This window comes from Aeromonas sp. 601039, assembly GCF_049174415.1.
In the GTDB taxonomy this organism is placed as follows: domain Bacteria; phylum Pseudomonadota; class Gammaproteobacteria; order Enterobacterales; family Aeromonadaceae; genus Aeromonas; species Aeromonas veronii_A.
Window position 1 is genome coordinate 1 of sequence record NZ_JAAKTL010000016.1, and the last position, 55944, is coordinate 55944.

The window sequence follows — 55944 nt, forward strand, 5'->3', positions numbered from 1 at the left end:
GTGTGCGGCTTGATGGTGCCCGGCTTGGCCAGTACCTGACCACGCTCTACGTCTTCACGCTTCACGCCACGCAGCAGGGCGCCGATGTTCTCACCTGCACGACCTTCGTCCAGCAGTTTGCGGAACATTTCAACGCCGGTACAGGTGGTCTTGGTGGTATCTTTGATACCAACGATTTCCACTTCTTCACCAACTTTAACGATACCGCGCTCTACACGACCGGTTACTACAGTACCACGGCCTGCGATAGAGAATACGTCTTCGATTGGCATCAGGAACGGCTGGTCAATCGCACGCTCCGGCTCCGGAATGTAGCTGTCCAGGTGGCCAGCCAGTTCCAGGATCTTCTCTTCCCACTGAGCTTCGCCTTCCAGCGCTTTCAGTGCGGAACCACGGACTACCGGCAGGTCATCACCCGGGAAGTCGTACTCGGACAGCAGTTCACGAACTTCCATCTCGACCAGTTCCAGCAGCTCTTCGTCATCTACCATGTCGCACTTGTTCATGAACACGATGATGTACGGAACGCCTACCTGACGACCCAGCAGGATGTGCTCACGAGTCTGCGGCATCGGGCCGTCAGTCGCTGCTACTACCAGGATCGCGCCGTCCATCTGGGCAGCACCGGTGATCATGTTTTTAACGTAGTCGGCGTGACCCGGGCAGTCTACGTGCGCGTAGTGGCGGGTAGCGGTGTCGTATTCTACGTGGGAGGTGTTGATGGTGATACCACGCTCACGCTCTTCCGGTGCCTTGTCGATCTGGTCGAAGGCGAAAGCTTTACCACCGAAGTGCTTGGCCAGCACGTTGGTGATAGCTGCAGTCAGGGTGGTTTTACCGTGGTCAACGTGGCCGATGGTACCCACGTTAACGTGCGGTTTATTACGCTCAAATTTTTCTTTAGACATGATCGTCCCTCTAAACTAACGCTGAGTACGCGGTGGCAAGCTAACCACAGAACAGTTTATATGATGGATTTGAATCTGGTGGGAAAGAGAGAGGTACTGATGGCTGGTTCGCTTGCCGAACTCACCCTAGGGTGCGGCTCTGCTAACGCCTGAGCCATATCAGCATCTTGGAGCGGGCAGCGGGAATCGAACCCGCATCATCAGCTTGGAAGGCTGAGGTAATAGCCATTATACGATGCCCGCATTTCTCTAACCCAAAGAACTCAAACCGCAGAGAAATATGGTGGAGGGAGAAGGATTCGAACCTTCGAAGGCAGAGCCGTCAGATTTACAGTCTGATCCCTTTGGCCGCTCGGGAACCCCTCCAGATGCCAGATTGTCACAGCGGTAATTCTGCTTGCACCCACTGTTTTTATCGCTTTTGCACGGCAAATAGACGACAGACATCCAAGCGTCGCGCATTTTATTGTAAGGATTTGGGGGATGCAACCATTGAACCCGGCAAAATACGCTTTATTGCTGGGAAGTTTGCAAAAAAGCGGCTGGAAATCAGCCAATCCTGCTGCGTCCCTTGTCGCTCCCCCACCCTTGGTGTATGGTCGCCGTGCCCAAGAAACAGTGATGACACCATGACGACAGAGCATAACCCCTATCTGCAATTCACCCGCGAACAATGGGCGTTATTGCGCGATTCGGTCCCCCTGACCCTGACCGAACACGATCTGCAGACCCTGCGCGGGATCAACGAGAAGGTGTCATTGCGGGAAGTGGAAGAGATCTATCTGCCTCTCTCCCGCCTGCTCAATCTCTATGTCAAAGCCAAACAGCGTCGCAGCCGGGTGCTGGAGCAGTTCCTCGGCCAGTCCCGCGGCAAGGGCACCTATATCATTAGCATTGCCGGCAGCGTGGCGGGGGGCAAAAGCACCACGGCCCGTATTCTGCAGGCCCTGTTGGAGCGCTGGCCGGAACATCCACGGGTGGAGCTGGTCACCACCGACGGCTTCCTCTATCCCAACAAGGTACTGGAAGAGCGCGGCCTGATGCGCCGCAAGGGGTTCCCGGAATCCTACGACATCCGCCATCTGGTGGAGTTTGTCGCCAACATCCGCGCTGGTCACGAGAAGGTCGAAGCGCCGGTTTACTCCCACCTTATCTACGACATCATTCCCGATGAGAAGAAGGTGGTGGAGCAGCCGGACATCCTGATCCTGGAAGGGCTCAATGTTCTGCAAAGCGGCATGGACTACCCTCAGGAGCCCCATCGGGTCTTCGTGTCGGACTTCGTCGACTTCTCCATCTATGTGGATGCCGATGCCGAACTGCTGCGTACTTGGTATATCGAACGCTTCCTGAAATTCCGCAGCGGCGCCTTCTCGGATCCCGACTCCTACTTCCATAACTACGCCAAGCTGGCGGAGAGTGAGGCGACCCAGATCGCCAGCAACATCTGGCAAGATATCAACTATCTGAATTTGCAAGAAAATATCCTGCCAACGCGTGAGCGTGCCAACCTGATCATGACCAAGGGCCATGAGCACGCCATCGAGCAGATCAAACTGCGCAAATGATGACTGCAGTTGCCGGATAACGAAGAGGGGGCCCGCGGGCCCCCTCTTCTGTTTGGCATCATCAGCGGCCTTGCAGGCCCTCAGTCGCCCCGACGCAGGGAGAGCTCGCCCCCTAGATAGAATTTGATCCCTTCACCTGTCTCCAGCCGCAGGGCGCCGCGATCGTCGATGCCACGGGCGATGCCGCGGATCTCCTGATCACCCATCAACAAGCGCACCGGGCGACCGGCAAAGTGATCGAGCCGGTTCCAGTCATCGACAAAGCTTGCCAGCCCCTGTTGCTCAAAGGTGTGCAGCGCCCGCTGCAGATGGACGATCATCCGGGCCGCCAGTTGATTGCGATCCACCAGTTCCGGATTGATGTGGCGCAGCTCGGCCCAGGCCTGATCGATCTTCTCCCCTTCGCGGGCAGGCATCGCCAGATTGAGACCGATGCCGATCACCAGATGACAGCTGGCACCGGCGCTACCGCTCATCTCCACCAGTATTCCCGCCAACTTGCGGCCCTGATAGTAGAGGTCGTTCGGCCACTTGAGCTCGACGCCTTGATAGCCAAGGGACTCCAGCGCTTCAACCACTGCCACGCCGACCGCCAGACTCAGCCCCATGGCCGCCGCCATGCCTTGTTCGAGTCGCCAGTACATGCTGAGGATCAGCTGGCAACCAAACGGCGAAATCCAGGGTTTGCCACGACGACCGCGCCCGGCGGTCTGACACTCGGCCAGACAGCTCTCGCCGGAGCGCAGCTCATTGACCCGATCCAACAGGTGTTGATTGGTCGAGCCAATGACCGGAAAACAGTGCACCGGCGCCATCGGGGCCAGTGCCTGCAAGGTAGCCTGCTCATAGAGCGCCATCGGCACCGCCAGCCGGTAGCCCTTGCCGGTCAGGCTAAAGAGATCCAGCCCCAGCTCCTTGAGCGCCGCCATGTGTTTGCTTACCGCAGCCCGGCTGATGCCGAGCTGCTCGCCCAGCTGTTCGCCGGAGTGAAACTGGCCGTCGCTAAGCAGGGTGATCAGGGTCTGTCTGATGGGAGTCAACGTCATGAGAGCACCTCGTCGAGCCAGGTTTCACCGTGCGCACCCATAAAGCGCACCTCGTGCTCCAGCACCACACCAAACGTCTGCTCCACGCTATCGCGGACATGAGCCGCCAGCGCGATCAGCTCCATGGCACTGGCCCCCCCCAGATTGACCAGCACCAGCGCCTGCTCCTGATGAACGGCGGCACGGCCAATGGCGAAACCTTTCAGACCGCACTGATCGATGAGCCAGCCCGCCGCCAGCTTGGCCAGCCCTTCTCCGGCCGGATAGCAGGGCATCTGCGGGTAGCGCGACTTGAGCGACTCCGCCAGCGCGGCAGGCACCACCGGATTTTTGAAGAAGCTGCCCGCATTGCCGAGCACGGCGGGATCCGGCAGTTTGGCCATGCGGGTGGCACAGACGGTATCGAAGATGGCCTGCGCCGAAGGCGCGTCACCGAGCGCCGCCAGCGGGCCATAGCCCAGCACCGGTTGCCACGCCTTGGGCAGTTTGAGCCCGACGGCAGTGATCAGGTGGGAATCCTGATACTCGTGTTTGAAGATGCTGTCGCGATAACCGAAGCGGCACTCTGCAGCCGCGATCCGTTCAATCTCGCCACTCTGCCAGTTGAACGCCTCGACATAGGAACAGAAGTCGGCCAGCTCAACGCCATAGGCACCGATGTTCTGCACCGGCGCCGCACCGACCGTACCGGGAATGAGCGCCAGATTCTCCAGCCCGCACCAGCCCTGTTGCAAGGTATGGCGCACCAGCTGATGCCAATCTTCACCGGCCGCCACATGGAGCAACCAGTGATCGCCACCATCTTCAGCGGTAATCCCCTTGAGCCGGTTGAGCACCACCAGACCGAGAAAATCGGTGGTGAAGAGCATGTTGCTGCCGCCGCCCAGATTGAGGCGAGGCAACTGGTTGAGTTGTGGATCGGCACGCAGGGTCGCCAGATCGGCAACCTGCTCCACCTCGGCCAGCCAGAGGCAGTACGCATCGAGGGCAAGGGTGTTGAGCTTCAACAAGGAGGCGTTGGCATTCAGTTTCATCGGTCTATCCCGGCTTGGTGCAAGGGCGCAGTCTACCTCAAGTTACCCCATGACGAAAAACCCGAGCCCTTTTCGGGGGAATAGCAGTGGTTTAGAGTAGGCGACTTCAACTGCTGAGGAACAACTCATGAACAACCAGTTTGCCGTCATCGGCCTGGGGCTGTTTGGCAGCGCGCTGTGCGAAGAGCTGCAACGGCAAGATGCCGAAGTACTGGCCATCGATATCGACGAGAGCAAGACCCGGCAAATCGCCGCCCTCTGCAATCACGTTATCGTGGCGGATGCCACCGATGAGGCCACCGTGGCCGAGCTGGGGCTGGCCAATTTCGATATCGTCTTCGTTGCCATCGGTGACAACCTGGAGACCAGTATCCTCACCACCCTCGTCTTGAAAGAGGCGGGCGTGAAGAAGGTGTGGGTCAAGGCGCGCGACAAGTTCCACGCCAAGATCCTGCAGAAAGTGGGCGCCGACAAGGTGATCAACCCGGAGTGGGACATGGGCCGTCGGGTCGCCCAGAGCATGCTGGACAACCGGCTGTTCGACTATCTGGAGCTGGGCCACGACATGGTGCTGACCGAGTTCGTGATTGGCCTGCAACAGAATGGCCGGGAACTAGGCGACTTCCACCTGCTGCAACAGAGCGATTTCCAGCTGCTCGCCATCAAGCGTGGTGATGTGCTGCACAACGTACTGACCGGCAAGATGGAGCTGCAACTGGGCGACATCCTGATCCTGGCGGGCAACAAGCACGCCATCGACCACTGGCTCGAAACCCTATGATCAACTGGCGCAGCAGCTACGCCTTCGCCCTCCATCGGGAGCAGGACTCTCGCTGGAGCGAAGCCCGGCTGATCCTCGGCAGCTTTCTGATCATTCTGCTGATTGGCACCATCTTTCTGGTGCAACCCTCCAGCCACAATGGCGAGGTTACCTTCGTCAACGCCCTGTTTACCGCCACCTCGGCCATCAGCGTGACAGGTCTTGGCGTGGTGGATACCGGCACCGCCTTCACCCTGCAGGGGCAGATTTTCCTGCTGATGCTGATGGAGATCGGCGGTCTGGGCCAGATGACCATGACCCTGCTGCTGATCGCCATCTTCAGCAAGCGGGTCGGTCTGCGCCAGCAGGTACTGGCCAAGGAGGCGCTGGGACAGGAGGGCTCGGTCAACATCATTCAGCTGGTCAAACGGATCGTGCTGTTCGCCTTTATCGCCCAATTGATCGGTACCGGCATCATGGCGATCCGCTGGGTGCCCGAGATGGGTTGGGTGCACGGCCTCTATGTCAGCTTCTTCCACGCGGTCTCGGCCTTCAACAACGCCGGGTTTTCGCTCTTTGCCAACAATCTCATGGACTATAGGGACGACCCCATCATCAGCCTGACCATCGCCGGCCTGCTGATCCTGGGGGGGATCGGTTTTACCGTCATCGTCGATCTGGTGCGCAACCGCCGCTGGCGCAAGCTGAAGCTGCACAGCAAGCTGATGCTGCTGATGACCCCGGCGCTGCTGCTGGCCGGTACCCTGATGTTCTGGCTGCTGGAACACAACAACCCGGGCACCCTCGGCAAGGCCGATGTCGGTGGCCAGCTGCTGGCTGCCTTCTTCCAGTCTGCCAGTGCCCGTACCGCCGGTTTCAATACCATAGATATCGGGCTGATGACCCCGGCGGCGCTGCTGTTTCTGATGATGTTGATGTTTATCGGTGCCGGTGCCACCTCAACCGGTGGTGGTATCAAAGTCACCACCTTCGCCGTGGTGCTACTGGCGACCAAGGCGTTTCTGACCAAACGGCCCCATGTCACCGCTTTTGGCCGCACCCTGTCGCCCCAGATCGTGACCCGCTCGCTGGCCATCATTATCGTCAGCACCATGGTGCTGATGCTGGCGATGTTCCTGCTGATGGTGACCGAGGATCTGCCGTTCGACAAAATCATGTTCGAGACCATCTCGGCATTTGCCACCGTCGGCCTCTCCACCGGCATCACCGCCTCCCTGAGCGAGCCGGGCAAGCTGATCCTGGTGCTTGTGATGATCTGCGGCCGTCTCGGCCCCCTGACCCTGGCCTTTATGCTGGCCCGCCCAGTCGAGACCCGCATCCGTTATCCGGAAGAGAACGTCTATACCGGCTGACCAGCCATGAACACGGGGCAGCCATTGGCTGCCCCGTTTTTTTATTCGGCTTGTTGCTGCGCCTTGAGCCAGCGCCCCGGGCTCACCCCCAGCTCCCGCTCGAATGCCCGACCAAAGGCGACACTGCTGCTGTACCCCGCACCCAGCGCCACCTGCATCATGGGCTCCCCCGCCAGCAGTTGCTGGCAGGCTAGCGCCATGCGCCAGCGGGTCAGATAACCCAGCGGCGCTTGACCAACCCGCTCCTGAAACCTCGCGGCAAAACGGGCCCGCGACATGCCGGCCTCCCGCGCCAGCGTGGCCACCGTCCAGGGTTCATCCCCACGCTGATGCATCACCGAGATCGCCTTGGCCAACTGGGGATCGGAAATACCTGCCAGCATCCCCTGCTGACACACCCCTTGCTCGACCAGATGACGCAGCAGCAGGATCAACAGTACCTCCAGCAAGCGGGAGATCAGCGGATCCTGCCCGTAGCGGGGGTGAAACGCCTCGTCAAACAGCTGACTCAGCACCGGCGTCAGGGCAGGCAACTCACGTAGCGGCAGCACCAGCGAGCCCGGTAATGCCAGTTGCAACGGCGATGCTCCCCCCTTGCCGAATGCGACATTGGCGCACACCAAATCACAACCCCCCAGCGTTCTGGGTTCAAGCTTGTGGGGACGTCCCCGAGGGAACAGGATCAGGGTCGGCTCCTCGAGCAGCAAGCTGGTTCCCCCCTCTTCACGCAGCATGACGGCACCGCTGCGCAGCAGATGAAGATGTCCGCCACTCGGATAATCATCACTGGAGGAGTTCTGGCACAGGTTGCCGGCGAAGAAGATCTTGGCTTCGGGGGAGGCATGAACCAACAGGGCAGAGAGCGGATCCATATTTGAGATGAATAGTATTTATTTGCAGACGATGAGTGATAAACCGTATCACGAATGACGGCACACTGTCTCCCGTACCTTCACTACCACAGGAGAAGATCATGAGCCGTATCCAACCCGTATCCCAGCCACAACCCGCAGCCGCCCAGACCCTGGCCACCCTGCAACGCAATCTGGGCATGGTGCCCAACCTCTACGCCACCTTGGCCCACTCGCCAGCCCTGCTCAATGGCTTCCTGGGCTTTGCCGAGGCGCTTGGCAAGGGGCGCCTCACTGCCCCACAACGGGAGTTGCTGGCACTGGCCATAGGTCAAGCCAACGCCTGCCAATACTGTTTGTCTGCCCACACACTACTGGCGGGCAAGGCCGGATTCTCGGCTCAGGAGATCCGGGCTGCCCGGCTCGGCCAGGCCTCGGCTCCCCTTGATCACGCCCTGCTGCAACTGGCAACAGCGCTGGTCAGTCAGCGCGGGGTGATCAGTGACGAGCAGCTTGCTAGCGCCCGTGCCGCAGGCGTAGATGACGGGCTGCTGCTGGAGGTGCTCGGCCAGGTGGTGGTCAATACCCTGACCAACTATGGCAACCACCTGGCGGCGACCGAGATCGACTTCCCACCCGTCACTCTGACCCCTTAAACAAGGAGCCCCCATGCAGCAACATGACAAAGGCTTTCTGGTCGCTCTGGCGGGCGTGGTATTGACCCTGCTCTGGATCGGCGTCTTCAAATTTACCCCGACAGAGGCCGCCGCCATCAAACCACTGGTAGACAGCCACCCCTTGATGAGCTGGCTCTATGGCCCCCTGTCGGAACAGAGCGTATCGAACCTGATCGGGGTGGTCGAGATAGTGATCGCCATCGGGCTGGTCGTGGGTCTGTGGCAACCCCGCATCGGTTACTGGTGCAGCATGGGGGCTATCGTCACCTTCCTGGCGACGCTGAGCTTCCTGCTGACCCTGACAGGTGTCTGGAAAGTGGTTGATGGCGTGCCAGTCACCGAGTTCTTCCTGTTCAAGGATCTGGTGTTTCTCGGTGTGGTGCTGCACTACCAGCACAGGATCCGTGCCAGCTTGTCCACTCAGGCAGCCTGACAACAATGCCTTTGGCGCCCGGGATGGGCGCCTTTTTTCGTTATGCAGCCCTGGTCTGGCGCTTGCTGGCCGTCTTGCGCGGTCGGGGCCCGCCAGTCGTGCTGGCTGCCGGACTCTTGCGTTTGGTAAAACGCCGCTTGCCGGCACCCGGCGCCTCCTTGGGCAGGGCGCTGAAGCTGGCGCCGGAGTCCTGCCGCGCCCCTTCAATCAGACCGTTGAGCTGCTCGGTGAGCGGCCCCATAAACTGCTGGTAGCTGCCGTGGCGCTCGGCGATCTGGCCGAGGCTCTGCTCCCACAGCGCCGTCATATCCGGCGTGGTGGCAGTAGCAGGCAGCGCCTGCACCAGCGCCCGCCCGGTCGGGGTCGCCTTGATGCTCTTGCCCTGACGCACCAGAAAGCGGCGCTTGAACAGCAGGTCGATAATGCCCGCCCGGGTCGCTTCTGTGCCGAGGCCATCGGTGTCGCGCAGGGTCTTGCGGATCTCGGGATCCTGCACATAACGGGCGATGCCGGTCATGGCCGCCAGCAGAGTCGCGTCGGTGAACGACTTGGGCGGCTGGGTCATTTTCTCCTGCAGTTCGCCCCGCTCGCACAGCAGTTGCTCTCCCTCTTTCAGGGCAGGCAGCGTGCCAGCCTTCTCTTCGTCGTCATCCTCCTCCACCCCGAGCAGCGCCTTCCAGCCCGCCTTGAGAATGCGCCGCGCCTTGGCCTGAAACAGGCCACCGGCGATGCGCAGCAGCACCTTGCTGTCGTTGTATTCGAACGGGGGATAGAACTGCAGCAGATACTGTCGGGCAATCAGGCCATAGAGCTTCGCCTCGTCGGCCCCCAGCGTGGCGGGGTTGCCCTGCTTCTCGGTGGGGATGATGGCGTGGTGGGCATCCACCTTGCTATCGTTCCACGCCTTGCTGCGGATCTTGCCGTCCGCCTCGGCAACCGCCTTGGCCAGCGCAGGCGCAGTGGCAGCGATGGCGCCGCGCACCTGCTCGGCCCGCTTGAAGTGGTCGGTCGGCAGATAACGGCTGTCGGAGCGCGGATAGGTGATGAGCTTGTGGCGTTCGTAGAGGCTCTGGCAGATGTCGAGCACCCGCTTGGCATCCATACCGAACAGTTTGGCGGCATCGATCTGCAGGCTGGAGAGGTTGTAGGGCAACGGCGCCGCCTGCTTGCGGGCCTGCTCCTCCACCGATTCGACCTGAGCGGGCTGGCCGTTGATCCGGCTCACCACCTTGTCGGCCAGCGCCCGGTTTAACACCCGCCCCTCCTCGTCCTGCCACGGCAGGCAGGCTTCAGACGGCAGCCACTTGGCGGTGAAGCGCTCGTTGCTATCGGTCAGCAGATGGGCCAGCACCTCGTAGAAGGGTTTGGGCACGAAGGCCTCGATCTCGAGATCCCGCCGCACCACCAGCCCCAGCAGCGGGGTCTGCACCCGGCCAACCGAGAGCAGCTCGCTGCAACCCGCCTTGCGCCCGAGCAGGGTATAGGCGCGGGTCATGTTGATGCCGTAGAGCCAGTCGGCCCGACTGCGGGCCAGTGCGGAAACCGCCAGCGGCACGAACTCCTTGTTATCCCTCAGCTTCTCGAGGGCGCGGCGCACTGCGGGCGGGTTGAGATCGCTGATGAGGCAGCGCTGCACCGGCTTGGTTTTCGGGTAGCCGAGAAAGTCGATCACCTCGTCCACCAGCAGTTGCCCTTCCCTATCCGGGTCACCGGCGTTGACCACGCAGTCCGCCTGTTTGATCAGTCGCTTGATGACGGTGAGCTGGGTTTTGGTCTTGGGCTTGGCCACCAGCTGCCACTGGGCGGGGATGATGGGGAGATGCTCCATCCGCCACTGCTTGAAGGCAGCGTCATAGGCATCGGGTTCGGCCTGCTCCAGCAGATGGCCGATGCACCAGGTGACCACATCCCCTTGGGCTGTTTCGATAAAACCGTCGCCCTTCTTGTGGGGCTTGGGCAGGGCATCGGCAATGGCGCGGCCCAGCGTGGGCTTCTCGGCGATAAAGAGTCGCATCGGTAGCTACCTGCAATACTGTATATGCAGACAGTATACAACTGCCACCGCGAAAGCCCAACTGCCCCTATTCGTCGAACGGGTGATCGTGGATAGCGGCAAACAACCGCGCCTGATTGAGCAGCGGCGCATAGTGGAAGGCGTTGTCGCCATCTTCTGCCAGCAGGTAGTCGGTCAGCTGTTCGCGCACCGCCTCTTGCAGGGTCTCCAGCTTCCACGGTTTGGCCAGATAGTAGTGCAACCCGCCACGATTGACCGCTTCGACGGTGGCCTCCAGCCCCGCTTGCCCGGTCAGCAGCAGTTTGCGGCTGGCACGGGTGGTGGCACGCCGGTTCAACTCCACCAGAAAGTCGACCCCCAAAGTTCCCGGCATGATGTGATCGCAGAGGATCAGCGCCAGCTTGCCCCCCTCCTCTTCCCACTCGTGCACCACCTCCCGCGCTTCGTCGACGCTCTCGGCGGCTTCCAGTTCGAAGTGGGAACGGAACGGGGCGAGATCGTGGATCACCGCATCCAGCACCTCCCGCTCATCGTCCACACACAGGATCAGATAGTGTTTGTTCATTGCTCCTCCTTGGCGACATGGTTTGGCACGCCGCGCGATTGATGCTGGCGACGGCTCAGGCCGCATGCTCCTTGTTGTGATGAGGTTCGCCCCCGTAACCGGCCTGCCCCATGCCATCCAGCGGCAGACAGACCCGCATCCGGGTGTAATGGCCCGGTTCGGAGGCCACCTCAATCCGGCCGTGGTGCTGCTGAACTATCTGCAGCGAAACGCTCAGACCAATCCCGAGGCCGAAATGGCTCTCCCGCTTGGTGGTGAAGTTGAGATCGAAGATCCGCTGCCACAGCTCGGGCTCGATGCCGCAACCGCTATCCTCGATCTCTACCATGACCCACTCGGGATCCAGCAACCCGGTGCGAATGGTGAGTCGCCCCGGGCCGCTCATGGCATCCAGACTGTTGGCGATCAGGTTGGTCCACACCTGTTGCAGGGCGATAGGGTGACAGCGCACCAGCGGCAACGGCTGGTACTCCTTGCAGAGCTCATGATGCTTGAGGCGGTTTTCGAAAATCATCAGGGTATCTTCCAGCCCCTCGTGCAGGTCCACCAGCGAGGGTTCGGCCCGATCCTGCCGGGCATACTGCTTGAGGCTCTTGACCAGATCGCCAATGCGACGGGCACACACCTCGATGTTGCGCAGGAAGCTGCCGGTCTGCTGGAACAGCTCCAGCCGGGAGAGCAGCGCCTCCCGCTCGGCGGCGGTGCGGCTGGCAAACCAGCGCTGCCAGTTCAGCTCGTCATCCAGATTCATCTGCACCGCCAGCCGCGCCTGCTGACGATCGCCAAAGCGCCCCTCCGCCAGCCGGGTCTTGTCACGGATCTCGCTGGTCGAGACCGGCTGTGAGGAGAGCGCCTGACAGAGGGTCTGGTTGCCCAGCCCCTTGATGGTTGCTGGCAACTCGAGATTGACCAGATCGGGGATGGCGGCCCGCAAGGTCTCGCTGCCACGGATAATGGCCGCCACCGGGTTGTTCAGCTCGTGGGCGACACCGGCCACCAGCTGGCCCAGCATCGCCATCTTCTCGCTCTCCATCAGCTGGGCATGAGCCGCTTCGAGGGAGTCGAGGGTCTGCTGCAACCGCATCTCGGTGCGGATGCTGTTTTGCAGACGGCGGTTGAAGTGGCGCAACAGCAGGTTGGTAAAGGAGGGGAGCAGTTCGCTGCGCGCCTGCATCACCCGGGAGAATTGCAGCTTGTCGAGCTTGATCACCTCGGCACCGGTCAGGGTCACGCCGGTGGTGAAGGCGGGTTCGCCGGTCACGAAGGACATGCCCCCCACCAGCGAGCCGGTGCGGTAGTGCACCACCTCCTGATCGATCCCCTGCTCGTCCCGCTTGCGCAGCACTACCTCCCCCTTGGCGATAAACCAGAGAAAGCTGTTGGGCTCCCCCTCGCGGGTCAGCACATGGCCCGGGCTGTAGTGGCGACAGACCCGCTCCTCGTCATTGCCATCGAAAAACTGGTAGAGGCCGTCGATCACCACCCGGGAGAGTTCTTCATCGCTGCAGTGGGTGTAATCCATAAAGCCCTGCCGATAGGCAGCCAACTGGCGATCGACATGGGCTCGCAGCAGCTTCTGGTTGTCGAGCACGGCGGCATAGCTCAGCAGGTCCGCCTCAGGACGCTGCAATACAAAGTGGCTCGCCTGCTCGATCACCGCCCGGCGCAGGCTGCCATCGCGCCAGGGGCGTTGCAGGTAGTAGTCGAGACGACCGAGGTTCACCGCCTCGATGATCGATTTCATCTCCGGCTGGCTGCCGAGCAGGATCTTGCGGCACGCCTCGTGACGGCTGCCGAGGCGGATCAGAAAATCGGCCCCTCGCCCATCCCCCAGCTCGCTGTCACACACCACCACGGCGGGTGGCTGCCCCTTGCGATCCAGCTCGTCCAAGGCCAGCTCCGCCGACCCCTGACCGACTACCACCACCAGCGCGAAATGGCCGAGCAGCGGAGCCAACTCCTGTTCGAATTCGGCCAGCAGTTGCACGTTGGCGGCGACACACAGCAGTGAGAAAGGGCTCATCAGCGACACTCCGTTGAGGCTCACTGCTCACTATATCAGCGAATCTTGTGGGGTTTTGCGAGGGGGCTAACAGCTGTCGCGGAAAGTGCACAAATAAATAAAACAGAAAACAAATGAATTTAATTCGATAAATACGTCAAAAACAAAACAAAAGACAAGATGTGACAACAATCAAAAATATAAACCATGATGGAGGTCAACGCCTTATCCCTATCATTACTACTACTATTGGACTAGTACTATGTAGGTAATTATTGACCGTAGGAAAACGCCGCCATGATTGGAAAACTGATAAGAAAAACCTGGTTCTGGCTCCTGCTGCTCGGGGCCCTGCTGGGTGTCGCGGCACTGGGTGTCACCGTGACCGTGCTGCACAAGACCAGCTCCACCGAATTCTGCGTCTCCTGCCACTCCATGCAGACTCCGCTCGCCGAGTATCAGGGCAGTGTCCACTTCCAGAACACCAAGGGAATCCGCGCCGAGTGCGCCGACTGCCACATCCCGGGCGACCCCACCTCCTACCTGTGGACCAAGATCCGCGCCGTGAAGGATATCTATCACGAGGCGATCGGCACGCTGGATACCCCGGAAAAGTATGAAGCCCACAAGCTGCGGATGGCCCAGTCCGTCTGGGACGAGCTGAAAGCCAACGACTCCGCCACCTGCCGCAGCTGCCACAGCTACGAGGCGATGGACATTCTGGCCCAGCGCCCCAATGCCCGTGCCGAGCACCCGGTCGCCATCAAGGAAGGCCAGACCTGTATCGACTGCCACCGCGGTGTCGCTCACATCATGCCTGACATGAGCGGCCTGGCTGCCGCCGGTGCCAGCGAGCTGGCGCAGGCTGCGGCCCAGACCCCGGCCAACGTCACCACCCGTTACGCCATCGCCACCACCCCGCTGTTCCTCGATGCTGCCGCCAAGACCGACGAAGGCACCCTGATGCCCTCCACCAAGGTGGAAGTGCTGGCCAACGAAAACGGCCGCGCCAAGGTGCAGATCGAAGGCTGGCAACAGGATGGTGTGAGCGAAGTGTTCTACGCCGCACCGGGCAAACGGATCCTCAGCGTACTGGTCGGCGATGCCGCCAAGAAAGCACTGGTCACCGGCCAGAGCGAAACCGACAGCGCCACCAACCTCACCTGGCATCAGGTCAAGCTGACCGCCTGGGTCGACCAAAGCCAGCTCATCGGCGATCAGGGCAAGCTGTGGCAATACGCCTCCACCCTGATGTCCAACAACTGTACCGGCTGCCACGGCCTCACCGCGCTGGATCACTTCAATGCCAACCAGTGGATCGGCGTCATCAAGGGGATGGAATCTCGTACCTCCCTGACCCCGGAACAGGCTCGCATGTTGACCCAGTATGTCCAGAAACACGCCAGTGACATGAGCGCGGCCCACTAAGGCTGGCACAGAGGAAAACCGTTATGACTTTTTTCAATGACAAGAAGACCAATCTGTCCCGCCGCAACCTGCTCAAGGGGCTCGGCGCCTGCGCAGCCCTGCCCCTGCTCGGCGGCATTTTTCCCAAGAGTGCGCTGGCGCAAGCCATCAGCACCGCATTGAGTCAGTTCCCGACCCTGGTGCCCGCCCAGAAGGGCATTCTGACTGGCGCCCACTGGGGTGCTTTCGAGGCGATCGTCGAAGATGGCCGCATGGTGCGCGTCCAGCCGGTGGCCGATGATCCGGCGCCAAACGATCTCATCGACATGGCGCCGTTCCAAGTCCACGCCAAGAACCGCATCAAATACCCCATGGTACGCAAGAGTTGGCTGGAGCACGGCCCGGGCGCCAAGCCGGAGCTGCGCGGCGCCGACGAGTGGGTGCGGGTGAGCTGGGAGAAAGCCATTGAACTGGTGGCCGGCGAGATCCAGCGCGTGCAGAGTGACTTCGGCCCGCAGGCGATCCACGCCGGTTCCTACGGCTGGAAGAGTGTCGGCATGTTCCACAACAGCCGCACCCTGCTGCACCGCCTGATGAACCTCTCCGGCGGTTTCACCGGTTATGCCGGTGACTACTCCACCGGTGCGGCTCAGGTGATCATGTCCCACGTGATGGGTTCCATCGAGGTGTACGAACAGCAGACCGCCTGGCCCAATGTGGTAGAGAACGCCGAACTGGTGGTGCTGTGGGGGGTCAACGCTCAAGTGACCCTGAAGAACAGCTGGAACATGCCGGATCACGAAGGTCAGGCCGGCTTCATGGCGCTGAAAGAGAAGGGCACCCGCGTCATCAGCATCGATCCCATCTACAACGAGACCGCCAAGCTGGTCGGCGCCGAGTGGATTGCCCCGAACGCCTACACCGATGTGGCCATGATGCTGGGTGTGGCCCACACCCTCTACAGCGAGAAGAAGCACGATCAAGCCTTCCTCGATCGCTACACCGTCGGCTTCGACAAGTTCCTCGCCTATCTGCTTGGCAAGGATGATGGTCAGCCGAAGAGCGCCGAATGGGCGAGCAGCGTCTGCGGCGTCGATGCCAAGGTGATCCGCCAGCTGGCCCTCGACATGGCCGCCAAGCGCACCATGATCATGGCCGGTTGGGGCATGCAGCGTCAGCAGCACGGCGAACAGCCGAACTGGATGCTGGTCACTCTGGCCTCCATGCTGGGCCAGATCGGCCTGCCGGGCGGCGGCTACGGCTTCAGCTACCACTACTCCTCCGGTGGCAGCCCCACCGCCAAGGGCGGCATTCTGGCCGGTATCTCCGCCGGCAATGCACCGAAGAACAGCCCGGCTCCGATCCCGGTGGCCCGCATCGCCGACTGTCTCGCCAACCCGGGCAAGACCATCGACTTCAACGGCCGCAAGGTGACCTATCCGGACATCAAGCTGGTCTACGTGGCGGGCGGCAACCCCTTCCACCACCATCAGGACACCAACAACTTGCTGCAGGCGTGGCGCAAGCCGCAGACCGTGATCGTTCACGAGCCTTACTGGACCGCCACAGCCAAGCACGCCGACATCGTGCTGCCGGTCACCACCAGCTACGAGCGCAACGATCTGGAGATGGGGGGTGACTACTCCCAGCGCTATGTGTTCCCGATGCACCAGTGCGTACCGCCCCAGTTTGAAGCCCGCAACGACTTCGACATCTTCAGCGCCATCGCCGCCAAGCTGGGCGTGCAGGAGCAGTACACCGAAGGCAAAGACGAGATGCTGTGGCTCAAGCAGATGTACGACGGCATGGCAGCGCAGGCCCGCGGCGCCCGCGTGGCGCTGCCGCCGTTCAACATGTTCTGGGAATCCAACAACTACATCCGCTTCCCGATCCCCGAAGCGAACCGCCAGTGGATCCGTCACGCCGATTTTCGCGAGAATCCGCTGCTCAACCCGCTCGGCACCCCGTCCGGCAAGATCGAGATCTTCTCCAACACGGTGGCGGGGATGGGTTACGCCGACTGCGCCGGCCATCCCAAGTGGTATGAGCCCAAGGAGTGGGTGAAGAGCGAGGTGGCGGCACGCTATCCGCTGTCGCTCAACACCTCCCACCCGACCCAGAGGCTGCACTCCCAGCTCGACAACACCCCGCTGCGGGACAAGTTCGCCATCGCCGACCGCGAGGCGATCATGATCCATCCGCTGGACGCCAAGGCTCGTGGCATCGCCCATGGGGATCTGGTGCGTGCCTTCAACGAGCGCGGCCAGATCCTGGTGGGCGCCCTGCTCTCCGAGGATGTGCGCCAAGGGGTGGTGCGGATCTGCGAAGGGGCCTGGTACGACCCGGCCAAGCCGGGCGAAGCGGGCAGCATCTGCAAAAACGGCAACGTCAACTGCCTCACCTTCGACGAAGGCTCGTCCAGTCTAGCGCAAGGCAACTGCGGCCACATGGCTCAGCTGCAAATCGAGAAGTACACAGGCCCGGTGCTGGCCAACACCGCCCACGCGGTACCGGCCAACGGCTAAGGCGGTTGCTACCGGACAAAACGGCGCCATCATGGCGCCGTTTTTTATCCCGGTTGTGGCGGGGAGATCCCTTGTCGGGATAAGTGCCAGCGCCAATAGCGAAGATCGGCAGATCCCCTCCCACAACGCTGGCGGCGCTCGCAGGCACCGTGAGGGAGCCTGATTCTCCTGCATAAATTTAATTTATGACTTTTCCGATAATGACCCAATTTTTACTTATACCAATGACCAAGCGCCCCATGGCGGCCCTGCCCGTCTCTTCTACTGCCCCAGAGGGCAGCGCCCGATCACCATAAGGACGTGCCATCTGCGCCAATAGAAACGGCGCCCGAAGGCGCCGATTCTTTATCGCTGCGATGACAGGAGAGAGGGAAATCAGAACTCGCCCTCTTCCATATACTCCTGCGCGCACTCAACCAGTTGCGGCCAGAGCTCTTCCGGCACCCAGGCATCCGGATCATCTTCGTCGCCATCGTACTGGCTCCAGAAGTAGCGGCGCAGACCGGAGGCAAAGTCGTCGCTGATCTCGGCCAGCTCGGAGAGCGGCCCCAGCCAGGCGATGCGACGCAGGCCGGAGGCGAGATCGTTGATGGCATCCATCAGGGTACGATCGTCGAAGCTCTGCTCCACCAGCAGGGTGAAGCGGTCGCGCGCCTGCTCGGTCTGCTCCTCTTCCAGCTCGCCCACGTCGGCCAGCAGATCGACATAATCCTCCAGCAGGTAGGCAATCAGGCCATCCCGATCTTCAAACCACTGGATCTGGGCACCCTTGATCCCCAGAACCGAAGCATCGAATGAGTCGTCGAGGTGACACAGTGCCCATGGATCATCAGTCATGGTTCTCTTCCTCAGGATAAAACAGGTGCCATATCTTATGCCTAGCTCTCCACTCTTGCCACCTTGGGCAACGAGAGAGAGGCCGCCAGCCCGCCCAGTTCGGCGCGCCCCATGATGAAGCTGCCGCGGTAGGCTTCCGCCAGATCGGAGACGATGTTGAGGCCAAGGCCCGAGCCCGGCACCTTCTCGTCGAGCCGCACCCCGCGCAGCACCGCCTTGGCGATCTGATCCTCGCTCATGCCGGGGCCATCATCCTCGATGCGCAAGGTGATCCAGCCCCCCAGCTCGGCGCTGGAGATGCGCAGCTCGCTGGCGGACCACTTGAAGGCGTTCTCCAGCAGGTTGCCCACCATCTCGTCGAAGTCCTGCTCCTCCACCCCGACCGCCAGTTCGGCTGGCACCTGCAAGTCCACCGTCTTGCCCGGATAGAGGCGGGAGAAGGCGCGGCAGATGTACTCCACCCGCGCCCGCACCGGGGTCGAGACCCCGAGGATCTTGGCGGCGCCGGTCACCCGCGCCTTGCCGAGGTGGTAATCAATGTGGCGCTGGATCTGGTCGAGCTGCTCGCCGATGGCGGCCTGATCCTCGGGCGAGAGCTGGGCCACCTGATTGCGCATGATGCTGAGCGGCGTCTTGAGGGCGTGAGCCAGATTGCCGGTGTGGGAGCGGGCCCGCTGCAACAGTTCGCCGTAGTGGTGCAGCAGCCGGTTGATATCCTCCACCAGCGGCTGGATCTCCAGCGGATAGCGCAGCCGGAACCCCTCCTGATGACCCTCGTGAACCCGCCCCAATTCGCGGCGCAGCAGGTGCAGCGGCCGCAAGCCGTAGACGATCTGGAACATGAAGCCGAGCACCAGACCGGCGGCGGCAAAGCCGAGACCGAGGAACAGGCTGATGCGGGTCTTGTTGAGGGTCTGGGTCAGGGCGCTACTGTCCTTGGCCATCACCAGAGTGAACACCCGATCCGAACCGGGCAGCAGCACGGTGCGGGTCATGATCAGCAGCGGCTCCTTGTTGGGCCCCTTGCCGACGAAGAGGTCGGGATCGCCAAAGGCGGACTTGAGGCCATCGCTCTTCAGGTTGGTATCCCACAGGGAACGGGAGCGCCCCACCACATCGCGGCCCAGCTCCAGCTGCCAGTAGTAGCCGGAGTAGGGTTGATTGAAGCGGGGGTCGGAGAGGGAGCCGGTGACCACCGGCAGGCCGGTTTTGGCCACTTCCAGCCGGGAGAGCAGATCATAGAGCTGCAGGCGCAGACCGTCGGCCTCCGCCTCCTGCCAGTAGTTGCGCATCATGGTCTGTAGGCTGAAACCGGTGGCGAACAGAAACAGCCCGCACCAGACCAGCGCGATGGCGACCAGTCGCCCCCGCAGGGTTCTGACCAGCCTCATTCGTTGATCCGGTACCCGAGGCCGCGCACTGTCTCAATCAGATCGGGGTTGGTTTTCTTGCGGATCCGGCCGATGAACACCTCAACGGTGTTGGAGTCACGATCGAAATCCTGGGCATAGATGTGGTCGATCAGCTCGCTGCGCGATACCACCTTGCCCCTGTGCTGCATCAGATAACCCAGCACCCGGAACTCGTGGGCGGTCAGCTTGATGGGGGTCCCTTCGTACCACACCTGGGAGGCCGCCATATCGAGCCGCACCCCGCCAATCTCCAGAACGGAGCTGGCATTGCCGGCAGCCCGTCGCACCAGCGCATGGACCCGCGCCACCAACTCGGCCACCTGGAACGGCTTGGTGAGGTAGTCATCGGCACCGGCGTTTAGCCCCTCAATCTTCTCGTGCAGTTGGCCACGGGCGGTCAGCACCAGCACCGGCGTATCGATCCCCTTGCTGCGCCACTCCTTCAACACGCTCAGGCCATCGCGTCCAGGCAGGCCGAGGTCGAGAATGATGGCATCGTAGGGTTCGGTCTCGCCGAGAAAACCGGCCTCGTTGCCATCATGGCAGAGGTCGGTGACAAAGCCGGAGAGGCGCAACTGCTCAGCCAGCTGGCCGGCCAGGATTTTTTCATCTTCAACAATCAGAATTCGCATGAACAGATTTCCACTCTGGGGTTATTCATCATCCTCGATCGGAGAGACAGGCGGTTCGAACAGACGCTCCAGGTGGTGGCCCTTGGCCCACACCAGCTCAAGGTTGTCGGCCCGATAGGCTACCTTGATCACGCTGTTTTCCCGATCGATGACGCGCAGTTCATAGAGCCAGATACCATCCTCTTCTCCCAGATCCACCCGCAACACCCGTACCGGCAACCTGGCCGCCACCTCCATCATTTCATGGAAGGGCCGAACCCGTCCCTCATGGACAGCTTGCTGCAGCTGGGCTTCATCAGGCGTGACCGCCTGTGCCAGCACCGGCAGCAATAACCCGAGCAGAGGGAGCGCTCTATTCATGGATGATTCATCTCCAAAAACCTAACATAATGGCGTTTATAGTCTGCCAGCCATGAATCCGGAATGAATATGATCCCGCGCAGTTTCCTGCTGATCCTTTGCCTGTTGAGCGCCACAAGCTGGGCGGCACAGAGCCGTCTCGACATGGCCGGGCTGGTCAAACTCCTGCTGGCGCAAGGGTATCACGACATTCGGGAAGTGGAGCTGGAAGGGGACAAATTCGAGGTCAAAACCCTCAATCGCCAGGATCAGACGGTATATCTCATCATTGATGCCTACACAGGCGAGATCAAACAACAAGAGGCCGATTAGGCCTCTTTTGCGTTCCAGCGTCCTCGCATGGGGCGCAGCAGCTTCTCCCGCCTCGGCCAAAGCAGAGCGCAGGCCAGCAGCAGGTAGATGAGGGGCTCCCCCCAACCGCTCTTGAGCGACCACCAGTAGTGCACCGGCACCAGCAGGGCTACCGCATAAACCCAGTTGTGTAGCTTCTGCCATGCTGCGCCCATTCTGCGCTGCAATGCGGGCAGCGAGGTGATACTGAGGGCAGCCAGCAGCAGCAGGGCCACCATCCCCACCACTATGTAGCTGCGCTTGACCAGCTCGCCGCCAATCAAGCCCCAGTCAAACTGCAGATCCAGTCCCAGCCACGCCATGAAGTGGAGCAACGCCCAGGCAAAACACCAGAGCCCGAGGGGGCGGCGCAGCTTGATGAGCGGCCCCTGCCGCCAGCGCTTGGCCAGCGGTGACACCAGCAGGGTGAGCAGCAGCAGGTTGAGCGCCCCCTTGCCGAGGTAGTGGATAAGCTCGGGCACCGGATCGCCCCCCAGCAGACCTGCCGGAATGGCAAAAACCAGCCAAAGCAGGAAGCCGAGGGAGCCCAGATGCACCAGCGCCCGCAAGCCGCTAACATGGGCCGGTTTCAATCTCAGTACCATTGGCGCAGATCCATCCCCTGATAGAGCGAGGCGACTTCGTCACCATAGCCGTTGAACATCAGGGTCGGCTGACGCTTGGCGCCAAACACTCCACCCTCGCCGATAAAGCGCTCGCTGGCCTGACTCCAGCGCGGGTGATCCACCTGCGGGTTGACGTTGGCGTAGAAGCCATATTCGTTAGGAGCCAGCAGGTTCCAGGTGGTCGGAGGCATCTCCTCTACCAGCCGGATCGAGACGATGCTCTTGATGCTCTTGAAGCCGTACTTCCACGGCACCACCAACCGGATCGGCGCGCCATTCTGGGCGGGCAGGGTCTTGCCGTAGAGCCCCATCGCAAGGAAAGAGAGAGGGTGCATCGCCTCGTCGATACGCAGACCTTCCACGTAGGGATACTCGATGCCGCCCCCCAGACTGGAGGCCTGCCCCGGCAGCTGTTTCGGGTCAAACAGGGTCTCGAAGGCGACAAACTTGGCGCGACTGGTGGGCTCGGCGCGGCGGATGATCTCTGCCAGCGAGATGCCGTTCCAGGGCAGTACCATGGACCAGGCTTCAACGCAGCGTAGCCGGTAGATCCGCTCCTCCAGCTCGCTCTTGTTGATGAGATCCCACACATCTAGGGTAAAGGGCTTGGCCACCTCCCCCTCCACCTTGAGGGTCCAGGGTTCGGGCTTGAGGTAATGTGCGTTGCGAGCCGGGTCGGACTTGTCGGTGCCGAGCTCATAGAAGTTGTTGTAACTGGTTGCCTTCTCTTCCGGTGTCAGCACCAGATTGGCCGGGCGCTCCGCAGGCTTGCTGTTGAGCGGCTGGGTGGCTAATTGGGGAGCATCCTCTTTACCGCGCAGCAGATCGAGTACTCCGGCCTGAGTGGGAAACGCCAGGGTGGCCGCCCCCAGACCCAGCCCCTTGAGAATGAGGCGGCGGTCCTGATAGACGGCTTCCGGGGTGACATCCTGTTCGGTGAGGGGGTGGGCGGTACGACGCTTGATCAACATGAAAAACTCCCGGGGCTGAGTGAGGCACTATGGATAAGACCCGCCCCGGCAGATTTTTATTTCACACAAGATTACATTATGTGGTGCAGAGGCAGCGCCTTGGCCATATTGCCGACCAGAAACAGGACTACGAACACCAACAGGGGAACGATCACATTGGGCGCCATCAGACTCACTCCATGAGCAGGACAGGGCCTCTAACTATGGTCGAGTGTCAGGCCGGTCACCAATGAATTTTTTTCGCGAGCGCAAGCGTATTCCTGAGTTGAAAAGAGTGATGTAGATCACACACAATTCGGCCCCCGCTTGCCGGCCCGATTGCCGGAGGTAGGCTGCCCCTTTTGCGAAGCCAACTGAAGAGTCGCCCCATGAGCCCACTGATCGCCATCGCCATCACCACTGGAATTCTCTCCGCCGTCTGGGGCTGGATTGCCGTCGCGTTCGGCCTTATCTCCTGGGTCGGCTTTCTCGGCTGCACCAGCTATTTCGCGTCAAGCGGTGGCTACAAGGCGCTGTTGCAGACCATCTTCTGCAACACCAGCGGCATGCTGTGGGCACTGCTGCTGATCCATGGTGACAGTCTGTGGGGGGCGGGTGTGGCGGGTTATGTGATGACGGGGGTAGTCGCAACCCTGATGTGCGTGCAGGCCAAGCAGCAGTGGCTCGGCTACATTCCAGGCACCTTTGCCGGTTGCTGTGCCACCTTCGGGGCGGCTGGCGAGTGGCGGTTGATCCTCCCCTCCCTCATCATCGGCGCCTTGTTCGGTTACCTGATGAAGGCAAGCGGCTTATGGCTCTCCCATAAAACCCAAAAAGCCGATGCCGCTCCGGCTGTGGTTGATCCCGCCTGATTTATCCCTTCGATTTGAAGTTTGCTGCTTCGATACCGTGCCGATTCAATAACTTGTAAAAATCGGTGCGGTTTCTACCCGCCAGGTTGGCCGCCAGAGTCACGTTGCCCTCGGTAGTGCGCAGCAAACGGATCAGATATTCCTTCTCGAATTCGGCACGAGCCTCATTGAAGGAAGGGATGCCACCACCGCCGCCGCTCAGGGCGGACTCCACCATGGAGACCCCGATCACCGGGCTGCAACAGAGGCTGGCGAGTTGCTCCACCAGATTGCAGAGCTGACGCACGTTACCGGGCCAGGCAGCTGCGGCCAACATCGCCAGCGCCTCCGGCGAGAAGCCCATCGCGGCGCAGTCGCTGTGGCGGCAGCGATAATCATCCAGCGCCTGTCTGGCCAGCAGCGGAATGTCTTCACTGCGGGCACTGAGAGACGGTAAGGTGATATTGGCGACGTTGAGACGATAGAAGAGATCTTCCCGAAAGCGTCCCTCCTCCATCGCCTTGACCAGATCCTGATGGCTGGAGCTGAGCACACGCACCTCCGGCGTGCCCTGGCCATACTCCTCCATCACCTGCAGCAGCTTGGCCTGCAAGGATTCCGACAGGCTGCCAATTTCGTCGAGAAACAGGGTCGCCCCCTTGGCCTGCTCGAACAGCCCGGACTGACCATCTTCACCAAACAGCTGCAAGTCGAGTGACGCCCACGGAATGGCGGCGCAGTTGATGGTATGGAGCGGCTTGTCGCGGCGCTGGCTGGCCTGGTGCAGCGCCTGCGCCATCGCCCCCTTGCCGGAGCCTGACGGCCCCATGATCAGTACTGGCACCTCCATGGTGGCGATGCTGTGAGCCTGGATCAGTAACTGTTCCAACTGGGGATTGCGGGTCAGGATCAGTGACTGCCACTCCTGCTGCTGTTTCGGCCGGGTCAGGCTGAGAGCATGCTCTATGGTGGCCAGCAGCTCATCCTTGTCAATGGGCTTGGTCAAAAAGCTGAAGACGCCGGAGCGGGTCGCCTGAATGGCATCCGGGATGGTGCCGTGGGCGGTCATGATGATCACCGGCAGCCCCAGCCACTGGGCCTGGATCCGCTCGAACAGCGCCAGACCGTCCATGCCCCCCATCCGCAGATCGCTCAGCACCAGATCGGCCCGCTGCTGGCGCAGCAGGTCGAGGGCCCCTTCCGCACTGTCGGCAGTATCCACCTCATAACCCTGACTGCGCAGCCGCATGCTCATCAGCTTGAGCAGACTGACGTCATCATCCACCAGCAAGATCCGGCTCATGGTATTACCTCACGATGCTCGTTGAGCTTGCGCTGGTTGAGCTGGTCATCGATGGCGGTCAGCTGTTCGATCTGGCGACGCAACCGCTGGATCTCCTGACTTTGATCATCGCGTCGGCTGTCGCGAGCCAGCAGCTGTTCGCCGAGGGCGATCCAGCTGCGCAAAAATGCCTGCGCATCGAGACCCAGCTCGGGCAGCATCTGCTTCAGGCGCGCCAGCCCGGCGGTACGATTGGCCACCGATTCAGCGGGGTGGGAATCCACCATCGCCAGACTGACCCGGCTCTCCAGATCATCCGCCCCTTTCAGGCGTTGACGCTCCTGCATCCGCTGCTGGGGGTGACTGGCCAGCAACCAGTCGGAGTATTGCAGACGTACCTGCATCTCCTTGTTGGCAAACTCCATCCGCTTGGCAAAAGCGATATCGGTGGAGTTCTGCTGTTCGTGCTGTGGCAGCAGGGCGCAACCCGCGAGCAACCCCATCATCAGGGCTGGAAATACGCGCTGTATCTTCATAGTTCTCTTTTCAACGTCAACCTGAAGCAGACATCCGCCTGTTCATCTTTCACCAGAACCAACTCACCTCCGAGACTATGGGCAGACTCCCGTGCGATAGAGAGGCCCATACCAGAGCCTTTCAATACACCTTGTCGCACTGTACTGCCTTGTTCGAAGGGTTCAAAAATACGTTGCTGATCGGCAGCGGGGATCTCTGGCCCCTCGTTGGCTACCTCCAGCCAGCTTGTCTGTTCATCCTGCCCTGCCCTGATCCAGATATTGCCCCCGCTGGCGCCGTAACTGACAGCGTTGGAGAAGAGGTTATCGAGGATCAGTCTCAACCGGTAGGGCTCCGCCCACAGGGTAACCGGCCCGGTCGGCAAGTGTACACGGATCTGCTTGGACTCCAATGCCAACCGGTACTCGATGGTGAGTTCTGACAGCATGGGCAGCAGGGGGACAGATTCCAGCTCAAATGCCTCCTGCTGGGTGAGTCGATTGAAGTCGAGCAACCGCTCGATCAGGGTCTGCAAACGGCGACTGCTCTCGTCCAGCATCTGGCAGATCTCCAGCTGATCCGGCGTCAACGGCCCGACCAGCTGCTCGCAGAGCAGATCCGACCCCTCCCGCAGCACCGCTAGCGGGGTCTTGAGCTCGTGGGAAACATGACGCAGAAACTGGTACTTTTGCTGCTCCAGCTCCTTGAGCTTGTCGTAAAGCCAGAGGATCCGCTCCCCCAGCAACACCAGCTCGGCGGGGCCATCTACCGGCCTTGGATCCGGCTCGACCCCCGCCCCCAGGCTCAAGATGCGCGACTCAATCTGTCGTACCGGGTGGATGATCAGGTAGGTGAAGATAAAGACCATCAGCAGGCTGAGCGCCGCTACAGCGCCGCTCACCCACCAGAGCTCCCTGGTCAGTCCGGCGATGGTGAGTCGCACCCGATCCATGTGTTCGTCAACCCGGCTGCGGGTGACCATCTCAAGCTGCTTGTTGGCATCGTTAAACAGCTCTAGCTTGTCCCCCGCCACCGCAGCCTGGGCCAGCGCGGCATCCTGCAAGCTGTCGAGCCAAGCCAGCCCCTGATCGAGCCCCCTGTAGAGCTGACCGTCGGAGATAGAGCTGCGATGTTCTGCCAGCAACACCCGATACCCGTCGAGTTGCTGCTGGTAGCTGGTGAGGCTGCGGCGATCCCCCAGCACCGCGAAGCGGCGCAAGGTGCGTTCGATATCGATGGCCTGCGCCGTCAGTAGGGTGGCGCGGCGGGTATCCTTGACCGCCCGCTCCATCTCGTCGCTAGTGAGTTGGCTGAGGTGGGCAAGGGAGGTGCTGTTGTGCCAGATCATGCCGCCCAGCGGCATCAATACCAGCACGAATCCCATCAATACCACCTGCAGCAGGGAGCGTGGGCGAACCTTGGTCATCATCTCTTCTCTTGCGTTCTCACCGGTGCGCCAGCATAGCTGCACCGCCCAGAAAAACAAAACCGGCCAACAGGCCGGTTTGGATTATCTGGATTGTGGTGATTCACGCCAACGCGACAGAGGCCAGACAGATAATCATGATCAGCGCCAGCGCACCCGAAGCGGTCAACAGCGCCCATTTCAGCTCCACACTCATGCAAACCTCCTTTCTGCCAATCAGTGCCGGATCACAATAGATAAGACAATGTTAAGCCATAGTTAATCCGATAACCGTGAGCTGCGTATACATTTCAGATGAGCCCAACCCCGGGAAGGTCAGCATGTTCTATCTGTGTAGCATTGGTTCCAATATTGACCCGCATATCCATGTCAGCCGCGCGCTGGCCGAGCTGTTTGAGAACGTCGGTCCCCTTCGGCTGAGTTCGGTGATCCGCACCAAGCCGGTGGGAATGCACTCCAGCCACGACTTTCTCAACTGCCTGCTGGTGGTGGAGAGCCCGCTCGATGCCGCCCGCCTCAAGCAGCACTTTGTCGCCCTCGAGGTGGCTCACGGCCGTGATCGCAGCGATCCGCTCTGCAAGGTGCACGACCGGCCACTCGACATCGATATTCTGGCCAGCAACAGGAGCGGTGACTTTGCCTCGGCAGAGGTCGATTCCTATCTGGCGGAGCTGCTGGCAGAGCTCTACGGCCATGGCGAGGTGCATGACCCCAAGGTGGCGCTGCAAGTGACGCTCCCCGCCCAGTCGGGCAAGCTCAAACCCGGCAAGGGCTTGCTGACTCGGCAGGTCGGGCTGGGGCCGCTGGTGCTCGGCAACCTATCAGAGGGTGGCCAGCGCCCGCCCGCCATCTACCTTGATGCTGGCCCCCGTCATATAACTGTTCCCCATCAGTAACTGCACCGCCTGCCAGATGGGCTCAAGTCCACCCTCCCGCGCCAGCGGTGTTTTCGCCAACACCTGCTGGCGCCATGCCTCGTCATGCTCGTCGAGAAACAGGATCGGCCCCGGCTCTATAGTGTTGACCCGCACCGCAGGCGCCAGCTCGCGGGCAAAGCTCATGGCCAGCGAATGGGCTCCCGCCTTGGTCGCCACATAGCTGGCAAAACGGGGGGCCGGGGCATGGATATAGATATCGGTGATGTGAATGATGCTGGCGTTGGGGTTGCTGGCAAGCTGGGGGGCCAACGCCCGGTTTAGCTGGAAGGGGGCCGCCATGTGTACCCGGTAGAACTGCTCGAATTGGGCCAGTTGCGCCGCCGGATCAGTTGCCTGCGGCTCGAAGGCCGAGGCGTTGTGGATCACCAGCGCCAGATCCTGATGGGCAGCCAGCACATCGATCAGCTTGCCAACGTCATCTTCCCGGCCAAAATCCGCCAGCACCAGTTCGACCCCCAGTGCTGCCAGCGTGGCTAGCTCCGGCCGCTCGCTGCGATAGCTGCCCGTCACCTGCCAACCCGCTGCCACCAGCTGTTCACAGAGATAAAATCCGAGTCGACGGCCGCAGCCCGTAACCAATGCACGCATACGATCTCCTTTCCCTTTCATGGTCTTGCATGAACGAAGCCCGCCTGCCAGCGGATCACCGCCGATGGCCGGTGCCTATCAATCTCTGCGGCACAAGCCATTGGTCGCGGGCCACCCACCCGCGTCATAGTGGCGGCATCCCCCTCTTGCGGAGTCACCACCATGCTGAAAGTACACCACCACATGGGTCGCCTGACCCACTCCCTCACTGCCGGACTCGGCCTGGCCGAGGCGCTGGATCGCCTGCATCAATCGGGTCTTGGCGGCCTGCCGGTGCTGGATGAGCAAAAACGGCTTATCGGCTTTCTTTCCGAACAAGACTGCATTCCCAGCCTGCTCACCGGCAGCTACCACTGCGATACCCGCACCAGGGTGGAGGATCTGATGAACCGCTCGCCCCTCTCGGTCGGGCCGGATGAGAGCATTCTGGATCTGGCTCGCCAGATGGCCGATGCCAAGCCCAAGATCTACCCGGTGCTGCAACAGGGCAAGGTGATCGGCATCATCAGCCGCCGTCAGGTGATGCAGGCCCTCAACCAGCAGATGAAGGTGTGCCAGCAGACCTAGATCTGGTAACGCCCCTTGTCACCGATATCGAAGTGCAGGGGCATCCGCCACTTGGCCAGCGCCAGCAAGGTCAACAGGGCCCCGCATACCAGCGCCACCAGTGCGGCGGCCCACTCCACCCGCAACCACTCCAGCAGCCATAACGCCGGCAGCAAAATGGGCACCAGTTTGATGCCGGGAATCGAGAAGCAAAACTGCTCCTTGAACGCCAGCCCGGAGAGGGTCGCCAAGGCCGCTCCCAGCACCAGCGCATCCGGCGCTCCTACCGCAGCCAGGGCCAGCGCGCCCCAACCAAATCCCTGCAGAATCAGGCGAATCCGCTTGTCGTAGATATGCAGCGAGAAGCCGCAGATTGCGCTTGCCACTGCCAGAGACATCAACCATTGTGCCGACGGAAGCAGTGCCATCCCGCTCAGCAGCGCCGCACCGCGGCAAAGCAGCAACAGGGCAGCCGCACTCAAGCCAAGGCGGTAGAGCGAGACGGTCAACTTGTCGATCCCGTCCAGCGGGCTCTCGATTTCAGGATTTGCCATAAACAGTCGCTTCTAACGGATCAGGTGCCATCCAATATACTGGAATCAGGTCTTGGAATATCTTCAAACGGGCTCAGGAGACGTAGTTTGCGTGTGATCCCCCTGTTTTGGTTGCTGTTTCCACTCGGATTGCCCGCCAAGGAGCTGGTGATCTGCGGCACCATGGAGCCCCCGCTCAAGTATATCGATGCCGATCAGAAACCCCATGGGCTCGATATCGATATAGTCACCGCCATATTCGACAAGCTGGAGACGCCCTTTCGGGTCGAGCTGGCCGACTCCGGCGCCCGCCTCACCCGTAATGCCGAAACCGGCGCCTGCGATCTAGTGATGACCCACTCCTACAAGGCAGAGCGGGAGAGTTATCTCATCTATCCCCAACAGGCCCATCTACGCCACAGCTGGCACTTCTTCGTGCGCAAGGCGGACCTGCTGAAGATCCGTTACGAAACGCTGGCCGATCTCAAACCCTGGCGCATCGGCGTGACCAAGGATTTCTCCTATACCCCTGAACTGGCAGCGGCCATGACCGACCCGGCCTATCAGTTTCAGGAGATCACCATGAACCAGCTGCAACTGCGCAAACTGCTGGCAGGACGGATCGATACCGTGCCCATGCCACTGGTCACCGCCTTCACCCAGATCAAAGAGGAGGGGCTGACGGGCAAGGTCGATTACCTGCCCAAACCGCTCAAGAGCAGCCCCTACTTCAACACCTGGGCCCGCGCACGAGCGGATGCACAGACCCCCGCCCTGATGGCGGCCTACGATGCCGAACTGCTGCGCATGAAGCGCAACGGCAGCCTCAAGGCCCTCTACGACAAGTACGCCATCCCCTATATCGAACCCTGATCAGCCGGTCAGGGCTTCACGTCCCGCAGGATCGGATTCTGCAGCGAAATCAGGGTTTCAGTGGACTGGATCTCGTCGATGGTCTGGATCTTGTTGATCAGCACTATCTGCAGCTCGTCGATGGAGCGGGTCATCACCTTCATGAAGATGCTGTAGTGGCCCGTGGTGTAGTAGGCTTCCACCACTTCGTCCAGCGCTTGCAGCTTGGCCAGTGCCGAGGGGTAATCCTTGGCACTCTTCAGATTGATCCCGATAAAGCAGCAGACGTCGTAACCCAGCTTCTTGGGGTTAACCTGCACCCGTGTCCCCTCGATGATCCCCGCCTGTTTCATCTTCTCCACCCGCACATGGATGGTGCCCGGGCTGACCGCCAGTTGTTTCGCAAGTTCGGCGTAAGGGATCCGCGCATTCTCCATCAGAGCGGTGAGGATGGCCTGATCGAGATTATCGATCCGATAATTTTCCGGCATTTTTTTGCACTCCCGTTGACGATACCTCATTAAAAAACGGCTTATTTTGAAGAAAAAAATACACAAAGCCTATTTCTATTATCGAATATTGAATTTAGTTGGCATTCCGTTGAAGAATCACCACATCCAACGGGGTTTGAAACAGGAATTCAGCATGAAACAGCACTACATTCGCAGCCAACAGCAGATCAGCTTCGTCAAAGAGATGTTCTCCCGCCAACTCGCCCAACAACTGGGTCTGATGGAGGTGCAAGCCCCCATTCTGAGCCGGGTCGGTGATGGCACTCAGGACAACCTCTCTGGCCATGAGAATGCAGTGCAGGTCAAAGTAAAAACTCTGCCGGATCACAGCTACGAAGTGGTCCATTCACTGGCCAAATGGAAGCGCCAGACCCTGGGTCGCTTCGGCTTCGGTCCGGGCGAAGGGATCTACACCCACATGAAGGCACTGCGTCCGGATGAAGACAAGCTCACCCCCATCCACTCCGTCTACGTGGATCAGTGGGACTGGGAGAAGGTGATGCCGAACGAGCGCCGCGATCTGGCCTATCTGCAGGAAACCGTGCGCGGCATCTGGGCCGCCATCAAGGCCACCGAGCGCGCAGTCTGCGCCGAACATGAGCTGACCCCCTTCCTGCCAGCCGAGATCCAGTTCCTGCACAGCGAAGAGCTGCTGGCCCGTTACCCGGATCTCGATGCCAAGGGGCGCGAGCGTGCCATCGCCAAAGAGCTGGGGGCCGTGTTCCTGATCGGCATCGGCGGTGCCCTCTCCCACGGTGAGCGTCACGATGTGCGCGCCCCGGACTACGACGACTGGAGCAGCCACAGCGAGCTGGGTCTGGCGGGTCTGAACGGTGACATACTGGTGTGGAACCCGGTGCTGCAAGACAGCTTCGAGATTTCCTCCATGGGGATCCGGGTCGATGCCGAGGCGCTGCGCCGTCAGCTGGCCATCACCGGCGACGAGGATCGCCTGCAGTACGACTGGCATCAGGATCTGCTGGCCGCACGGATGCCGCAGACCATCGGCGGCGGCATCGGCCAATCTCGTCTGGCCATGCTGCTGCTGCAAAAAGAGCACATAGGTCAGGTGCAGGTCGGTGTCTGGCCGGCCGAGATGAAAGCCGCCGTGCAAGGCATGCTGTAACGAATGAAGGCCATGCCGGCGTCATCGCGCGGGCATGGCAACAGGCAGGTGGCCGTCGGGGTTGAGCGAGCGCATCCCCGGCAGGCTGTAAGAAGCGAGGCCAGCAGTGGCCGAGCTTCGCAATCGGGGGCTTGCCCCTGCGACCCGCTCAACCCACGCAAGGTCGCGTCACTACATTCCTCCCGGCAATCTTCGGATTGCCGTTTTTTTTACGCCGAAAAACTGTGCTCAAAACCGGCCCCGATCTGGCACTGGTGCGGCAACTCCGCCTTTCTGCTGCCGGTGCAGTGACAGGCAAACAACCGCTCCACCGCCTCTTCCTGCAGATAGGCACCGAGCACCTCCGCCCGCTCTGGGCCGGAAAACTTCAGGTGCAGGCCGCCGATGACGGCGTGGATCCGCTCGTCGCCACACACCTCCTTGGCCCGCTCGATGATGTTCTCGACCCCGGCGTGGCCGCAGCCGATAAAGACGATGAGTCCCTGCTCACTCTTGTAGGCCAGCGCCGAGTCGTCGCTGATCAGATCTTTCTCTACCCGTCCGCCCCGCACTATGTAACCAAGCAAGGAAGGTGCAGCCCGGTCACGCCGCATGATGCTACCGAGAAACACCAGACGATCCGAGAGCCACACCGGCTCGGCTGAGCAGTGGGGAAGCAAGCCTCTGGCCGGCAGCGACTCCCGAGCCAGCGCCCCCGACAGGCGATAGAGGTTGCGTCGCCAGAAGGGCAGCGACAGGAAGTAGCCCCGCTCGCAAAACACATCCGGACAGGCGATGAGCGGGATGGGTCTTGGATAGACGGGCAGCGAGCCGACCCCGCCCACATGGTCATAATGACCGTGGGAGAGCACCACATGGGTGAGCGAGGCGAGATCGATCCCCATCACGGCGGCGTTGTGGCACAGCGCCCGGCCACGGCCGCTATCAAACAGCACCCTGAGGCCGTCACACTCCAGCAGCAGCGCCAACCCTCGCTCGGGCAGACAGCCTGGCAGATGAACGTCGTCATCCACCAGCACGGAAAACTTCAGCATCTCGCTTCCCCTGAAAACAAAACGCAGGCACAAGGCCTGCGTTTTTCATCGACAATCCCATTACTGGGTCATGGTGAGGCCGTTGCTGTCGGCTCCCAGCAGCAGTTTCTTGCCGGGAACAATGCGACCGGAGAGCAGCGCCTGCGCCAGCGGGTTCTCCACCTTCTGCTGGATCGCCCGCTTGAGGGGTCGTGCCCCGTAGACGGGGTCGAACCCGGCATGCACCAGCTTCTCGAGCAGCGCTTCGCTCACCTCCACCTCGTAACCCTGAGCCTCCAGACGGCCCATCAGGCTCTTGAGCTGGATCCGGGCGATGGACTTGATGTGCTCCTCGCCGAGTGGATGGAACACCACGGTCTCGTCGATCCGGTTGATAAACTCCGGCCGGAAACTGCGGGTCAGCACATCCATCAGCATGGCCTTCATCTCGTCGTAATCCTTCTCGGAGTGGTGCTCCTGAATCAGATCCGACCCGAGGTTGGAGGTCATGATCACCACCGAGTTGCGGAAATCGACGGTGCGACCCTGACCATCGGTCAGGCGGCCATCGTCCAGCACCTGCAACAGGATGTTGAACACATCCGGATGCGCCTTCTCCACCTCGTCCAGCAGGATCACCGAGTAGGGACGACGGCGCACCGCCTCGGTCAGATAACCACCCTCTTCATAACCCACGTATCCGGGAGGCGCCCCCACCAGACGGGCCACGCTGTGTTTCTCCATGAACTCCGACATGTCGATCCGCACCATGGCATCCTGGGTATCGAACAGGAACTCGGCCAGCGCCTTGCACAGCTCGGTCTTGCCCACCCCGGTGGGCCCCAGGAACAGGAAGGAGCCGATGGGGCGGTTAGGGTCGGAGAGACCGGCACGGGAGCGACGAATGGCGTTGGAGACCGCATCGACCGCCTCCTCCTGACCAATCACCCGGCTGTGCAGCTGATCTTCCATCCGCAGCAGCTTGTCGCGCTCCCCTTCCAGCATGCGGGCGACCGGAATACCGGTCCAGCGGGCCAGGACGTCTGCGATCTCCACATCGGTGACCCGGTTGCGCAGCAGGCTGGTCTCCTGCATCTCGGCCTGAGTGGCGAGATCCAGCTGTTTCTCCAGCTCCGGAATGCGGCCATATTGCAGCTCGGACATCCGACCCAAGTCGCCTGCCCGGCGCGCCACATCGAGATCCTGACGGGCCTGCTCCAGCGCAGCCTTGATATGCTGGGTGCCGGCAAGGGCGGCCTTCTCGGCCTTCCATACCTCGTCCAGCTCGTTGTATTCCCGATCCTTCTCGCCAATCTCCTGATTGATCAGCTCCAGACGCTTGCGGCTGGCGTCATCGTCCTCCTTCATCAGCGCCTGCTGCTCCAGCTTGAGCTGGATGATGCGTCGCTCGAGGCGATCGAGCGCCTCCGGCTTGGAGTCGATCTGCAACCGGATGCTGGCTGCCGCCTCGTCGATGAGATCGATGGCTTTGTCCGGCAGCTGGCGATCTGCAATGTAACGGTGCGACAGCTGGGCCGCAGCCACGATGGCGGGGTCGGTGATCTGCACATGGTGGTGCAGCTCGTAACGCTCCTTCAGACCGCGCAGGATGGCAATGGTGTCTTCGACTGTCGGCTCTTCCACCAGCACCTTCTGGAAGCGACGCTCCAGCGCGGCATCTTTTTCGATGTACTGACGGTACTCATCCAGGGTGGTGGCGCCGACGCAGTGCAGGTCGCCACGGGCCAGCGCAGGTTTGAGCATGTTGCCCGCGTCCATTGCCCCTTCGCCCTTGCCGGCGCCGACCATGGTGTGCAGCTCGTCGATAAAGAGGATGACGTTGCCCTCCTCCTTGGCGAGATCGGTCAGCACGGCCTTGAGCCGCTCTTCAAACTCACCGCGATACTTGGCCCCCGCCACTAGCGCCCCCATGTCCAGCGACAGCACCCGCTTGTTTTTGAGCCCTTCCGGCACTTCGCCGTTGATGATGCGCTGGGCCAACCCCTCGACGATGGCGGTTTTACCGACACCGGGAGCACCGATCAACACAGGGTTGTTCTTGGTGCGGCGTTGCAGCACCTGAATGGTACGGCGGATCTCATCATCACGGCCGATCACCGGGTCGAGCTTGCCGAGTTCGGCCCGCTCGGTCAGATCGATAGTGTACTTCTCCAGCGCCTGACGGTTCTCCTCGGCGTTGGCATCTTCCACCTTCTTGCCGCCACGCACCTTGTCGATGGCCGCTTCGAGTTTTTCCTTGGTCAGCCCCTGAGCGCGCAACAGCTCGCCCAGCGTTCCCTTGTCGTCGAGGGCAGCCAGCACGAACAGTTCGGAGGAGATGAACTGATCCTTGCGCTGCTGGGCCAGTTTGTCGCAGACGTTGAGCAGGCGGCCGAGGCCGTTGGAGAGCTGCACGTCCCCTTCCACGCCGCTGACGCGCGGCAGGCGATCCAGCTCCTCACCGAGACGGGAGCGCAGGGCGTTGATATCCATCCCGGTCAGGGTGAGCAACGGACGGATGGAGCCGCCATCCTGATTGACCAACGCGGTCATCAGGTGAACGGGTTCGATGAATTGGTGGTCACGACCCAGCGCAAGAGACTGGGCATCGGAAATAGCAATCTGGAATTTGCTGGTAAGGCGATCGAGGCGCATTGCACTCCCCCTTCAAACAGGCAGACGCCGCTTGCGCGGCAAACAACATAACTTTCTGAGATGAAAGATGAGGCCCGTACGGGCTATTTCAAGGGCATGGGCTGGTTATTTTTTCTGCAAAGCGGGGAGAGGGCAGGATCCCCGCCTCTCTCATACGGATCTGTTCTTGAGAGAGACGGGGTATTAGTTGGCGGGTGATTGCTTAGCGGGCCAACCAGATGAGGGAGGCCATACGGCCGGTCTGGCCGTCGCGACGATAAGAGTAGAACTGCTCGCTATCGCTGAAGGTGCAGTATTCGCCGCCATAGACGGCGGTAACGCCAGCACGGGCGAGGCGCAACCGCGCCAGCTGGTAGATATCCGCCAACCATTTGCCATCGTTGGACGAAGGGACGAACGCCGCTTCTGCTTCAGCCTGCTCAGCCATAAAGGCTTCGCGCACCTCGCCACCCACTTCAAACGCTGTGGGGCCGATGGCTGGGCCAAGCCAGGCCAGGATCTCACCCGGCTCGCAACCCATGGCAGCGATACTCGCCTCCAGCACGCCCTCTTTCAGTCCACGCCAGCCCGCGTGGGCGGCAGCCACTACGGTACCGGCCCGATCGCAGAACAACACCGGCAGACAGTCAGCAGTCATCACGATGCAGGCCTGCTCCGCCTCATGGGCGCAGGCAGCATCAGCATCCGGCGCCTGCTGATAATGGCTGCTGACCGGATGAACCACGGTGCCATGCACCTGATTAAGCCAGTTGAGGGGCCCCGGGATGGCAGCCGCCTGCTGCAGCCGGGCCCGATTGGCCTCGACTCGCACCGGTTCGTCACCCACGTGGGCCCCCAGATTGAGACCGGTAAAGACCCCTTCACTTACTCCGCCATCCCGGGTGGTCGAAAGGGCACGGACGCACGCTGGTGCCGGCCAGTCGGGTTCAAGCCATTTCATTGCTCACTCCTTCACGCTCTATCGTTCAAATGGAAACGGGGCGCTTGGCTGCAACCAGTCAAGACGCCCCGTTTCAAGGTTCTGTGTGCTACGCGCTGTATCGGCGGGTTACGGCAGAAGTTGTCGCAATACCGCCAGATTCATCACCCTTTCCAGACCAGCTCGTCCGGGTTGGCGAGGGCTATTCAGGAGTGCAGTGCCTCAATCAAGCCACTATTTCCAGACCAATTCATCCGGATTGGCGAGGGTGTCGGCACGCAGCACCTCCATCAGCGCCACCATGTCTTGCGGCGTGGGGGAGTGCCACTGCATCACTTCACCCGTGATGGGATGAGCCAGCTGCAGCATGGTGGCGTGCAGCGCCTGACGATGGAAGTTGCGCAGCGCCTCGGTCAGCTCGGGGGTCGCGTTGCGCAGCGGGCGCAGACGGCCACCGTAGGCGGGATCCCCCACCAGCGGGTGTTTGATGTGCGCCATGTGGACACGGATCTGGTGGGTACGGCCGGTTTCCAGACGCAGACGCAGACGGGTGTGGCCACGGAACTTCTCGTGCACCCGGTAGTGGGTCACAGAGGGGCGGCCATTGGGCACCACGGCCATATGGGTACGCTGGGTCGGGTGACGGCCTATGGGCGCATCAACCGTACCACCTGCGGTCATGTGACCGATGGCGATCGCTTCGTACTCACGGGTGATCTGGCGCGCCTGCAACGCTTCCACCAGATGGGTCTGGGCGGGTACGGTTTTGGCAACCACCATCAAACCTGTGGTGTCTTTATCCAGACGGTGCACGATACCGGCGCGGGGTACCTCGGCAATGCCGGGGTAGCGGTGCAGCAGGGCGTTGAGGATGGTGCCATCCGGCGTGCCTGCGCCCGGGTGAACCACCAGACCGGCTGGTTTGTCGATCACCAGAATGTGTTCATCTTCATAAACGATGTTGAGCTCGATATCCTGGGCATCCCAGCGAGTATCATCTTCCAGCTCGACATTCACATGCACCTGCTGCCCGGCCAAAATCTTCTCGCGCGGGGTGTTGGCAACCTGACCGTCCAGGGTCACTCTGTCCTGTAAAATCCACTCCTTGATGCGGGTGCGGGAGTAGTCTGGAAACAATTCGGCCAGGGCCTGGTCGAGTCGCTGCCCGAATTGGTGATCCTGGAATTCGCCTGTCAGTTCAATATGCTGGCTCATGTATGGTCTCTTGAGCGGGGGGTATCAATTCGAAATAATCCGGGTATTCTAGCTTTTCTTTTAGCCAAGCATAACGGATACTTTGCCAATTTCGTGGAAATGGACCGGATGTTGTTGATGGGAAAGAAGTCTCACCTGCTGATGTCGCTCGCCTTGGTCGCTACCTTGATCACAGGCTGTTCCAGCACCAAACCCAAGGTACCCGACGAACCGCCGGAGACCCTGTACCAGAAAGCACGCCTCAAACTGGACGTTGGCAATTACGTGCAAGCCACTGAATTACTTGAGGCTTTGGACTCTCGCTACCCGTTCGGCGCCTACTCTAACCAGGTACAGCTTGACCTCATCTATGCCTACTACAAGCAGGATGATACCGCTCAGGCGATCGCCAATATCGACCGTTTTATCCGCCTCAATCCGGCGCATAAAAATATCGATTACGTATTCTATATGCGCGGCCTGACCAACATGGCGGCGGATTACAACTTCTTCCAGAGCCTGTTCGGTATCGGTCGTGACGACAAAGACCCGGCTTATGCCCGTCAGGCATTCCAGGACTTCAAGACCCTGCTGCAGAACTACCCCAACAGTGTCTATGCCGCCGATGCCCGCGCCCGCATGATTGGCCTGAAGAATCGTCTGGCCCGATATGACCTGAGCGTGGCCGAGTATTACGTGAAGCGTGATGCACTGGTCGCAGCCGCCAACCGGGCCAAGCTGATTGTCGAAACCTACCCCGACACAGCCGAAACCGAGAAGGCACTGGAGATCATGGTCGAGTCTTACGACGCCCTGAAGATGCCGCAGCTGGCCAAGCATGCCCGCGAAGTGCTGGCCAAGAACTACCCGGAGAACCGCCTCGGCCGTGGCTGAGTGATACGGATAAACCGGTAATAAAAAAACCGATGCCAAGGCATCGGTTTTTTTATCTTTGCAATCCACCAATCCGGCTGGGTGAAGTTCCTGCAACCCATAGCGGTCGCGGCCCCTCACACCCCATCTATCCCATTCATTAGCCACCTGCGAGATGGCCGCATCGTGAAGTTCGCTTATCACCAAGGGTTGCAAACCCGCTGTCAGCCCGACGCCAGGCCGGGAAGAGCGGAACCGTCACCACACGGCCATATTGCCTCATACAGTGCCCCTGAATGGGAACAGATGGCTTAATGGCACTGTAATCCTGTCACCAGAGTCAGTAGTTGCCCTTTGTCCGAGCGCAGAGCGGTCTGGGCCAGCAACTGATAGGGGATCCCCTCCAGCAGCTTGACCCTCTCCCCGGCCGTACCATTGACCAACACGGCATCAAACCGGGCATCACGACAGGCAACCACATCCCTCACTTTCTCCCTGTCCAGATTCATTACCCGCATCTCTTCATAGGCAGATAGCAGACCAAGCTCCGTCTCCCCCAATTGCCAGCCGGCGATGCGATCCCGCTTCTCGAGCGGTATTCCCTCAAGCAACCGGGCCATCTTTCCCGATACTCCCTTGGCGGCATCGATCAAGGGGTAAACCAGTGTAAAGGTGAGCAGAAACATGATGGCCACCGAGCTGGCAACATGAGTAGCGCCATGCACCTCCTTGCGCCGCAACAACAGCGCCAGCGCAATCACGAAGAGCATACTGGCGGGGATATAACGCCACCCCAGCTTGCTGGCGACCTGTAGCACGTCTGCCGGAACATGACTGGCCACCGGTAGTGAAGGGCCCAGCAGAGGTAGCCCTATGACCACGACACAGAACAGCAGCATGAAACAGAGCCATCCCCGACCATAGCGAGCCGTCCATCCCGGCCAGTTCAGGCTGACCTGACCCAGCATGATGGCAAATACCGGCAACAACGGAAAAAGATAGAGGGTGCGCTTGGTGGATGAGAGGGTTAACAGCAAAAGGGTGCCCACTGCCCAGCACAACAGAAATAACCTCTCACGACTCCAGCGTCGCTGTTTGATGGTTTGCCAACCCCAATAGAAAATGAATGGCAACCAGGGGATGGTATATTCAGCCATCCCCAATAAATAATAGAGATAGGCCCCTTTCTTGATATGGCCGAGTTCGGTCGAGGTGCCTGTCAGGCGGCCTACCTGATTCTGCCAGAACCACTCATTCCATAAAGCATCGCCATCGAGATGATTAATTAATTCACGAATCCACGCTGCCACTGGCAATATAAAACAGAGCAGCATCAGCAGATGCTGCCAGATAAATCCTGGCAGTTTTTTGTCGATGGCGGCACATCTTGCAGCGAAGAAGAATAGCGGGAACCAGCCAAAAAAAACTGTCAGTGGCCCAATAGGACCTTTTGCCATAAAACAGCCCGCCAACCCTATTCCGGCCAGTATCGCCATCCACCGACGGCTTACAAGGTAATATTCTGAAAATGCCCAAAGGGTAAATATGACAAAGAAGGCAAGCGCACTGTCCGTTCTGATCCAGTGCGTGTTGATGATAAATCCTTCCATGGTGCCCAGTGCGATCACCGACCAGATCGCGGCCGATCTATTGCCAAGCAGGCGATAGGCCAGCAGGCCGGTAAAGAGCAGCATACCCGCCGCCCAGACCACGCCCGCCAACCGCAGGCTATTGGTCACCCCCAGCCAGGATTCAAACCCATCAAGAAACGGCAGAGCGGCCATATAGAAGAGCGGCGGCTTCTCGATAAAGCTGTGCCCGCCAAGGGTCGGTACCACCCAATCGCCATTGCGGTACATCTCGAGTGCAATAGCCGCTTCGCGAGGTTCATCAGGCGTCCAGAGCTGATGGTCAAACTGGCCAAACAGCAGCACCAGCGTAACCAGCAGCAACATCCAGCAGAGCGTGCGCTCCGAAATATCAGCACTCTGCATGGCTCATACCTTCTGTAATGGTCTCCCCACGCCCGATGGCATAGTAGGAAAAGCCCAGCCCCTTCATCTTGAGCGGATCGTAGAGATTGCGACCATCGACGATGAGGGGGTGCGCCAGCATCTTCCTGATCTGGGCAAAATCGGGCGCCTTGAACTCGTTCCACTCGGTACAGATGACCAACGCATCCGCCCCCGCCAGCGCTGCCTCCCTGGTCCCCATCAGCGACAGCTCGGGCTGGCAACCATAGATACGCTGTGCCTCCTTCATCGCCACCGGATCGAAGGCCTGCACCCGGGCCCCCTCCTGCCAGAGCGCCTCCATCAACACCCGGCTCGGCGCTTCGCGCATGTCATCCGTATTGGGCTTGAAGGCGAGTCCCCAGATGGCGATGGTCTTGCCCGCCAGCGACTCGCCTCGCTCGTGAAAGTGGCAGGCCAGGGTGTCGAAGAGCTTGAACTTCTGCCGCTCGTTGACCCGCTCCACCGCACGAATAAGCGGCGTGTCGTAGTCGAGGGCCGCTGCAGTCGCCAGAAATGCCCTCACATCCTTGGGGAAACAGGATCCGCCATAACCACAACCGGGATAGATAAACTGGTAGCCGATGCGCTGGTCGGCACCAATCCCCTGCCGCACCAGCTCGATATCGGCACCGACCCGCTCGGCCAGCCCGGCCATCTCGTTGATAAAGCTGATCTTGGTGGCCAGCATGCAGTTGGCGGCGTACTTGGTCAGCTCGGCACTGCGAACATCCATAAACAGAATGCGGTCGTGATTGCGATTAAATGGCTCATACAACTCGCGCATCACGGCTCTGGAACGCTCCTTGCCGGTGCCGATAACAATGCGATCCGGGCGCTGGCAATCCCTGACGGCCGCCCCCTCTTTCAGAAATTCCGGATTGGAGACCACATCGAATTCAAACTGCTTGCCAAGTTCGGCCTGCTGCTCCCTGACCCAGTAAAACACCTTGTCTGCCGTACCAACCGGCACGGTGGATTTGTTGACGATGATCACCTCATCTGCGCGATGCTGGGCAATCGATCTCGCCACCGCCCTGACGGCGCTCAGATCGGCCGAACCATCCTCATCAGGGGGCGTACCGACGGCGATAAATTGCACGTCACCATGGGTAACCGCCATGGGAATATCCGTGGTGAATGTCAGCGAGCCATTTTGCAATGTCTGGTGTAATAACACATCCAGTCCCGGTTCATATATTGGTAATTCGCCATGGGATAATCTATTTATTTTATCTGCATCGAGATCGATACAAACAACCTGGTGCCCTACATCTGCCAATACAATTGCCTGTACCAGTCCGACATAGCCACTGCCAAACACTGTGATATTCATAACGATTTTTCCATAATGCGTAATGATGGAAACTTTACATCCTTTACTCAATTGCACTACGGGCAATTTGTAACAAGCAATGTCAATTCTGAATGACACCCAACCTGTTGAGCAATAGCAGATGATTTAGGTGGCGACAGTCAAAAAAGTGGCTAAACACCAACCTAAAATAAAGCCAAGCGATTTTTTGTTACGAGATATTTCCATATTAAGCCACGCCATCAAAACGGCAGTAATTGTTACCAAGTGTTGCTGTGCGCTTGAATAAAAACTCGTTATTCAGCTACTTTCAAAATATATCGAGCAACCTCGACACTTTCCCCAGGCATATTTCCAGTGAAAATCAGCAATGCAGATTTTCATCGTCATTTTATTTTTTGCGACATTAAGACCGGAGTCGTATGAAAGACTTTCTGCCATTCTCAAAGCCTGCCATGGGCGAGGCCGAGATCCGTGCCGTCAGCGAGGTGTTGCAATCGGGATGGATCACCACGGGCCCGAAAAATCATGAGCTGGAGCAGCGTTTCTGCGAGACCTTTGGCTGCCAGCATGCTGTTGCGCTCTGCTCCGCGACCGCGGGCATGCATGTCACCCTGATGGCGCTGGGGATTGGCCCGGGTGACGAGGTGATTACCCCCTCCCAGACCTGGGTCTCCACCATCAACATCATCACCCTGCTGGGGGCCACCCCGGTCTTTGTCGATGTGGACAGGGATACTCTGATGGTCAGCGCCGACCAGATAGCGCCGCTCATCACCCCCAACACCCGGGCCATCATCCCGGTCCACTACGCAGGGGCACCGGTCGACCTCAACCCCATCCTCGCCCTGGGTCGCCAGCACGATATTCCAGTCATCGAAGATGCCGCCCATGCAGTCGGCACCCGCTATCGCGCGCGCTGGGTCGGGGAAACCGGCACCGCCATCTTCTCTTTCCACGCCATCAAAAATCTTACCTGTGCCGAGGGAGGCATGCTGGTGACCGATGACAAGGCGCTGGCCGACAAGGCTCGCATGCTGAAATTCCACGGCCTGGGAGTCGATGCCTTCGACCGCATGACGCAGGGACGCAAGCCGCAGGCGGAGGTGATCATGCCGGGCTTCAAATACAACCTGGCCGACATCAACGCCGCCATCGCCCTGGTGCAGCTGGCCCGCCTGCCCGAGCTCAATGCCAAGCGGGTCGAACTGGTGTCTCGCTACCATGAACGTCTGGCCAACCTGCCGCTGGCACCGCTGGCCATCCCCACCTACCCCCATCTGCATGCCTGGCACCTCTTCATGGTGCGGGTCGACCCCGAGCAGTGCGGCCTCGATCGCGATCAGCTGATGCAGGCGCTGCAGGAGCGAGGCATCGGCAGTGGCCTGCATTTTCGCGCCGCCCACACCCAGAAGTACTACCGGGAGCGCTATCCGGATCTTTCGCTACCCAACACAGAGTGGAACTCGTCACGGCTCTGCACCCTGCCCCTCTTCCCCGACATGATGCTCTCCGACGTGGATCGGGTTGTGGCAGCCCTGACCGACATACTGGAGTAACAATACGTGAACCATAACGACATCAAACGGGTCTCAGTCATCATTCCCGTCTACAACGAGGAGGCGAGCCTGCAGGAACTGCTGCAACGGGTGACCGACACCTGCGAGCAGCTGAGCCAGGATTACGAAGTGATCCTGATCGACGACGGCAGCAACGACCGATCCGCCACCATCATCAGCGAAGCCGCCAATCGCGAAGGGAGCAAGCTGGTCGCCGTGCTGCTCAACCGCAACTATGGCCAGCATGCCGCCATCATGGCCGGCTTCGAGACGGCAACAGGGGATCTGGTGATCACCCTGGATGCCGATCTGCAGAACCCGCCGGAAGAGATCCCGCGGCTGGTCGCCACCGCCATGGAAGGGTATGACGTGGTCGGCACCATCCGCCGCAACCGGCAGGATTCATGGTTTCGCAAGACAGCCTCACGCTTTATCAACAAGTCGGTACAGCGGGCCACCGGCGTCCAGATGAGCGACTACGGCTGCATGCTGCGTGCCTATCGCCGCCACATCATCGACGCCATGCTCTGCTGTCAGGAGCGCAGCACCTTCATCCCCATCCTGGCCAACAGCTTTGCCCGCCGCACCACAGAGCTGGAGGTGGGCCACGCCGAGCGGGCCCACGGCGAATCCAAATATGGCCTGATGCACCTTATCAACCTGATGTACGACCTGGTCACCTGCATGACCACGGCCCCGCTGCGCCTGCTCAGCATCGTTGGCAGCCTGGTGGCGGGGATCGGCTTCACCTTCTCGATCCTGCTGCTGCTGCTGCGTCTGTTACTGGGCGCCGACTGGGCAGCAGATGGCGTCTTCACCCTGTTTGCCATTCTCTTCACCTTTGTCGGCGTGCAGCTGATCGGGATGGGGCTGCTGGGTGAGTACATAGGCCGCATGTATACCGATGTGCGCGCCCGTCCCCGCTACTTCATTCACCAAATCGTTCGCTCCACACCGGATGCTTCGCAACAGGAAACTCAATCATGAACGTTGTTGTCTTTGCCTATCACGATATCGGCTGCACCGGTATCGAGTCCCTGCTTCAGGCCGGTTATCAGATCCAGGCGGTCTTCACCCACGCCGATGATCCGGGCGAGAACCGCTTCTTCGGTTCGGTGGCCCAGCTCTGCGCCGAACATGACCTGCCGGTCTACTCTCCCGAAGACGTGAACCACCCGCTCTGGGTCGAGCGTATCCGCGAACTGGCGCCCGAGGCCATCTTCTCCTTCTACTACCGCAACCTGCTCAAGCAGGAACTCCTCGATATCCCGACCGTCGGGGCCTTCAATCTGCATGGATCCCTGCTGCCTGCCTATCGTGGCCGGGCGCCCATCAACTGGTGTCTGGTCAACGGCGAGCGCGAAACCGGCATGACCCTGCACCGGATGACAGCCCGTGCCGATGCCGGCGATATCCTTGCCCAGCAGGCAGTAACCATTGCCCACGATGACACCGCACTGACCCTGCATGGCAAGATGCGCCAGGCAGCCCACGCCCTGCTGGAAGGGGAGCTGGTCAAACTCAAGCGCGGTGACGCCACCTTCACCCCGCAGGACGAGAGCAAGGCAAGCTACTATGGTCGCCGCACCCCGGCCGATGGCGAGCTGCGCTGGGATAAGCCCGCCAGGGATCTCTATAACCTGGTACGTGCCGTTACCCAGCCCTACCCGGGGGCCTTCAGCTTCGCCGGTGATCGCAAGCTGACGGTCTGGCAGGCAAAGCCGCTGGCGATCCAGAGCGACCAGCAGCCGGGCACCATTCTCTCCCACGACCCGCTGCAGGTGGCCTGTGGTGAAGGGGTGCTGGAGATCCTGACCGGCCAGGCCGAAGGAGGGCTCTATGTACGCGGCGCCCAACTTGCCCGCGAGCTGGGGCTGATGGAAGGGATGAAGATCGGCGCCAAGGCGAGCAAGGCCATGCGCAAGGCACGGCTGACCCGGGTGTTGATCCTCGGCGTCAACGGCTTTATCGGCAACCACCTCACCGAGCGTCTGCTCAAGGATGGCGGCTACGAGGTCTATGGCCTCGATATTGGCTCCAGCGCAGTGGAACGCTTCATCGGCCACCCCCACTTCCACTTCGTGGAGGGGGACATCAGCATCCACACCGAGTGGATCGAGTACCACATCAAGAAGTGCGACGTGATCCTGCCGCTGGTGGCCATCGCCACCCCCATCGAGTACACCCGCAACCCGCTGCGGGTGTTCGAACTCGACTTTGAAGAGAACCTCAAGATCGTCCGCTACTGCGTCAAGTACCACAAGCGCATCATCTTCCCCTCCACCTCCGAGGTGTACGGGATGTGCGACGACCACAGCTTCGACGAAGATGAATCCCGCCTCATCGTCGGCCCCATCAACAAGCAGCGCTGGATCTACTCGGTCTCCAAGCAGCTGCTGGATAGGGTGATCTGGGCCTACGGCAAAAAAGAGGGGCTCAACTTCACACTGTTCCGTCCCTTCAACTGGATGGGCCCACGCCTCGACAGCCTGGACTCTGCCCGCATCGGCAGTTCCCGCGCCATCACCCAACTGATCCTCAATCTGGTGGACGGCACCCCGATCCAGCTGGTGGATGGCGGCGCCCAGAAACGCTGCTTCACCGATATCGAGGATGGCATTGAAGCCCTGTTTCGCATCGTCGAAAACAGGGGCAATCGCTGCAACGGCCAGATCATCAACATCGGCAACCCGGATAACGAGGCGAGTATTCGCGAGATGGCCGAGGTGCTGCTCGCCAAGTTCGAGGCCCACCCGTTGCGCCACCACTTCCCGCCATTTGCCGGCTTCAATCTGGTGGAGAGCAAGTCCTTCTACGGCGACGGCTATCAGGATGTCTCCCACCGCCGCCCGAGCATCCGTAATGCCCGCAAGCTGATCGACTGGGAACCGACCATCGAGATGGAAGAGACCATCGGCAAGACGCTGGACTTCTTCCTGCAGGGGGCGGTCACGACGGGAGTCGAGCATGACTGAAGTGGGTCTGCGGATCGACGTCGATACCTTCAGGGGAACCCGTGACGGGGTTCCCCGCCTGCTGCAACTGCTCGACAAGCATCAGGTGAAGGGGAGTTTCTTCTTCTCGGTCGGTCCGGACAACATGGGGCGCCACCTGTGGCGTCTGCTAAAACCCCGCTTCCTGCTCAAGATGCTGCGTTCCAACGCCGCATCCCTCTATGGGCTCGATATCCTGCTGGCTGGCACCGCCTGGCCCGGCAAGTCCATCGGCAGAGAGCTGGGTTCCCTGATGCGCGACACCGATAAGGCGCACCATGAGGTGGGGCTGCATGCCTGGGATCACCACGGCTGGCAGGCCAATACCGGTCGCTGGGACGAAGCCGAACTGATCCGCCAGACCCGGCTCGGAGTCGATGCCCTGAGCGAGATCCTAGGGCGCGAAGTGGATTGCTCCGCCGCCGCCGGCTGGCGAGCCGATCCCCTCACCACCCAGGCCAAGGAGCAGTTCGGCTTTCGCTACAACAGTGACTGCCGCGGCTGCGGCCTGTTCCGTCCCATTCTGGAGGATGGTCGGCCCGGCACCCCGCAGATCCCGGTCAACCTGCCCACCTTTGACGAGGTGATTGGCAGCCAGGTGACGGCCGAGCGCTTCAACCACTTCCTGCTGGAGCAGCTGACTGCGGCACCGCAACCGGGCCCCCATGTCTACACCATCCACGCCGAGGTGGAGGGGATCGTCATGGCCGAGCAGTTCGATCTCCTGCTCGATGAAGCCAGGTCGCGCGGCATCCACTTCATCCCCCTTGGCAACCTGCTTCCCCCCGACCCAGCCCTCTTGCCGACCAGCCATCTGCTGCGCGGCTCCCTGCCAGGACGCGAAGGGTGGCTCGGTTGCAAGATGACGCCATGAACCCGCTCGCCAGATTGCAACAGAGAATCTCATGAAGATGACCCGATGGGCCCTGCCCCTTTTCTTCCTCGCCTTTTACCTGCTGCCACTCAACCAGCGGATGCTGTGGAGCCCGGACGAAAACCGTTACGCCGAGATCAGCCGGGAGATGATCACCACGGGTGACTGGGTGGTGCCCCACTTCCTTGGCCTGCGCTACTTCGAGAAACCCATCGCCGGTTACTGGTTCAACAGCCTCAGCCAGCTGCTGTTTGGCGAGAGCAACTTTGCGGTCCGCTTCGCCTCGGCCGCAGCCACCGGCCTGAGCGCCCTGCTGATCTTCTGGTTCGCTCTGCAGCTGTGGCAGTGCCGGCGTACAGCGTGGTTCGCCAGCCTGATCTATCTCTCGACCCTGATCGTCTACGGCATCGGCACCTACAGCGTGCTGGATGCCATGGTCACCCTCTGGCTCAATGCCGCCATGGTGAGCTTCTACCTCATCCGGCAAGAAGGGCCGCCCGGTCGCAGAGTGGCAGGCTATCTGCTGTTCGGCCTCGCCTGCGGCATGGGCTTTCTCACCAAAGGCTTTATCGCACTGGCGGTACCCGTGGTAGCCATCATGCCCTACGCCATCTATCAGCGCCGCCTGCGCGAGCTGGTATGTTTCGGGCCGCTGGCCATCCTTAGCGCGGCTCTGCTGGTCGCCCCCTGGGCCATCGCCGTACACCTGCGCGAGCCGGACTACTGGCACTACTTCTTCTGGATTGAGCACATCCAGCGCTTCGCCTCGGAAGATGCGCAGCACAAGGCGCCATTCTGGTACTACCTGCCGATGGGGCTGCTCGGCACCCTGCCCTGGCTCGGCCTGCTGCCGGGGGCACTGAAGCAAGGATGGCAAGCGCGCAAGAACAGCCCGGAAACCCTCTATCTGTTGGCCTGGGTGGTGTTGCCGCTGCTCTTCTTCAGCATTGCCAAAGGCAAGCTGCTCACCTATATCCTGCCCTGTTTCGCCCCGCTGGCCATGCTGATGGCCACCAGCGCCGTGGACAAAATCAAGGAAGGTAAAGAGCGGGCCTTCAAACTCAACGCCTGGCTGAACGGCCTGTTCGGCCTCATCGGACTGGTAGTGCTGACCGTGCTGGCTTTATCCCGCGACCACGCCATCTACGGTGAAGAGGATCACGGGGCACTGTCGGTGGCCATGGCCATCTTTATCGGCTGGTCCCTGCTCGGACTCATCCAGTTGCAGGCGGTCAGTCGCCGCTGGGTCCTGAGCGCGCTCTGCCCCATGATACTGGCCATCGGCCTGCCCTGGGCGCTGCCGCAATCACTGATCGACTCAAAGCTGCCAGAGCGTTTCATCGAGACCAATCAGGCCGTGCTGCAGGGTTCAGAGACTCTGCTGGCCAGCGATCCGGGACTGGCATCCGCTCTCGCCCGGAGCACACGGCGCGGCGAGATCATGCTGTTCGACGACAAAGGAGAGCTAGCTTACGGCCTGGGCTATCCGGATGCCAAGGGCCGCTATGTTGCCCGTGCAGAGTTCCCGAGATGGTTGGCACAAGCGCGCGAGAAGGGGCAAGTTGCCCTGCTGATGAAGACCGATCACGACGGAGAGACCGGCCCTCTGCCCCCTGCCGACGAGACCCTCGTCAGCCACCGGCTGACCCTGCTCATCTACCATGGAGTACGCTGATGGATATAGTGCTGCTATTACTGGTGTGCCTGCTGACCAGCAGCGGCCAGATGCTGCAAAAGCAGGCCGTTATCTGCTGGCAGCGTAACCCCTGTAACCACCTGCAAAAGCTGCGTTCCCCCTGGCTTGTTGCCAGCGTGGCAGCACTTGGCAGTGGCATGCTGCTCTGGATTTATCTGTTGCAACGACTGCCGCTGAGCATGGCCTACCCCATGCTCAGCATTAATCTGGTGCTGGTGCTGCTCGGCTCACGCCTCTTTTTCCACGAGCCGGTGAGCAGCCACAACTGGCTGGGGGCTGCCACCATCATCGTCGGCGCCCTGCTGCTGGGAGGCCTGCGATGAAGGGCTATCTCTACGTGTTAGGCAGCATAGTGCTGGTGACGGTGGCGCAGCTCTGCATGAAGTGGGGAGCGATCAGCCTCCCTGCATGGCAGGCCGATCCCGCCGTGATGCTGGCTCACCCCCTGCCACTCCTCACCATCGTCATCGGCATCCTCTGCTACGGGCTATCGCTGCTCTGCTGGCTGGCCGCGCTGCACTCCACACCGCTCAATATCGCCTACCCACTGCTCAGCACCAGTTACGGGCTGGTCTATCTGCTGGCGGTGAGCATGCCGGTCTTTGCCGAACCGCTGGTGGCAAGCAAGGCGGCAGGTGTTGCGCTTATCTTCTTCGGCGCCGTGCTGGTCGGCAGCAAACCGGCGACAGGCAAGCCGGAGCGGCAAGATCCCCCTGCCAATCCCTGAGGCAGCTTTAAACAAAAAGAAGAGGCGGCACCCTGTGCCGCCTCTTGTCACTGTCAGGTTGGCCTGCCCCCCTTTATTTGGCGACATTACCCGCCACGTTCAGGGCATCCCAGGTGCGGGAGAAGGGCGGCGCGTAGGCAAAGTCCAGCATGCCGAGCTGCTCGGTGGTCACTCCCATGGTGATGGCCACTGCCAGCGCGTCGATGCGGTGGACCGCCCCCTTGCGACCGAGGATCTGGCCGCCCAGCAGTCGCTTGCTGCCCGCATCATAGACCAGTTTGACGTGGATGTCGGACTGACCCGGGCAGTAGTTGGTGTGGCACTTGTCCTTGATCACCACGGTGCGATAGTCGATCCCCATCGCCTTGGCTTCCTGCTCGGAGAGGCCGGTACGGCCCGCCTCCAGCCCCAGCACCTTGAGCGCCGCAGAGCCCAAAGTGCCCGGGAACGTCTGCTCGGCACCGGCCAGGTTCTCACCCACCATGCGCCCCAGCTTGTTGGCGATGGTGGCGAGCGGCACATAGACCTGCTGCTGCTTCACGCTATGCCAGACGCTGGCACAATCACCGGCCGACCAGACGTTGGCCAGCGAGCTGCGCCCCTGACGATCCACCTTGATGGCGCCGTTGCCGAGTCGCTCGATGCCGGTATCGGCCAGAAACTCGGTGTTGGGCTTGACCCCGGTGCAGACCACCACGATATCGGCCTCGTACTCGCCCTGGCTGGTACGCACGCCGGTCACCCGGCCATCCCCCAGCAGTGCTTCAACTCGCTCACCCAGATGGAGGGAGACCCCCTGCTCGCGCAGTTCGGTTTCGATGTGCTGGGTGATCTCGCCATCAAACGCGTCGGGGATGACTCGATCCGCCAGCTCGATGAGACGCACCTCTTTGCCCTGATGGACCAGCGCCTCGACCACCTCCAGCCCGATAAAGCCGGAGCCAATCACCACGGCGCGGCGATTGTTCTTGTCTTGTACCGCCGCCTTCAGCGCCAGTCCGTCGGCCATCCGGCGCAGACCGAATACCCCTTGCTGCAGCAAACCGGGGATGGGGGGCATCACTTCGCGGGCACCGGTGGCGATCATCAGCCGATCGTAGCGATCGGTGAAGGTGTCGCCGTTGTGCTCCACCACCAGAGTCTGGGCAGCCGCATCGACGCTCAGCACCCGATGGCCAATCTTGACCTCGATCCCCTTGGCGGCGAACTGCTCGGGGGTGAACTCGGCCATGTAACCGGGCTCCTGAAACTCGTCACCGACGAAGTAAGGCAGGCCGCAGGCACCGAAAGAGATCACTTCGGAGGCCTCATACACCACGATGTCGGCATCTTTGGCCAGACGGCGCGCCTTGGCCGCCGCGCTCATACCGGCGGCTTCACCACCGATGATCAGAATTCTCATAGTTTTTCCTCTCAATGGCGCAGGGAGGGCATGCCCTCCCTGTGGTCTATGACGGGAAAGAGTCGCCCCTTTCCACTGGCAGATCAACCGACGCAAATCAGACGGTGGACTCTTCGCCGTCCAGACTCACTTCGTGATCGCTGTTGAACACATGCATGTCGGTCTCGCCCATCAGGCGGCTGGTGACCGTCCCTGCGGTGATGGAGCCGGAGACGTTGAGCGCGGTACGGCCCATGTCGATCAGCGGCTCGATGGAGATGAGCAGACCGGCCAGCGCCACCGGGAAGTCCAGCGCGGAGAGCACGATCAGCGCGGCAAAGGTGGCGCCACCGCCAATCCCGGCCACCCCGAAGGAGCTGACGGTGATGATGGCGATCAGGGTCATGATAAAGCCGGGATCCATCGGGTTGACCCCGACGGTCGGGGCAATCATCACGGCCAGCATGGCCGGATAAATACCGGCACAGCCGTTCTGGCCGATGGTGGAACCGAAGGAGGCGGCGAAGTTGGCGATCCCCTCAGGAATACCCAGCGACTTTGTCTGGGTTTGCACGTTCATCGGGATGGAGCCCGCACTGGTGCGCGAGGTGAAGGCAAACGCCAGCACCGGAGTGATCTTCTTGAGGAAGCGCAGCGGGTTGATGCCGACCATGCTCACCAGCAGCAGGTGCACGACAAACATGATGGCGATGGCACCGTAAGAGGCCATCACAAAGCTGAGCAGGTTGAGGATGTCAGCATAGTTGGAGCCGGAGACCACCTTGGTCATCAGCGCCAGTACGCCGAACGGGGTCAGGCGCAGCACCAGGGTCACCATTCGCATCACGATGGCATGAGCCACGGCCACGAAGTGGCTGAAGCTGGCGAAGATCTCCGGCTTCTTGCGGGCGATGCCGGTAGCTGAGAGGCCAATGAAGATGGAGAAGATCACCACGGCGATGGTGGAGGTCTTGCGGGCCCCGGTCATGTCGAGGAAGGGGTTGGCGGGAATGAACTCCAGCATCATCTTGGCGAAAGACATGCTCTCGACGCTGCCGAGGGTGGTCTGCAGCGCGGCGCCCCGGGCGCTCTCGGCGGCACCGGAGGTGAGCCCTTCAGCAGTCAGGCCAAACAGGTTGGACATCAGGATGCCCGCCCCGGCGGCGATGGCGGTGGTGAAGATTAGCACGCCTATGGTCATGGCGCTGATCTTGCCCAGCGCAGTGCCACCATTGAGCTTCAAGATAGCGCTGATGATGGAGACCATGATGAGCGGGATGATGATCATCTGCAGCAGCTTCACATAGCCGCTACCCACGATATCCAGATAGTCGATGGTCTGAACAATGACGGGCGAACCTGCACCGTAAAGCAGTTGCAACGCGGCGCCGAACAGAATACCGAGCCCCAGACCGGCAAATACCCGGCGGGTGAAGCTCACATGTTTTTCCTGTAACCGGTAGAGAAAGAACAGCAAGATGGCGGCGATGGCCAGATTGCCGATAACGCTAAATGTCATGGTATGACTCCCCAAAAAGCGGGCTTGCGCCCGAGAAACAAGAGCAAGCGCCATGCTTGCCCTGACAACCGTGTCAGACGGTCTGCGCCGTCGTGACAAGAACAAGGGGGTCTATCGCCCCCTTGTCACAGATTCACTGCTTCTGCTGTTTCGCTCGCATGATGTTGATGATTTCGATGTCGGTATCCAGCATCCCCTCTTTGGAGAGGCGGCCCAGATTGGCGATGGTCTGGTCCACATCATCGGAAACGATCCCCTCGCTCTGGGGGACATGCAGGTTGTTGATGGCCATCAGCGAAGACTTTACCGCCGCCGAGGTGGAAGTGGAGACCTTCATGGAGCAGGCGCTGCCCGCGCCGTCGCAGATGATGCCGGAGACATCGCCAATCATGTTGTTGATGCAGTGGCTGATCTGCTGATACTGGCCGCCCAGCAGCCAGGTAATGGCGGCACCGGCACCCATGGCGGCGGTACTGGCGGCGCAGAGGGCCGACAGCTTGTTCTGATAGGTCTTGATGTAGATGGCCACCAGATGGCTCATCACCAGTGCCCGGGTCAGCTGCTCGTCGCTCGCCTTGAGGAAGCGGGCAGCCGCGACCACCGGCATGGTGGCGGCAATGCCCTGATTGCCGGAACCGGAGTTGGACATGGCGGGCAGCATGGCACCATCCATCCGCGCATCGGAGGCGGCGGAGGAGAGGCGCATCGCCAGCGTCATCAGGTCATCGGAGAGCAGCTTGCGCTCCACCTGTTCGGTAAGGATCTTGCCGATCTTCAGACCGTAACCCTGCAACCCTTCATCTGCCAGCGCCTGATTCATGGTGGCGGCCTCGCGGATAAAGTCGATCTCCGCCAGCGGCACTTCCAATGCAAAATCGACGATCTCCCGCAGGGTCATGGCCGGTTTGGCGGATTTGGCCGGCTGGATCTGCACGCCGGGGGCACTGGCCTGCTCCATCAGAACTTCGCCATCCTTCTCCATCAGGATGATGCGGGTGTGGTCGGTGCAGATCACCACCCGGGCACTGTGCCCTTCAACTTCGGCCAGCACCTCGGCGTAGAGCACGTCCGGCACATCCTTCACATCCACCTTGATCACTGGCAGCAGCGCCTTGGCCGCCTCGACCTGGGCCGGGGTGAGAGTCTTTAGTACCTCCAGCCCGGCATCGGGATTACCCCCTGTTATGCCGACCGCAGCGGCCACCGGCAGGCCGATCATGCCGGTGCCCGGCACCCCGACCCCCATGCCATTCTTGAACAGATTGCCACTGACCCAGACGCTGATGCTGGTCGGGGTCTCCCCCAGCAGCTTGCGGCAGTTGGCCGCCGCCAGCGCCACCGACATCGGCTCGGTACAGCCCAGGGCCGGCACCACTTCACGCTTGAGCAGGGTAATAAAGTCGGTCCATTGTGGTTTCATCTGTGCATTCTCATCTTGGTGGCGCAATGCCTGTCATCTCCACAGGCAACAGCATGGCAAAAAAGGGTGACACGGGATCAACATCAAGCAGGAGCGCGTCGCCAAGGCGTCGCGAGAGAGGTGGCCGTCTGATGACTGCCCCATGCAAATCAACTTAATTTGATTTTAATATCAATAAAATCAAATTAAGTTGCGCAACATCGCTTTTTTAGCGCCATTATGCCCGTCTTTTAACAAAGCGCGACAATTTGTGATGCAACGCACAGACGACGGAGTCACCTAGAGATGATAGCGGGCCAGCAGCTGCTGGTAGGCCGGGGTCTGCTTGAACTGTTTCAAGGCGGCCGAGAAGCGCCTCGCCAACTGGTCATGGCCGGGCTTGTGGGTAAATCCGAGAAAGTTGCGGTTATCGTCGGTCAGCAGGCGGCGACCATTGAGCACCTGATCCTGCAGCCCCTGGGTACGCAGCAGATAACGACCAACCTGTTCATTGAGCACGACACCATCCAGTCGGCCGGCCATCATCAGATGCAACTGCTTGACCATCTTGCCATCGCCCGTCATGGCGACCCTGATCACCCCTTCATCGGCCAGAAAATCGGGGCTGTAGGCATAGTCGGCCTGAATGCCGATCCGCAACCCCTTGAGGTCGGATAATTGCTCGAATTTCACCGGACGATCCGCCGGATAGAAGAGCACTTCACCACTACGAGAGAGCGGCTCTTCGGGATAGTGGAGCCACTCTTGACGATCCTTGTTATAGAAGACGTCGAGTACCGCATCCCCCTGCCCGAGGCGGGCCTGTTGCAACACCCGCTTCCATGGCAGCACCTTCACCTCGGTGCGATAGCCGAGCTGCTGCAGCACGGTGCGAGCCAGCTCGAGATCTGCGCCCACCAGCTCCCCCTTGTCGCTGTGCATCACATAGGGGGGCCACAGTTCTGTCAATATGGTCAGGGTCGGCTTGTCATGAGCCATAGCCATGCCACCGACGAGAAGAGATGCCAGCAGCCAGCCGTACCACCCGATCCTTCGCCAACCCTGACACCACATCATGGAGATCCCTCATGGTCCGTATGGATTGAGGATATACAAGGGATGGGCAATAAAAAAGGAGGCCGAAGCCTCCTTGATATCCACTCTCTGAATGGCACTTACAGTGCTTTCAGGATTGCCTCGACGCTGGCCTTGGCATCGCCAAACAGCATCTGGGTATTTTCCTTGAAGAACAGCGGGTTCTGGACACCGGCGTAGCCAGTGTTCATGGAGCGCTTGAAGCCGATGACGTTCTGCGCTTTCCACACTTCCAGCACCGGCATACCGGCGATCGGGCTGCCCGGATCTTCCATCGCGGCCGGGTTGACGGTGTCGTTGGCACCGATCACCAGCACGGTGTCGGTATCGGCGAAGTCCTCGTTGATCTCGTCCATTTCCAGCACGATGTCATACGGGACTTTCGCTTCCGCCAGCAGCACGTTCATGTGGCCAGGCAGACGACCGGCAACCGGGTGGATACCGAAGCGCACCTTGACGCCGCGGTCACGCAGCTTCTGGGTGATCTCGGCAACCGGATACTGAGCCTGTGCCACCGCCATACCGTAGCCCGGGGTGATGATGACGGAGCTGGAGTTCTTCAGCAGGTCAGCCACTTCCTCGGCGCTGGTTTCGCGGTATTCGCCCATCTCCTGATCAGCCGTGGAGGCCACGCCATCGGAGCCGAAGCCACCGGCGATCACGGAGATGAAGGAGCGGTTCATCGCCTTACACATGATGTAGGAGAGGATCGCACCGGAGGAACCCACCAGGGCACCGGTGACGATCAGCAGGTCATTGGAGAGCATGAAGCCCGCCGCCGCCGCCGCCCAACCGGAGTAGGAGTTCAGCATGGAGACCACCACCGGCATGTCTGCGCCACCGATGGAGGCAACCAGATGCCAGCCGAAGGCGAAGGCGATCAAGGTCATCACCAGCAGGGCGAAGGTAGAGCCGCCCGCGTTGACGAAGTAGACCATCAGCGCCAGAGAAGCGACCACGGCCAGCAGGTTCAGCTTGTGGCGGTGCGGCAGCATCAGCGGCTTGGAGGAGATGAGACCACGCAGTTTGCCGAAGGCAACCACGGAACCGGTAAAGGTCACGGCACCGATGAAGACGCCCAGGAAGATCTCGACCAAATGGATGTTCAGCATGGCGCCGGTCAGGTGCTCGACCTGAGCAACGCTGTTGGCCTGCTCGAACGCCGCACGGGCGGCTGCCAGGGTGGCATCCAGGTTGGAACCGACGGAGACGACCACCTCAGCAGGTGCAGAGGGGTGCA

General features: G+C 60.7%; 53 protein-coding genes and 2 tRNA genes (1 of these 55 only partly in view). 22 read left to right on the forward strand and 33 right to left on the reverse strand.

All coding sequences use genetic code 11. From position 1 onward, the window contains the following. The 3 genes from tuf to G5195_RS13850 form a co-directional block, all read right to left on the reverse strand. Positions 1–908: elongation factor Tu (gene tuf / locus G5195_RS13840; RefSeq protein ID WP_421236236.1), on the reverse strand; the 908-nt coding region annotated here is incomplete at its 3' end. Positions 909–1076: 168 nt separating this feature from the next. Beyond that, positions 1077–1151 (reverse strand) — tRNA-Gly (locus tag G5195_RS13845). A 38-nt stretch (positions 1152–1189) separates the two neighbouring features. Continuing rightward, a tRNA-Tyr gene (locus G5195_RS13850) sits at positions 1190–1274 on the reverse strand. A 117-nt stretch (positions 1275–1391) separates the two neighbouring features. On the opposite strand from G5195_RS13850, the gene G5195_RS13855 reads away from it, so the two are divergent. Continuing rightward, complete coding sequence (locus G5195_RS13855) at positions 1392–1541, forward strand: hypothetical protein (protein ID WP_155397483.1); 150 nt, start codon at positions 1392–1394, stop codon at positions 1539–1541. Beyond that, positions 1538–2476, forward strand: a complete 939-nt coding sequence (coaA, locus tag G5195_RS13860; RefSeq protein ID WP_005339877.1) for a type I pantothenate kinase — start codon at positions 1538–1540, stop codon at positions 2474–2476. The genes G5195_RS13855 and coaA overlap by 4 nt, the downstream gene beginning before the upstream one ends. Before the next feature lie 80 nt (positions 2477–2556). Here coaA and birA read toward each other — a convergent pair whose 3' ends face one another. Together birA and murB are read right to left on the reverse strand one after the other, a co-directional pair. Then, on the reverse strand, positions 2557–3522 hold the full coding sequence (gene birA, locus G5195_RS13865) for a bifunctional biotin--[acetyl-CoA-carboxylase] ligase/biotin operon repressor BirA (protein WP_236301798.1): 966 nt from the start codon (positions 3520–3522) through the stop codon (positions 2557–2559). Then, the gene (murB, locus tag G5195_RS13870; protein WP_421223037.1) at positions 3519–4556 is read right to left on the reverse strand and encodes a UDP-N-acetylmuramate dehydrogenase; all 1038 of its coding nucleotides are present in this window, start codon (positions 4554–4556) and stop codon (positions 3519–3521) included. Before murB ends, birA begins: the two co-directional genes overlap by 4 nt. Before the next feature lie 127 nt (positions 4557–4683). On the opposite strand from murB, the gene G5195_RS13875 reads away from it, so the two are divergent. Continuing rightward, positions 4684–5337 (forward strand): potassium channel family protein, encoded by a 654-nt coding sequence (locus G5195_RS13875; protein ID WP_005339863.1) that lies wholly within the window; start codon positions 4684–4686, stop codon positions 5335–5337. Beyond that, positions 5334–6689 (forward strand): TrkH family potassium uptake protein, encoded by a 1356-nt coding sequence (locus G5195_RS13880; protein WP_421223035.1) that lies wholly within the window; start codon positions 5334–5336, stop codon positions 6687–6689. The genes G5195_RS13875 and G5195_RS13880 overlap by 4 nt, the downstream gene beginning before the upstream one ends. Positions 6690–6730: 41 nt before the next feature. Here the strand turns inward: G5195_RS13880 and G5195_RS13885 are convergent, their stop codons facing one another. Continuing rightward, complete coding sequence (locus G5195_RS13885) at positions 6731–7561, reverse strand: AraC family transcriptional regulator (RefSeq protein ID WP_216952232.1); 831 nt, start codon at positions 7559–7561, stop codon at positions 6731–6733. Positions 7562–7662: 101 nt separating this feature from the next. On the opposite strand from G5195_RS13885, the gene G5195_RS13890 reads away from it, so the two are divergent. Together G5195_RS13890 and G5195_RS13895 are read left to right on the forward strand one after the other, a co-directional pair. Then, on the forward strand, positions 7663–8196 hold the full coding sequence (locus G5195_RS13890; RefSeq protein ID WP_421223033.1) for a carboxymuconolactone decarboxylase family protein: 534 nt from the start codon (positions 7663–7665) through the stop codon (positions 8194–8196). Positions 8197–8209: 13 nt separating this feature from the next. After that, positions 8210–8650 carry a DUF417 family protein gene (locus tag G5195_RS13895; RefSeq protein WP_319888770.1) on the forward strand — a complete coding sequence of 147 codons (441 nt, stop codon included), beginning with the start codon at positions 8210–8212 and terminating at the stop codon, positions 8648–8650. A 40-nt stretch (positions 8651–8690) separates the two neighbouring features. Here G5195_RS13895 and G5195_RS13900 read toward each other — a convergent pair whose 3' ends face one another. From G5195_RS13900 to G5195_RS13910, 3 genes are all read right to left on the reverse strand, one after another. Continuing rightward, entirely contained in the window at positions 8691–10664 is a 1974-nt protein-coding gene (locus tag G5195_RS13900; protein ID WP_421236237.1) for a DNA topoisomerase III, read from the reverse strand. A 67-nt stretch (positions 10665–10731) separates the two neighbouring features. Further along, entirely contained in the window at positions 10732–11229 is a 498-nt protein-coding gene (locus tag G5195_RS13905) for a response regulator (protein WP_236347921.1), read from the reverse strand. 55 nt (positions 11230–11284) lie between these two features. Further along, entirely contained in the window at positions 11285–13252 is a 1968-nt protein-coding gene (locus G5195_RS13910) for an ATP-binding protein (RefSeq protein ID WP_421223028.1), read from the reverse strand. 276 nt (positions 13253–13528) lie between these two features. Here G5195_RS13910 and G5195_RS13915 point away from each other — a divergent pair, with 276 nt between their 5' ends. Next, a complete protein-coding gene (locus G5195_RS13915; protein ID WP_005339847.1) occupies positions 13529–14659 on the forward strand; it encodes a NapC/NirT family cytochrome c in 1131 nt (376 codons plus the stop codon). A 23-nt stretch (positions 14660–14682) separates the two neighbouring features. Further along, positions 14683–17163: a trimethylamine-N-oxide reductase TorA gene (gene torA, locus G5195_RS13920; protein ID WP_421223027.1), complete on the forward strand. Its 2481-nt coding sequence runs from the start codon at positions 14683–14685 to the stop codon at positions 17161–17163. 375 nt (positions 17164–17538) lie between these two features. Here the strand turns inward: torA and G5195_RS13925 are convergent, their stop codons facing one another. Genes G5195_RS13925 through G5195_RS13940 form a run of 4 tightly spaced genes read right to left on the reverse strand, consistent with a single transcriptional unit; the run spans position 17539 to position 20404 of the window. Beyond that, positions 17539–18000 (reverse strand): hypothetical protein, encoded by a 462-nt coding sequence (locus G5195_RS13925; protein WP_041209567.1) that lies wholly within the window; start codon positions 17998–18000, stop codon positions 17539–17541. Positions 18001–18041: 41 nt separating this feature from the next. Continuing rightward, complete coding sequence (locus tag G5195_RS13930; RefSeq protein ID WP_421223026.1) at positions 18042–19391, reverse strand: sensor histidine kinase; 1350 nt, start codon at positions 19389–19391, stop codon at positions 18042–18044. Beyond that, complete coding sequence (locus G5195_RS13935; RefSeq protein WP_371178556.1) at positions 19388–20044, reverse strand: response regulator transcription factor; 657 nt, start codon at positions 20042–20044, stop codon at positions 19388–19390. The genes G5195_RS13930 and G5195_RS13935 overlap by 4 nt, the downstream gene beginning before the upstream one ends. 21 nt (positions 20045–20065) lie before the next feature. Further along, positions 20066–20404 (reverse strand): PepSY domain-containing protein, encoded by a 339-nt coding sequence (locus G5195_RS13940; protein WP_139741269.1) that lies wholly within the window; start codon positions 20402–20404, stop codon positions 20066–20068. Between the two features lie 63 nt (positions 20405–20467). Here G5195_RS13940 and G5195_RS13945 point away from each other — a divergent pair, with 63 nt between their 5' ends. Next, positions 20468–20716, forward strand: a complete 249-nt coding sequence (locus G5195_RS13945; protein ID WP_139741270.1) for a PepSY domain-containing protein — start codon at positions 20468–20470, stop codon at positions 20714–20716. On the opposite strand, the gene msrQ is transcribed toward G5195_RS13945, so the two are convergent. Next, entirely contained in the window at positions 20713–21339 is a 627-nt protein-coding gene (gene msrQ, locus G5195_RS13950; RefSeq protein ID WP_216979935.1) for a protein-methionine-sulfoxide reductase heme-binding subunit MsrQ, read from the reverse strand. The genes G5195_RS13945 and msrQ overlap by 4 nt on opposite strands. Further along, positions 21330–22331, reverse strand: coding sequence for a protein-methionine-sulfoxide reductase catalytic subunit MsrP (gene msrP / locus G5195_RS13955; protein ID WP_216979934.1), 1002 nt, complete (start codon positions 22329–22331; stop codon positions 21330–21332). The genes msrQ and msrP overlap by 10 nt, the downstream gene beginning before the upstream one ends. A gap of 368 nt (positions 22332–22699) precedes the next feature. On the opposite strand from msrP, the gene G5195_RS13960 reads away from it, so the two are divergent. Continuing rightward, complete coding sequence (locus tag G5195_RS13960; RefSeq protein WP_005339809.1) at positions 22700–23182, forward strand: DUF1097 domain-containing protein; 483 nt, start codon at positions 22700–22702, stop codon at positions 23180–23182. A gap of 1 nt (position 23183) precedes the next feature. Here the strand turns inward: G5195_RS13960 and G5195_RS13965 are convergent, their stop codons facing one another. From G5195_RS13965 to G5195_RS13980, 4 genes are all read right to left on the reverse strand, one after another. After that, positions 23184–24464, reverse strand: a complete 1281-nt coding sequence (locus G5195_RS13965) for a sigma 54-interacting transcriptional regulator (protein WP_421223022.1) — start codon at positions 24462–24464, stop codon at positions 23184–23186. Next, positions 24461–24979, reverse strand: a complete 519-nt coding sequence (locus tag G5195_RS13970) for a hypothetical protein (RefSeq protein ID WP_227341794.1) — start codon at positions 24977–24979, stop codon at positions 24461–24463. The genes G5195_RS13965 and G5195_RS13970 overlap by 4 nt, the downstream gene beginning before the upstream one ends. After that, entirely contained in the window at positions 24976–26385 is a 1410-nt protein-coding gene (locus G5195_RS13975) for a sensor histidine kinase (protein WP_216954464.1), read from the reverse strand. The genes G5195_RS13970 and G5195_RS13975 overlap by 4 nt, the downstream gene beginning before the upstream one ends. Positions 26386–26488: 103 nt before the next feature. Then, entirely contained in the window at positions 26489–26581 is a 93-nt protein-coding gene (locus G5195_RS13980; RefSeq protein WP_216952243.1) for a YnhF family membrane protein, read from the reverse strand. A 124-nt stretch (positions 26582–26705) separates the two neighbouring features. Here G5195_RS13980 and G5195_RS13985 point away from each other — a divergent pair, with 124 nt between their 5' ends. Beyond that, positions 26706–27281: a 2-amino-4-hydroxy-6-hydroxymethyldihydropteridine diphosphokinase gene (locus G5195_RS13985; protein WP_421236238.1), complete on the forward strand. Its 576-nt coding sequence runs from the start codon at positions 26706–26708 to the stop codon at positions 27279–27281. Here the strand turns inward: G5195_RS13985 and G5195_RS13990 are convergent. After that, entirely contained in the window at positions 27207–27911 is a 705-nt protein-coding gene (locus tag G5195_RS13990; protein ID WP_216979930.1) for an SDR family oxidoreductase, read from the reverse strand. The genes G5195_RS13985 and G5195_RS13990 overlap by 75 nt on opposite strands. A gap of 162 nt (positions 27912–28073) precedes the next feature. On the opposite strand from G5195_RS13990, the gene G5195_RS13995 reads away from it, so the two are divergent. Beyond that, a complete protein-coding gene (locus G5195_RS13995) occupies positions 28074–28478 on the forward strand; it encodes a CBS domain-containing protein (protein ID WP_005356342.1) in 405 nt (134 codons plus the stop codon). Here G5195_RS13995 and G5195_RS14000 read toward each other — a convergent pair. After that, positions 28475–29011 carry a DUF2301 domain-containing membrane protein gene (locus G5195_RS14000; RefSeq protein WP_213388076.1) on the reverse strand — a complete coding sequence of 179 codons (537 nt, stop codon included), beginning with the start codon at positions 29009–29011 and terminating at the stop codon, positions 28475–28477. The genes G5195_RS13995 and G5195_RS14000 overlap by 4 nt on opposite strands. An 87-nt stretch (positions 29012–29098) precedes the next feature. On the opposite strand from G5195_RS14000, the gene G5195_RS14005 reads away from it, so the two are divergent. Continuing rightward, the gene (locus tag G5195_RS14005) at positions 29099–29863 is read left to right on the forward strand and encodes a substrate-binding periplasmic protein (RefSeq protein WP_421206364.1); all 765 of its coding nucleotides are present in this window, start codon (positions 29099–29101) and stop codon (positions 29861–29863) included. 8 nt (positions 29864–29871) lie between these two features. On the opposite strand, the gene asnC is transcribed toward G5195_RS14005, so the two are convergent. Beyond that, entirely contained in the window at positions 29872–30333 is a 462-nt protein-coding gene (gene asnC, locus G5195_RS14010; protein WP_005339783.1) for a transcriptional regulator AsnC, read from the reverse strand. 154 nt (positions 30334–30487) lie between these two features. Here asnC and asnA point away from each other — a divergent pair, with 154 nt between their 5' ends. Beyond that, positions 30488–31480 carry an aspartate--ammonia ligase gene (gene asnA / locus G5195_RS14015; protein WP_421236239.1) on the forward strand — a complete coding sequence of 331 codons (993 nt, stop codon included), beginning with the start codon at positions 30488–30490 and terminating at the stop codon, positions 31478–31480. Between the two features lie 209 nt (positions 31481–31689). On the opposite strand, the gene G5195_RS14020 is transcribed toward asnA, so the two are convergent. The 4 genes from G5195_RS14020 to rluD form a co-directional block, all read right to left on the reverse strand. Then, on the reverse strand, positions 31690–32514 hold the full coding sequence (locus G5195_RS14020; RefSeq protein WP_416245466.1) for an MBL fold metallo-hydrolase: 825 nt from the start codon (positions 32512–32514) through the stop codon (positions 31690–31692). Between the two features lie 60 nt (positions 32515–32574). Beyond that, positions 32575–35148, reverse strand: a complete 2574-nt coding sequence (gene clpB / locus G5195_RS14025) for an ATP-dependent chaperone ClpB (RefSeq protein ID WP_421236240.1) — start codon at positions 35146–35148, stop codon at positions 32575–32577. Positions 35149–35350: 202 nt separating this feature from the next. Beyond that, a complete protein-coding gene (gene pgeF, locus G5195_RS14030; protein ID WP_421212399.1) occupies positions 35351–36088 on the reverse strand; it encodes a peptidoglycan editing factor PgeF in 738 nt (245 codons plus the stop codon). Positions 36089–36301: 213 nt separating this feature from the next. Further along, positions 36302–37282: a 23S rRNA pseudouridine(1911/1915/1917) synthase RluD gene (rluD, locus tag G5195_RS14035; protein WP_227341786.1), complete on the reverse strand. Its 981-nt coding sequence runs from the start codon at positions 37280–37282 to the stop codon at positions 36302–36304. A 117-nt stretch (positions 37283–37399) separates the two neighbouring features. Here rluD and G5195_RS14040 point away from each other — a divergent pair, with 117 nt between their 5' ends. Further along, entirely contained in the window at positions 37400–38155 is a 756-nt protein-coding gene (locus G5195_RS14040; protein ID WP_005339769.1) for an outer membrane protein assembly factor BamD, read from the forward strand. Positions 38156–38445: 290 nt separating this feature from the next. Here G5195_RS14040 and G5195_RS14045 read toward each other — a convergent pair whose 3' ends face one another. Continuing rightward, positions 38446–40128, reverse strand: a complete 1683-nt coding sequence (locus G5195_RS14045) for an ArnT family glycosyltransferase (RefSeq protein ID WP_421231105.1) — start codon at positions 40126–40128, stop codon at positions 38446–38448. Beyond that, entirely contained in the window at positions 40115–41482 is a 1368-nt protein-coding gene (locus tag G5195_RS14050; RefSeq protein ID WP_216952253.1) for a UDP-glucose dehydrogenase family protein, read from the reverse strand. The genes G5195_RS14045 and G5195_RS14050 overlap by 14 nt, the downstream gene beginning before the upstream one ends. A gap of 401 nt (positions 41483–41883) precedes the next feature. Here G5195_RS14050 and arnB point away from each other — a divergent pair, with 401 nt between their 5' ends. The 7 genes from arnB to arnF are packed head-to-tail and all read left to right on the forward strand — an operon-like array spanning position 41884 to position 49310. Next, positions 41884–43020 (forward strand): UDP-4-amino-4-deoxy-L-arabinose aminotransferase, encoded by a 1137-nt coding sequence (arnB, locus tag G5195_RS14055; RefSeq protein WP_421236241.1) that lies wholly within the window; start codon positions 41884–41886, stop codon positions 43018–43020. A gap of 6 nt (positions 43021–43026) precedes the next feature. Then, positions 43027–44007, forward strand: a complete 981-nt coding sequence (arnC, locus tag G5195_RS14060; RefSeq protein ID WP_421236242.1) for an undecaprenyl-phosphate 4-deoxy-4-formamido-L-arabinose transferase — start codon at positions 43027–43029, stop codon at positions 44005–44007. Further along, entirely contained in the window at positions 44004–45995 is a 1992-nt protein-coding gene (gene arnA / locus G5195_RS14065; protein WP_421236243.1) for a bifunctional UDP-4-amino-4-deoxy-L-arabinose formyltransferase/UDP-glucuronic acid oxidase ArnA, read from the forward strand. Before arnC ends, arnA begins: the two co-directional genes overlap by 4 nt. After that, positions 45988–46887 carry a 4-deoxy-4-formamido-L-arabinose-phosphoundecaprenol deformylase gene (arnD, locus tag G5195_RS14070; RefSeq protein ID WP_216952257.1) on the forward strand — a complete coding sequence of 300 codons (900 nt, stop codon included), beginning with the start codon at positions 45988–45990 and terminating at the stop codon, positions 46885–46887. The genes arnA and arnD overlap by 8 nt, the downstream gene beginning before the upstream one ends. A gap of 31 nt (positions 46888–46918) precedes the next feature. Further along, entirely contained in the window at positions 46919–48562 is a 1644-nt protein-coding gene (gene arnT, locus G5195_RS14075; protein WP_421172618.1) for a lipid IV(A) 4-amino-4-deoxy-L-arabinosyltransferase, read from the forward strand. Further along, positions 48562–48906, forward strand: coding sequence for an EamA family transporter (locus G5195_RS14080; protein ID WP_216952259.1), 345 nt, complete (start codon positions 48562–48564; stop codon positions 48904–48906). Before arnT ends, G5195_RS14080 begins: the two co-directional genes overlap by 1 nt. After that, positions 48903–49310, forward strand: coding sequence for a 4-amino-4-deoxy-L-arabinose-phosphoundecaprenol flippase subunit ArnF (gene arnF, locus G5195_RS14085; RefSeq protein ID WP_216952260.1), 408 nt, complete (start codon positions 48903–48905; stop codon positions 49308–49310). Before G5195_RS14080 ends, arnF begins: the two co-directional genes overlap by 4 nt. Positions 49311–49383: 73 nt before the next feature. On the opposite strand, the gene G5195_RS14090 is transcribed toward arnF, so the two are convergent. From G5195_RS14090 to pntB, 5 genes are all read right to left on the reverse strand, one after another. Continuing rightward, positions 49384–50712, reverse strand: coding sequence for a CoA-disulfide reductase (locus tag G5195_RS14090; RefSeq protein WP_421236244.1), 1329 nt, complete (start codon positions 50710–50712; stop codon positions 49384–49386). A 97-nt stretch (positions 50713–50809) separates the two neighbouring features. Continuing rightward, positions 50810–52210, reverse strand: coding sequence for an L-cystine transporter (locus tag G5195_RS14095; protein ID WP_005341918.1), 1401 nt, complete (start codon positions 52208–52210; stop codon positions 50810–50812). Positions 52211–52343: 133 nt separating this feature from the next. After that, positions 52344–53630, reverse strand: a complete 1287-nt coding sequence (locus G5195_RS14100) for a serine dehydratase subunit alpha family protein (protein ID WP_421236245.1) — start codon at positions 53628–53630, stop codon at positions 52344–52346. Positions 53631–53909: 279 nt separating this feature from the next. Then, on the reverse strand, positions 53910–54686 hold the full coding sequence (locus tag G5195_RS14105) for a substrate-binding periplasmic protein (RefSeq protein ID WP_421236246.1): 777 nt from the start codon (positions 54684–54686) through the stop codon (positions 53910–53912). Between the two features lie 98 nt (positions 54687–54784). Continuing rightward, positions 54785–55944: the 3' portion of a Re/Si-specific NAD(P)(+) transhydrogenase subunit beta gene (gene pntB / locus G5195_RS14110; RefSeq protein ID WP_069526987.1), read on the reverse strand. It continues 325 nt past the right edge of the window; 1160 of the gene's 1485 nt are visible here — the last part of the coding sequence; its start codon lies off the right edge, out of view; the stop codon is at positions 54785–54787.

Excerpts from the sequence above, each read along its gene's own strand:
- G5195_RS13855 (WP_155397483.1), top strand. The coding sequence starts at position 1,392 with ATGCAACCATTGAACCCGGCAAAATACGCTTTATTGCTGGGAAGTTTG.
- G5195_RS13985 (WP_421236238.1), top strand. The coding sequence starts at position 26,706 with ATGTTCTATCTGTGTAGCATTGGTTCCAATATTGACCCGCATATCCAT.
- G5195_RS13940 (WP_139741269.1), bottom strand. The coding sequence starts at position 20,404 with ATGAATAGAGCGCTCCCTCTGCTCGGGTTATTGCTGCCGGTGCTGGCA.
- G5195_RS13885 (WP_216952232.1), bottom strand. The coding sequence starts at position 7,561 with ATGGATCCGCTCTCTGCCCTGTTGGTTCATGCCTCCCCCGAAGCCAAG.
- G5195_RS14090 (WP_421236244.1), bottom strand. The coding sequence starts at position 50,712 with ATGAGAATTCTGATCATCGGTGGTGAAGCCGCCGGTATGAGCGCGGCG.
- G5195_RS13875 (WP_005339863.1), top strand. The coding sequence starts at position 4,684 with ATGAACAACCAGTTTGCCGTCATCGGCCTGGGGCTGTTTGGCAGCGCG.
- G5195_RS13960 (WP_005339809.1), top strand. The coding sequence starts at position 22,700 with ATGAGCCCACTGATCGCCATCGCCATCACCACTGGAATTCTCTCCGCC.
- G5195_RS13975 (WP_216954464.1), bottom strand. The coding sequence starts at position 26,385 with ATGACCAAGGTTCGCCCACGCTCCCTGCTGCAGGTGGTATTGATGGGA.
- coaA (WP_005339877.1), top strand. The coding sequence starts at position 1,538 with ATGACGACAGAGCATAACCCCTATCTGCAATTCACCCGCGAACAATGG.
- G5195_RS13980 (WP_216952243.1), bottom strand. The coding sequence starts at position 26,581 with ATGAGTGTGGAGCTGAAATGGGCGCTGTTGACCGCTTCGGGTGCGCTG.
- arnA (WP_421236243.1), top strand. The coding sequence starts at position 44,004 with ATGAACGTTGTTGTCTTTGCCTATCACGATATCGGCTGCACCGGTATC.
- G5195_RS13990 (WP_216979930.1), bottom strand. The coding sequence starts at position 27,911 with ATGCGTGCATTGGTTACGGGCTGCGGCCGTCGACTCGGATTTTATCTC.
- birA (WP_236301798.1), bottom strand. The coding sequence starts at position 3,522 with ATGACGTTGACTCCCATCAGACAGACCCTGATCACCCTGCTTAGCGAC.
- G5195_RS14105 (WP_421236246.1), bottom strand. The coding sequence starts at position 54,686 with ATGATGTGGTGTCAGGGTTGGCGAAGGATCGGGTGGTACGGCTGGCTG.
- G5195_RS13930 (WP_421223026.1), bottom strand. The coding sequence starts at position 19,391 with ATGAGGCTGGTCAGAACCCTGCGGGGGCGACTGGTCGCCATCGCGCTG.
- G5195_RS13910 (WP_421223028.1), bottom strand. The coding sequence starts at position 13,252 with ATGAGCCCTTTCTCACTGCTGTGTGTCGCCGCCAACGTGCAACTGCTG.
- clpB (WP_421236240.1), bottom strand. The coding sequence starts at position 35,148 with ATGCGCCTCGATCGCCTTACCAGCAAATTCCAGATTGCTATTTCCGAT.
- G5195_RS13880 (WP_421223035.1), top strand. The coding sequence starts at position 5,334 with ATGATCAACTGGCGCAGCAGCTACGCCTTCGCCCTCCATCGGGAGCAG.
- murB (WP_421223037.1), bottom strand. The coding sequence starts at position 4,556 with ATGAAACTGAATGCCAACGCCTCCTTGTTGAAGCTCAACACCCTTGCC.
- G5195_RS14050 (WP_216952253.1), bottom strand. The coding sequence starts at position 41,482 with ATGAATATCACAGTGTTTGGCAGTGGCTATGTCGGACTGGTACAGGCA.
- msrP (WP_216979934.1), bottom strand. The coding sequence starts at position 22,331 with ATGTTGATCAAGCGTCGTACCGCCCACCCCCTCACCGAACAGGATGTC.
- G5195_RS14000 (WP_213388076.1), bottom strand. The coding sequence starts at position 29,011 with ATGGCAAATCCTGAAATCGAGAGCCCGCTGGACGGGATCGACAAGTTG.
- asnA (WP_421236239.1), top strand. The coding sequence starts at position 30,488 with ATGAAACAGCACTACATTCGCAGCCAACAGCAGATCAGCTTCGTCAAA.
- G5195_RS13915 (WP_005339847.1), top strand. The coding sequence starts at position 13,529 with ATGATTGGAAAACTGATAAGAAAAACCTGGTTCTGGCTCCTGCTGCTC.
- arnB (WP_421236241.1), top strand. The coding sequence starts at position 41,884 with ATGAAAGACTTTCTGCCATTCTCAAAGCCTGCCATGGGCGAGGCCGAG.
- G5195_RS13925 (WP_041209567.1), bottom strand. The coding sequence starts at position 18,000 with ATGACTGATGATCCATGGGCACTGTGTCACCTCGACGACTCATTCGAT.
- pgeF (WP_421212399.1), bottom strand. The coding sequence starts at position 36,088 with ATGAAATGGCTTGAACCCGACTGGCCGGCACCAGCGTGCGTCCGTGCC.
- G5195_RS14080 (WP_216952259.1), top strand. The coding sequence starts at position 48,562 with ATGGATATAGTGCTGCTATTACTGGTGTGCCTGCTGACCAGCAGCGGC.
- asnC (WP_005339783.1), bottom strand. The coding sequence starts at position 30,333 with ATGCCGGAAAATTATCGGATCGATAATCTCGATCAGGCCATCCTCACC.
- G5195_RS14100 (WP_421236245.1), bottom strand. The coding sequence starts at position 53,630 with ATGAAACCACAATGGACCGACTTTATTACCCTGCTCAAGCGTGAAGTG.
- G5195_RS13900 (WP_421236237.1), bottom strand. The coding sequence starts at position 10,664 with ATGCGACTCTTTATCGCCGAGAAGCCCACGCTGGGCCGCGCCATTGCC.
- arnT (WP_421172618.1), top strand. The coding sequence starts at position 46,919 with ATGAAGATGACCCGATGGGCCCTGCCCCTTTTCTTCCTCGCCTTTTAC.
- G5195_RS14040 (WP_005339769.1), top strand. The coding sequence starts at position 37,400 with ATGGGAAAGAAGTCTCACCTGCTGATGTCGCTCGCCTTGGTCGCTACC.
- G5195_RS13965 (WP_421223022.1), bottom strand. The coding sequence starts at position 24,464 with ATGAGCCGGATCTTGCTGGTGGATGATGACGTCAGTCTGCTCAAGCTG.
- G5195_RS13890 (WP_421223033.1), top strand. The coding sequence starts at position 7,663 with ATGAGCCGTATCCAACCCGTATCCCAGCCACAACCCGCAGCCGCCCAG.
- arnF (WP_216952260.1), top strand. The coding sequence starts at position 48,903 with ATGAAGGGCTATCTCTACGTGTTAGGCAGCATAGTGCTGGTGACGGTG.
- G5195_RS14020 (WP_416245466.1), bottom strand. The coding sequence starts at position 32,514 with ATGCTGAAGTTTTCCGTGCTGGTGGATGACGACGTTCATCTGCCAGGC.
- G5195_RS13945 (WP_139741270.1), top strand. The coding sequence starts at position 20,468 with ATGAATATGATCCCGCGCAGTTTCCTGCTGATCCTTTGCCTGTTGAGC.
- msrQ (WP_216979935.1), bottom strand. The coding sequence starts at position 21,339 with ATGGTACTGAGATTGAAACCGGCCCATGTTAGCGGCTTGCGGGCGCTG.
- G5195_RS13935 (WP_371178556.1), bottom strand. The coding sequence starts at position 20,044 with ATGCGAATTCTGATTGTTGAAGATGAAAAAATCCTGGCCGGCCAGCTG.
- G5195_RS13905 (WP_236347921.1), bottom strand. The coding sequence starts at position 11,229 with ATGAACAAACACTATCTGATCCTGTGTGTGGACGATGAGCGGGAGGTG.
- G5195_RS13970 (WP_227341794.1), bottom strand. The coding sequence starts at position 24,979 with ATGAAGATACAGCGCGTATTTCCAGCCCTGATGATGGGGTTGCTCGCG.
- arnD (WP_216952257.1), top strand. The coding sequence starts at position 45,988 with ATGACTGAAGTGGGTCTGCGGATCGACGTCGATACCTTCAGGGGAACC.
- rluD (WP_227341786.1), bottom strand. The coding sequence starts at position 37,282 with ATGAGCCAGCATATTGAACTGACAGGCGAATTCCAGGATCACCAATTC.
- G5195_RS14045 (WP_421231105.1), bottom strand. The coding sequence starts at position 40,128 with ATGCAGAGTGCTGATATTTCGGAGCGCACGCTCTGCTGGATGTTGCTG.
- torA (WP_421223027.1), top strand. The coding sequence starts at position 14,683 with ATGACTTTTTTCAATGACAAGAAGACCAATCTGTCCCGCCGCAACCTG.
- G5195_RS13895 (WP_319888770.1), top strand. The coding sequence starts at position 8,210 with ATGCAGCAACATGACAAAGGCTTTCTGGTCGCTCTGGCGGGCGTGGTA.
- G5195_RS14095 (WP_005341918.1), bottom strand. The coding sequence starts at position 52,210 with ATGACATTTAGCGTTATCGGCAATCTGGCCATCGCCGCCATCTTGCTG.
- G5195_RS13995 (WP_005356342.1), top strand. The coding sequence starts at position 28,074 with ATGCTGAAAGTACACCACCACATGGGTCGCCTGACCCACTCCCTCACT.